This window comes from Pseudomonas sp. S2_B07, assembly GCF_054668435.1.
This window is the reverse complement of sequence record NZ_CP162769.1, coordinates 4443714-4501090: the sequence shown is the minus strand read 5'-3', so window position 1 is coordinate 4501090 and position 57377 is coordinate 4443714. Positions and strand designations below refer to the sequence as shown.

At 60.6% G+C, this 57377-nt stretch carries 51 protein-coding genes and 1 pseudogene (2 of these 52 cut by a window edge); 24 read left to right on the top strand and 28 right to left on the bottom strand.

The annotated features are described in order from the left end of the window. Positions 1-1200, top strand: partial view of an apolipoprotein N-acyltransferase gene (gene lnt / locus AB4N43_RS20665; RefSeq protein WP_059182105.1) — the 3' portion only. The gene continues 324 nt to the left of window position 1, outside the view; the window shows 1200 of its 1524 coding nt (coding positions 325-1524); the start codon falls outside the window, past its left edge; it ends in the stop codon at positions 1198-1200. 40 nt (positions 1201-1240) lie between these two features. On the opposite strand, the gene AB4N43_RS20660 is transcribed toward lnt, so the two are convergent. Both AB4N43_RS20660 and AB4N43_RS20655 read right to left on the bottom strand, forming a co-directional pair. Beyond that, a complete protein-coding gene (locus AB4N43_RS20660; RefSeq protein ID WP_027924285.1) occupies positions 1241-2002 on the bottom strand; it encodes a YdcF family protein in 762 nt (253 codons plus the stop codon). 116 nt (positions 2003-2118) lie between these two features. Further along, the gene (locus AB4N43_RS20655; protein ID WP_027924286.1) at positions 2119-2439 is read right to left on the bottom strand and encodes a hypothetical protein; all 321 of its coding nucleotides are present in this window, start codon (positions 2437-2439) and stop codon (positions 2119-2121) included. 279 nt (positions 2440-2718) lie between these two features. Between AB4N43_RS20655 and leuS the strand changes: the two genes are divergently transcribed. The 5 genes from leuS (at position 2719) to AB4N43_RS20630 (ending at position 8784) form a co-directional block, all read left to right on the top strand. Beyond that, the gene (leuS, locus tag AB4N43_RS20650) at positions 2719-5325 is read left to right on the top strand and encodes a leucine--tRNA ligase (protein WP_027924287.1); all 2607 of its coding nucleotides are present in this window, start codon (positions 2719-2721) and stop codon (positions 5323-5325) included. Positions 5326-5412: 87 nt separating this feature from the next. Beyond that, positions 5413-6018 carry an LPS-assembly lipoprotein LptE gene (locus AB4N43_RS20645; protein ID WP_027924288.1) on the top strand — a complete coding sequence of 202 codons (606 nt, stop codon included), beginning with the start codon at positions 5413-5415 and terminating at the stop codon, positions 6016-6018. A gap of 39 nt (positions 6019-6057) precedes the next feature. Then, positions 6058-7095, top strand: a complete 1038-nt coding sequence (gene holA, locus AB4N43_RS20640; RefSeq protein ID WP_460151901.1) for a DNA polymerase III subunit delta — start codon at positions 6058-6060, stop codon at positions 7093-7095. Between the two features lie 140 nt (positions 7096-7235). Next, on the top strand, positions 7236-7400 hold the full coding sequence (gene arfA, locus AB4N43_RS20635) for an alternative ribosome rescue factor ArfA (RefSeq protein ID WP_003176285.1): 165 nt from the start codon (positions 7236-7238) through the stop codon (positions 7398-7400). Positions 7401-7461: 61 nt separating this feature from the next. Continuing rightward, positions 7462-8784 carry a lytic murein transglycosylase gene (locus AB4N43_RS20630; RefSeq protein ID WP_194940767.1) on the top strand — a complete coding sequence of 441 codons (1323 nt, stop codon included), beginning with the start codon at positions 7462-7464 and terminating at the stop codon, positions 8782-8784. Between the two features lie 130 nt (positions 8785-8914). Here the strand turns inward: AB4N43_RS20630 and AB4N43_RS20625 are convergent, their stop codons facing one another. The 13 genes and pseudogenes from AB4N43_RS20625 to AB4N43_RS20565 all read right to left on the bottom strand — a co-directional run bounded on the left by AB4N43_RS20625 (position 8915) and on the right by AB4N43_RS20565 (position 21643). Further along, the gene (locus tag AB4N43_RS20625) at positions 8915-9865 is read right to left on the bottom strand and encodes a S66 peptidase family protein (protein WP_027924291.1); all 951 of its coding nucleotides are present in this window, start codon (positions 9863-9865) and stop codon (positions 8915-8917) included. A 175-nt stretch (positions 9866-10040) separates the two neighbouring features. Further along, on the bottom strand, positions 10041-11066 hold the full coding sequence (lipA, locus tag AB4N43_RS20620; protein WP_027924292.1) for a lipoyl synthase: 1026 nt from the start codon (positions 11064-11066) through the stop codon (positions 10041-10043). 1 nt (position 11067) lies between these two features. Continuing rightward, positions 11068-11715 carry a lipoyl(octanoyl) transferase LipB gene (lipB, locus tag AB4N43_RS20615; RefSeq protein WP_027924293.1) on the bottom strand — a complete coding sequence of 216 codons (648 nt, stop codon included), beginning with the start codon at positions 11713-11715 and terminating at the stop codon, positions 11068-11070. Further along, complete coding sequence (locus tag AB4N43_RS20610; protein ID WP_027924294.1) at positions 11715-11990, bottom strand: DUF493 domain-containing protein; 276 nt, start codon at positions 11988-11990, stop codon at positions 11715-11717. The genes lipB and AB4N43_RS20610 overlap by 1 nt, the downstream gene beginning before the upstream one ends. A gap of 87 nt (positions 11991-12077) precedes the next feature. Next, positions 12078-13235, bottom strand: coding sequence for a D-alanyl-D-alanine carboxypeptidase family protein (locus AB4N43_RS20605; protein ID WP_027924295.1), 1158 nt, complete (start codon positions 13233-13235; stop codon positions 12078-12080). Between the two features lie 322 nt (positions 13236-13557). After that, positions 13558-14569, bottom strand: a pseudogene (locus AB4N43_RS20600) (septal ring lytic transglycosylase RlpA family protein). Further along, positions 14569-15579, bottom strand: coding sequence for a lytic murein transglycosylase B (mltB, locus tag AB4N43_RS20595; protein WP_027924297.1), 1011 nt, complete (start codon positions 15577-15579; stop codon positions 14569-14571). The pseudogene AB4N43_RS20600 and the gene mltB overlap by 1 nt, the downstream one beginning before the upstream one ends. Before the next feature lie 17 nt (positions 15580-15596). Next, positions 15597-16700 carry a rod shape-determining protein RodA gene (gene rodA / locus AB4N43_RS20590; RefSeq protein ID WP_050590204.1) on the bottom strand — a complete coding sequence of 368 codons (1104 nt, stop codon included), beginning with the start codon at positions 16698-16700 and terminating at the stop codon, positions 15597-15599. Between the two features lie 31 nt (positions 16701-16731). Next, entirely contained in the window at positions 16732-18627 is a 1896-nt protein-coding gene (mrdA, locus tag AB4N43_RS20585) for a penicillin-binding protein 2 (protein ID WP_460151900.1), read from the bottom strand. 10 nt (positions 18628-18637) lie between these two features. Further along, positions 18638-19105, bottom strand: a complete 468-nt coding sequence (gene rlmH, locus AB4N43_RS20580; protein ID WP_007937439.1) for a 23S rRNA (pseudouridine(1915)-N(3))-methyltransferase RlmH — start codon at positions 19103-19105, stop codon at positions 18638-18640. A 9-nt stretch (positions 19106-19114) separates the two neighbouring features. Then, a complete protein-coding gene (gene rsfS, locus AB4N43_RS20575) occupies positions 19115-19609 on the bottom strand; it encodes a ribosome silencing factor (RefSeq protein WP_123433420.1) in 495 nt (164 codons plus the stop codon). Between the two features lie 71 nt (positions 19610-19680). Continuing rightward, complete coding sequence (gene nadD / locus AB4N43_RS20570) at positions 19681-20307, bottom strand: nicotinate-nucleotide adenylyltransferase (RefSeq protein ID WP_172825927.1); 627 nt, start codon at positions 20305-20307, stop codon at positions 19681-19683. Positions 20308-20371: 64 nt separating this feature from the next. Then, the gene (locus AB4N43_RS20565; RefSeq protein ID WP_027924302.1) at positions 20372-21643 is read right to left on the bottom strand and encodes a glutamate-5-semialdehyde dehydrogenase; all 1272 of its coding nucleotides are present in this window, start codon (positions 21641-21643) and stop codon (positions 20372-20374) included. Between the two features lie 189 nt (positions 21644-21832). On the opposite strand from AB4N43_RS20565, the gene AB4N43_RS20560 reads away from it, so the two are divergent. Together AB4N43_RS20560 and AB4N43_RS20555 are read left to right on the top strand one after the other, a co-directional pair. Beyond that, positions 21833-22531 (top strand): DNA-3-methyladenine glycosylase, encoded by a 699-nt coding sequence (locus tag AB4N43_RS20560; RefSeq protein ID WP_027924303.1) that lies wholly within the window; start codon positions 21833-21835, stop codon positions 22529-22531. 179 nt (positions 22532-22710) lie between these two features. Next, positions 22711-24027, top strand: a complete 1317-nt coding sequence (locus AB4N43_RS20555; RefSeq protein WP_460151899.1) for a bifunctional DedA family/phosphatase PAP2 family protein — start codon at positions 22711-22713, stop codon at positions 24025-24027. A 41-nt stretch (positions 24028-24068) separates the two neighbouring features. On the opposite strand, the gene AB4N43_RS20550 is transcribed toward AB4N43_RS20555, so the two are convergent. The 3 genes from AB4N43_RS20550 to AB4N43_RS20540 are packed head-to-tail and all read right to left on the bottom strand — an operon-like array spanning position 24069 to position 25745. Beyond that, a complete protein-coding gene (locus AB4N43_RS20550) occupies positions 24069-24659 on the bottom strand; it encodes an LON peptidase substrate-binding domain-containing protein (RefSeq protein ID WP_027924305.1) in 591 nt (196 codons plus the stop codon). Positions 24660-24669: 10 nt separating this feature from the next. Next, positions 24670-25380, bottom strand: coding sequence for an LrgB family protein (locus AB4N43_RS20545; protein WP_172825967.1), 711 nt, complete (start codon positions 25378-25380; stop codon positions 24670-24672). 2 nt (positions 25381-25382) lie between these two features. Further along, positions 25383-25745, bottom strand: a complete 363-nt coding sequence (locus AB4N43_RS20540) for a CidA/LrgA family protein (protein WP_027924307.1) — start codon at positions 25743-25745, stop codon at positions 25383-25385. Between the two features lie 195 nt (positions 25746-25940). Between AB4N43_RS20540 and AB4N43_RS20535 the strand changes: the two genes are divergently transcribed. From AB4N43_RS20535 to AB4N43_RS20525, 3 genes are all read left to right on the top strand, one after another. Continuing rightward, a complete protein-coding gene (locus tag AB4N43_RS20535) occupies positions 25941-26396 on the top strand; it encodes a MaoC family dehydratase (protein WP_027924308.1) in 456 nt (151 codons plus the stop codon). 101 nt (positions 26397-26497) lie between these two features. Next, positions 26498-28216, top strand: a complete 1719-nt coding sequence (locus AB4N43_RS20530) for a C13 family peptidase (RefSeq protein WP_194940771.1) — start codon at positions 26498-26500, stop codon at positions 28214-28216. A 27-nt stretch (positions 28217-28243) separates the two neighbouring features. Next, positions 28244-28885: an oxidoreductase gene (locus AB4N43_RS20525; RefSeq protein WP_027924310.1), complete on the top strand. Its 642-nt coding sequence runs from the start codon at positions 28244-28246 to the stop codon at positions 28883-28885. 39 nt (positions 28886-28924) lie between these two features. On the opposite strand, the gene AB4N43_RS20520 is transcribed toward AB4N43_RS20525, so the two are convergent. From AB4N43_RS20520 to AB4N43_RS20505, 4 genes are all read right to left on the bottom strand, one after another. Continuing rightward, positions 28925-29209 carry a YceK/YidQ family lipoprotein gene (locus AB4N43_RS20520; RefSeq protein WP_027924311.1) on the bottom strand — a complete coding sequence of 95 codons (285 nt, stop codon included), beginning with the start codon at positions 29207-29209 and terminating at the stop codon, positions 28925-28927. Next, positions 29202-29834 carry a flavin prenyltransferase UbiX gene (ubiX, locus tag AB4N43_RS20515; protein ID WP_027924312.1) on the bottom strand — a complete coding sequence of 211 codons (633 nt, stop codon included), beginning with the start codon at positions 29832-29834 and terminating at the stop codon, positions 29202-29204. Before ubiX ends, AB4N43_RS20520 begins: the two co-directional genes overlap by 8 nt. Beyond that, positions 29831-31180 (bottom strand): UDP-N-acetylmuramate:L-alanyl-gamma-D-glutamyl-meso-diaminopimelate ligase, encoded by a 1350-nt coding sequence (mpl, locus tag AB4N43_RS20510; protein WP_027924313.1) that lies wholly within the window; start codon positions 31178-31180, stop codon positions 29831-29833. Before mpl ends, ubiX begins: the two co-directional genes overlap by 4 nt. A 188-nt stretch (positions 31181-31368) precedes the next feature. Then, positions 31369-33282: a sigma-54-dependent Fis family transcriptional regulator gene (locus tag AB4N43_RS20505; protein WP_027924314.1), complete on the bottom strand. Its 1914-nt coding sequence runs from the start codon at positions 33280-33282 to the stop codon at positions 31369-31371. A gap of 423 nt (positions 33283-33705) precedes the next feature. Here AB4N43_RS20505 and exaC point away from each other — a divergent pair, with 423 nt between their 5' ends. The 9 genes from exaC (at position 33706) to AB4N43_RS20460 (ending at position 43120) form a co-directional block, all read left to right on the top strand. Further along, positions 33706-35226: an acetaldehyde dehydrogenase ExaC gene (gene exaC / locus AB4N43_RS20500; RefSeq protein WP_027924315.1), complete on the top strand. Its 1521-nt coding sequence runs from the start codon at positions 33706-33708 to the stop codon at positions 35224-35226. Positions 35227-35491: 265 nt separating this feature from the next. Next, entirely contained in the window at positions 35492-36862 is a 1371-nt protein-coding gene (gene eat / locus AB4N43_RS20495) for an ethanolamine permease (protein ID WP_027924316.1), read from the top strand. 137 nt (positions 36863-36999) lie between these two features. Beyond that, positions 37000-38394 carry an ethanolamine ammonia-lyase subunit EutB gene (locus tag AB4N43_RS20490; RefSeq protein ID WP_194940772.1) on the top strand — a complete coding sequence of 465 codons (1395 nt, stop codon included), beginning with the start codon at positions 37000-37002 and terminating at the stop codon, positions 38392-38394. Between the two features lie 8 nt (positions 38395-38402). Next, the gene (gene eutC / locus AB4N43_RS20485) at positions 38403-39227 is read left to right on the top strand and encodes an ethanolamine ammonia-lyase subunit EutC (protein WP_194940773.1); all 825 of its coding nucleotides are present in this window, start codon (positions 38403-38405) and stop codon (positions 39225-39227) included. Between the two features lie 115 nt (positions 39228-39342). Continuing rightward, positions 39343-39804, top strand: coding sequence for a GNAT family N-acetyltransferase (locus AB4N43_RS20480; RefSeq protein ID WP_027924319.1), 462 nt, complete (start codon positions 39343-39345; stop codon positions 39802-39804). Positions 39805-40027: 223 nt separating this feature from the next. Next, complete coding sequence (locus AB4N43_RS20475; protein ID WP_027924320.1) at positions 40028-40684, top strand: DedA family protein; 657 nt, start codon at positions 40028-40030, stop codon at positions 40682-40684. A 6-nt stretch (positions 40685-40690) separates the two neighbouring features. Further along, on the top strand, positions 40691-41503 hold the full coding sequence (locus AB4N43_RS20470) for a M90 family metallopeptidase (RefSeq protein WP_194940774.1): 813 nt from the start codon (positions 40691-40693) through the stop codon (positions 41501-41503). Between the two features lie 113 nt (positions 41504-41616). Next, a complete protein-coding gene (gene ppa / locus AB4N43_RS20465) occupies positions 41617-42144 on the top strand; it encodes an inorganic diphosphatase (RefSeq protein WP_027924322.1) in 528 nt (175 codons plus the stop codon). Positions 42145-42373: 229 nt separating this feature from the next. Further along, complete coding sequence (locus tag AB4N43_RS20460) at positions 42374-43120, top strand: S24 family peptidase (RefSeq protein WP_027924323.1); 747 nt, start codon at positions 42374-42376, stop codon at positions 43118-43120. 382 nt (positions 43121-43502) lie between these two features. Here AB4N43_RS20460 and AB4N43_RS20455 read toward each other — a convergent pair whose 3' ends face one another. From AB4N43_RS20455 to AB4N43_RS20430, 6 genes are read right to left on the bottom strand one after another with little or no spacing between them, the layout of a single operon-like run. Next, positions 43503-44318: a YfaP family protein gene (locus tag AB4N43_RS20455; RefSeq protein WP_460151898.1), complete on the bottom strand. Its 816-nt coding sequence runs from the start codon at positions 44316-44318 to the stop codon at positions 43503-43505. 3 nt (positions 44319-44321) lie between these two features. Then, positions 44322-45941, bottom strand: coding sequence for a DUF2300 domain-containing protein (locus AB4N43_RS20450; protein ID WP_460151897.1), 1620 nt, complete (start codon positions 45939-45941; stop codon positions 44322-44324). A 1-nt stretch (position 45942) separates the two neighbouring features. Continuing rightward, complete coding sequence (locus AB4N43_RS20445) at positions 45943-50508, bottom strand: alpha-2-macroglobulin family protein (protein WP_460151896.1); 4566 nt, start codon at positions 50506-50508, stop codon at positions 45943-45945. Further along, positions 50505-51155 carry a DUF1175 domain-containing protein gene (locus AB4N43_RS20440; protein ID WP_032833560.1) on the bottom strand — a complete coding sequence of 217 codons (651 nt, stop codon included), beginning with the start codon at positions 51153-51155 and terminating at the stop codon, positions 50505-50507. The genes AB4N43_RS20445 and AB4N43_RS20440 overlap by 4 nt, the downstream gene beginning before the upstream one ends. After that, positions 51140-52849, bottom strand: coding sequence for a DUF2138 domain-containing protein (locus AB4N43_RS20435; RefSeq protein ID WP_027924327.1), 1710 nt, complete (start codon positions 52847-52849; stop codon positions 51140-51142). Before AB4N43_RS20435 ends, AB4N43_RS20440 begins: the two co-directional genes overlap by 16 nt. 36 nt (positions 52850-52885) lie before the next feature. Continuing rightward, the gene (locus tag AB4N43_RS20430; protein ID WP_460151895.1) at positions 52886-53677 is read right to left on the bottom strand and encodes a YfaP family protein; all 792 of its coding nucleotides are present in this window, start codon (positions 53675-53677) and stop codon (positions 52886-52888) included. A gap of 278 nt (positions 53678-53955) precedes the next feature. Here AB4N43_RS20430 and AB4N43_RS20425 point away from each other — a divergent pair, with 278 nt between their 5' ends. From AB4N43_RS20425 to dxs, 4 genes are all read left to right on the top strand, one after another. Then, complete coding sequence (locus AB4N43_RS20425) at positions 53956-55098, top strand: Fic family protein (RefSeq protein WP_460151894.1); 1143 nt, start codon at positions 53956-53958, stop codon at positions 55096-55098. A 177-nt stretch (positions 55099-55275) separates the two neighbouring features. Continuing rightward, the gene (locus AB4N43_RS20420; RefSeq protein ID WP_007894317.1) at positions 55276-55518 is read left to right on the top strand and encodes an exodeoxyribonuclease VII small subunit; all 243 of its coding nucleotides are present in this window, start codon (positions 55276-55278) and stop codon (positions 55516-55518) included. After that, entirely contained in the window at positions 55515-56402 is an 888-nt protein-coding gene (gene ispA, locus AB4N43_RS20415; RefSeq protein ID WP_460151893.1) for a (2E,6E)-farnesyl diphosphate synthase, read from the top strand. Before AB4N43_RS20420 ends, ispA begins: the two co-directional genes overlap by 4 nt. Positions 56403-56494: 92 nt before the next feature. Next, a protein-coding gene (gene dxs / locus AB4N43_RS20410; protein WP_027924331.1) for a 1-deoxy-D-xylulose-5-phosphate synthase crosses the window boundary here: on the top strand, positions 56495-57377 show its 5' end (the start). It continues 1016 nt past the right edge of the window; only the first 883 of its 1899 coding nucleotides appear in the window; the start codon lies at positions 56495-56497; its stop codon lies off the right edge, out of view.

Sequence of the window (57377 nt, the reverse complement as noted above, 5' to 3'; positions counted from 1 at the left end):
ATTTGGGCGCGCTGGCTACGTCGCAACGAAGCACCGCTGGCAGATGCCTTGGCGTTTGCAGCGTTGTGGGTCGGCCAGGAGGCATTTCGCGGCTGGTTCCTCACCGGTTTCCCGTGGCTCTATTCCGGCTACAGTCAGCTTAACGGTCCATTGGCCGGGCTCGCGCCATTAGGCGGAATGTGGTTGATTTCCTTCACTCTCGCCCTGACGGCCGCACTGATCTACAACGCGTTGCGACTGGTGCGCACCGGGCGTAAAGGGTTTATTGCAGCGGGCGCGTTGTTGCTGGTCGGCCCGTGGGTGGCCGGCCTGGCCCTGAAAGAACATGCCTGGACCAGCCCGGCGGGCCCTGCGCTCAGCGTCGCGGCGATTCAAGGCAACATCGAACAAAGCATGAAGTGGGACCCGGCGCAGCTCAACGCGCAATTGGAGCTGTACCGCGACATGAGCTTCAGCTCCAAACGCGTCGACCTGCTGATCTGGCCCGAAACCGCCGTACCGGTGCTCAAGTCGTCCGCCGAGGGCTACCTGACCATGATGGGCAACTTCGCCGCCGAGCGTAATTCGGCGTTGATTACCGGCGTACCGATCCGTCAGGAAGTGCGTCACGAGAAACGCTTCTTCAACGGTATTACAGTCGTCGGCGAAGGCGATGGCACTTACCTCAAGCAAAAACTGGTGCCGTTCGGCGAATACGTGCCGTTGCAGGATGTACTGCGCGGACTGATCGCGTTCTTCGACCTGCCGATGTCCGATTTCGCCCGTGGACCGGCCGACCAGCCGATGTTGCAGGCCAAGGGGTATCAGGTTGCGCCGTTCATTTGCTACGAAGTGGTCTACCCGGAATTCGCCGCCAGCCTTGCGGCGCGCAGTGATTTGCTGCTGACCATCAGTAACGACACCTGGTTCGGCACCTCCATCGGCCCACTGCAACATTTGCAGATGGCACAGATGCGCGCACTGGAGGCGGGCCGCTGGATGATCCGCGCCACCAACAATGGCGTATCCGGGCTGATTAACCCGTTTGGCCAGATTACCGCGCAGATCCCGCAGTTCGAACGCGGCATCCTCTACGGCGAAGTGGTGCCGATGCACAACCTGACGCCGTACCTGCAATGGCGCTCGTGGCCGTTGATCATCGTTTGCGTGTTGTTGTTTGGTTGGGCGTTGATTGCTAGCCGGATGGCAAAAACCGTCTGACCCCATCTGATCGTTCTCACGCTCAGCGTGGGAACGATCATCAGCGATAGAAAAGCGAATACCCGACCTGTCCCACCGCCTCGTTCATCAATTGTCCGGATTGCCAGATCGACTTGAATTCCGGCATCCAGCCGCCCAGCGGTCGGGCATTGTCGACGCCTAAAAAGCCCACCGGCGCAGGCACAACGTCAAACCCTGCCTTCTGGAAACTCCAGACAGACCGCGGCATGTGCCAGGCCTGGGTCACGACCACTACCCGCTTGATACCCTGAGGCAACAACACCTCGGCACTGAACTTCGCGTTCTCCCACGTCGTGAGGCTACGCCCTTCCTGCCAGCGTACCGTCACGCCAAAATCATCGAGCAGCGAGTCCGCCATCAACTTCGCTTCGGTGGGTGGCGTACCGTAATGCAGGCCACCGCTGGTCAGCACAGGCAAACCGGAAGCTTTGGCCAGACGCGCCGCATATCGCTCACGCTCCAACCCTATGCCAGTCGGCTGGTCGGTGCCCCAGGCAATGTCGCCGCGCTCACGCCCGGAACCCAACACCACGATGGCGTCCGCGCGCTGGCCCAGGGTCGCCCATTCGTCGCGTGACAACGGCGGATCACGCTCAAGCGCTTTGGCACTCCACTGCACTACCACGGGCAAGCTCATCAACCAGAAACCACCGACACCCAGAACAAAGCACGCACCCGCAAGCCTTGGCCTTGAGCGGCGCAACCACCACGCAAGGACCAAAAGCAGCAAAAGAATACCGGGAGGTAACAGCAGTTGTTTCACAAAATATCGAAAAGGCATCGAGCATCTCCAGAGATGCCCGAAGCCTAAGTGGGTTGACGCAATGCGACAACAGATATGGAAGGACTATGCTTCAAAAGAGTAAAAAAGAAGCCGGGCCATGACCTCAAGTGCCCTTACTTGAATTGCAGAGACCGGACCTTTACCGCGTCCCTGCCGGGTACTTTGTCCTTGAGCCAGATGATTTTGGCCGAACGTGGTGCATCGAGTTGCTTCACTGCTGCTGACAAGCATCCGTGTGTTTCACGTTCACAGCGATCCAGATAGGCTTTGACCAATTCAAACTCTGCGGGGCTAAGGCCGCGCAGTTCCAGCTCCAGGGGACGCTCATCGCGCAGCCGGCCAGCAGTTTTTGCAGCGTCCAGGGCCATTCCCAGACGATCGATCAGTCTTTCGTACAGTTCCGGTTTTGTGGCTTTTTGCTGTGATTCAACCATCCCTCACCTCATTGAAGATAAGACTCACTCCCCATTTAGAGCTTAGCTTCCATGAACAAACCGGCTGAACACTGCGACCAACGGCCCTCGCAGCCGTTTTTGCGAGACGCGCGAGCGTAATCAGGGTTTCCCTCGGTAGAGTGCGGTCATGTATGCTACGGCGCTTCCTGTAACTCCACTTCCAGCTCGTCTGGGCACCGAAACGCCGATTTGGCGTGCTCACCGTCCAGCGTCGCATTGAAGAGGATTAGGCCACCCCTATTCAGTTCAAAAGTAGCCATGCACGAACAATATCAGCCCCGTGAAATCGAAGCCGCCGCCCAGTCGTTCTGGGACGAGCAAAAGTCCTTTGAAGTCAGTGAACAGCCAGGCAAGGAGACTTTCTACTGCCTGTCGATGTTCCCTTACCCCAGCGGCAAGCTACACATGGGGCACGTGCGCAACTACACCATCGGCGACGTGATCTCCCGCTACCAGCGCATGCAAGGCAAGAACGTTCTGCAACCCATGGGTTGGGACGCCTTCGGCATGCCGGCGGAAAACGCCGCGATGAAGAACAACGTAGCGCCCGCCAAGTGGACCTACGAAAACATCGCCTACATGAAAACCCAGCTGCGCAGCCTGGGCCTGGCGGTGGACTGGTCCCGCGAAGTGACCACCTGCAAGCCGGATTACTACCGTTGGGAACAATGGCTGTTCACTCGCCTGTTCGAAAAAGGAGTGATCTACAAGAAAAGCGGCACCGTGAACTGGGACCCGGTCGACCAGACCGTTCTGGCCAACGAGCAGGTAATCGACGGTCGCGGCTGGCGTTCCGGCGCGCTGATCGAAAAGCGCGAAATCCCGATGTACTACTTCAAGATCACCGCGTACGCGGATGAGCTGCTGGAGAGTCTCGACGAACTGACGGGCTGGCCTGAACAGGTCAAGACCATGCAGCGCAACTGGATCGGCAAGTCCCGCGGCATGGAAGTGCAGTTCCCGTACAACGTCGATTCCATCGGCCAAGCCGGCGCGCTGAAAGTATTCACCACCCGTCCGGACACCCTGATGGGTGCGACCTACGTTGCCGTGGCCGCCGAACACCCGCTGGCCACCCTGGCCGCGCAGAACAGTCCTGAGCTGCAAGCGTTCATCGCTGAATGCAAGGGCGGCAGCGTCGCTGAAGCCGACGTCGCCACCCAGGAGAAGAAAGGCCTGCCGACCTCGCTGTTCGTCGAGCACCCGCTGACCGGCGAGAAACTGCCGGTGTGGGTCGCCAACTATGTGCTGATGCATTACGGCGATGGCGCGGTCATGGCTGTCCCGGCGCACGACGAACGTGATTTCGAGTTCGCCACCAAGTACAACCTGCCGATCAAGTCCGTGGTGCGCACCAGCTCGGGTGACACCAACCCGGCTCCGTGGCAGGACGCGTATGGCGAGCACGGCACGCTGATCAATTCCGGCGAGTTCGACGGCCTCGATTTCGCCGGCGCGTTTGACGCCATTGAAGTCGCGCTGATCAAGAAAAACCTTGGTGCCTCGCGCACCCAGTTCCGTCTGCGCGATTGGGGTATCAGCCGCCAGCGCTATTGGGGTTGCCCGATCCCGATCATCCACTGCACTAGCTGCGGTGACGTGCCGGTGCCGGAAGACCAGTTGCCTGTTGTGCTGCCGGAAGACGTCGTACCCGACGGCGCCGGTTCGCCACTGGCTCGCATGCCCGAGTTCTACGAGTGCAGCTGCCCTAAATGTGGCCAGCCTGCCAAGCGTGAAACCGACACCATGGACACCTTCGTCGAGTCCTCGTGGTACTACGCCCGCTACGCCTCGCCCCACTATGAAGGCGGCCTGGTGGAAAAATCCGCGGCCGACCATTGGTTGCCGGTGGATCAGTACATCGGCGGTATCGAACACGCCATTCTTCACCTGCTGTACGCGCGCTTCTTCCACAAGCTGATGCGTGACGAAGGCCTGGTGAGCTCCAACGAGCCGTTCAAGAACCTGCTGACCCAAGGCATGGTGATCGCCGAGACGTACTATCGCCGTGAGGCCAATGGCGCCTACACCTGGTTCAACCCGGCGGACGTGGAACTCGAGCGTGACAGCAAGGCCAAGGTCATCAGCGCCAAGCTGATCGCGGACGGCCTGCCGGTGGAAATCGGCGGCACCGAGAAGATGGCCAAGTCGAAGAACAACGGCGTTGACCCACAGTCGATGATTGACCAGTTCGGCGCCGACACCTGCCGCCTGTTCATGATGTTCGCCTCGCCACCCGACATGAGCGCGGAATGGTCCGACTCGGGCGTGGAAGGTTCGCACCGCTTCCTCAAGCGCGTCTGGCGCCTGGCTCAAGCCCACGTCACTCAGGGCCTGCCGGGCAAACTGGACGTCGCCGGCCTGAACGACGAACAGAAAGTCATTCGCCGCTCGATCCACCAGGCCATCAAGCAAGCCAGCCACGACGTCGGCCAGAACCACAAATTCAACACGGCCATCGCCCAGGTGATGACGCTGATGAACGTGCTGGAAAAAGCCCCGCAAGGCACCGAACAGGATCGCGCACTGGTTCAGGAAGGTCTGGAAACCGTGACGCTGCTACTGGCGCCAATCACCCCGCACATCAGCCACGAGCTGTGGAATCGACTGGGTCACGCTGCCCCGGTGATCGACGCCGCCTGGCCGGTGCTGGACGAGAACGCATTGGTGCAGGACAGCCTGACGCTGGTCATCCAGGTCAACGGCAAGCTGCGCGGTCAGATCGAAATGCCGGCCAGCGCAACGCGCGAAGAAGTCGAAGCCGCGGCCCGTATCAACGAGAACGTGCTGCGCTTTGTCGACGGCCTGACTATTCGCAAAGTGATCGTCGTGCCCGGGAAACTGGTCAACATCGTCGCCAGCTAATTGGATCAGGCGCCGGGCCATGCCCGGCGCCGAGTAAACCTTTCGGGCCGCAAGATCGGCCCACATGGTTTCAAGGGGAGCAACAAAATGATCAAACGCAATCTGCTGGTGATGGGCCTTGCGGTCCTGTTGAGCGCCTGCGGTTTCCAGCTGCGCGGCACCGGCACCACTGAACTGGCGATCAAGGAACTCGACCTGAGCGCCCGTAACGCCTACGGCGAGACCGTGAAGCAAATGCGTCAGGTGCTGGAAGGCAGTGGCGTCAAGGTCTACACCGGCGCACCTTACAAGCTGGTGCTGACCAATGAGCAGGAAAGCCAGCGCATCATCAGCTACGCAGGTGGCGGCCATACTGGCGAGTATCAGATCACCACTGTTCTGAACTACGACATTCGTGGCGCACATGATCTGCAACTGATCAGCGACAAGCTCGAAGTGCAAAAGATCTTCATGCATGACGGCAACAACCTGGCGGGGTCCGACCAGGACGCCGACACTGCCCGTGCAGAAACTCGTCGCGAGCTGATTCAGCGCATGATGCTGCGCCTGCAACAGATCACCCCGACCCAATTGGATCAGCTGCAGCAGACCGCCGAAGCCAAGGCCAAGGCCGAAGCCCAGGCGCTGGAAGCCGCACAGAAGGCTGAAGCGAATACTCCGCGCCAGTCGCCTGTCCAGATCCCGCAACAGTAAGACTTTCGGGGCGCTCCGGCGCCCCGATGGCCCTTTCTTATGAAACTCGCCCCCGCCCAACTCGGTAAACACCTGCAAGGTGCCCTCGCGCCGGTCTACATCATCAGCGGCGATGACCCGTTGCTGTGTCAGGAAGCGGCCGATGCCATTCGTGCCGCCGCCCGCCAACAAGGCTTCGATGAACGCCAGGTCTTCGCCGCCGACGCCAGTTTCGACTGGGGCACGTTGTTGCAGGCGGGGGCGAGCATGTCATTGTTCGCCGAAAAGCGCCTGCTGGAACTGCGCCTGCCCTCCGGCAAACCCGGCGACAAGGGCGCTGCCGCCTTCATCGAATACTGCTCGCGCCCGGCCGAAGACACGATATTGCTGATCAGCTTGCCCAAGCTCGATGGCAGTGCGCAGAAGACCAAGTGGGGCAAGGCGCTGGTCGAAGGTCAGTACACGCAGTTTGTGCAAATCTGGCCGGTGGATGCCAACCAGCTGCCAAGCTGGATTCGCCAGCGTCTGTCTCAAGCCGGGTTGTCGGCCAGCCAGGACGCGGTCGAACTGATTGCCGCGCGCGTCGAGGGCAATCTGCTCGCCGCCGCGCAGGAAATCGAAAAGCTCAAATTGATGGCCGAAGGTGGGCAGATCACCGTCGAAACCGTACAGGCCGCTGTGGCCGACAGTGCACGTTTCGATGTATTCGGTCTGACCGACGCCATCCTGAATGGCGAGGCGGCCCACGCGTTGCGCATGCTTGAAGGACTGCGCGGTGAAGGTGTCGAACCTCCGGTCATTCTCTGGGCGCTGGCCCGGGAACTGCGTCTGCTGGCCAACCTGTCGTTGCAATACAGCCAGGGCGTGCCACTGGACAAAGCCTTCAGCTCATCCCGCCCACCGGTCTGGGACAAACGAAAACCCTTGATGAGCAAAGCCCTGCAACGTTACTCGGCGCAACGCTGGGCGCAGTTGTTGCTGGAAGCGCAGCGCATTGACGCGCAGATCAAGGGTCAGGCGGCCGGCTCGCCGTGGATGAGCCTTAGTCGATTGTCATTGTTGATGGCCGGTCAACGCCTGACATTGCCCGCCGAATAAACGCACCCTTGTAGCAGGCTTCGCCAGCTGGTACAGGTTTTGCGATCGGCGAAAGGTCCTACAACCTGTGGGGACTAGACAGAACCCCAACTTCAGCCGATGATTTGCCCTGCAAAAACCACTCACTCGCGAGAATCATCATGAGCAAAAAGCCATCAAAGCATGGCCCGAACAAGGCCAAATCCATTATCGCCCAGCCACTGTTCCGCAGCCGTCAGGAGCGAGCCGGCAAGGGCAAAGGCAGCTACCGCCGCGAAGCCTTCCAGTCTAATAGCTGGGAGGCTTCTTACTTTCTGGCTGCGTAAAGCAGAACACCCCTTCGACATGTTAAGGTCTGTACCTGATTCGTATCTTCTGGACCTGTGCATGCCCCTTCGTCTTTCCCGTCGTTGGCCCGTTCGCCAACTGATCGCTGCCTCCAGCCTCATTTTGCTTGTCGCCTGCGCGGAAAAACCAACCGCCGCCGACGCCCAGCCACTGCAAACCCTTCCCGTCGCGACAGCCCCTGCGGTCATTCCGCCCGTGGTGCCGGCCGGAGAAAACCTCGACATCCAGCCCACCCAGACGTTCGCCGAATGGCAAGCAGGTTTCCGCAAAGACGCACTGAACGCCGGTATCCGCGCCGATCTGTTCGACCACGCCTTTGCCAATGTCAGTTTCGACCCCAGCGTAATCCGTGCGGATCGCAGCCAACCGGAATTTTCCCGTCCAGTGTGGGAATACCTCGACGGCGCCCTTTCTCCACTGCGAGTACGTAAAGGCCAAGCGCTGATCAGCGAAAACGCGGCCCTCCTGCAAAGCATCGAACAGCGTTATGGCGTCGACCGCCAGGCACTCGTGTCGGTGTGGGGCATGGAAAGTAACTTCGGTCAGTTCCAGGGCAGCAAGTCGGTCATCAACTCCCTGGCGACCCTGGCGTACGAAGGCCGGCGCCCCGGCTTTGCCCACGATCAACTGATCGCCGCCCTGCAAATCCTGCAACAGGGGGATATCACACCCGATAAGATGCTCGGTTCCTGGGCCGGCGCCATGGGCCAGACCCAATTCATCCCGACGACTTACAACACCCACGCTGTCGACTTCGATGGTGACGGTCGCCGTGACATCTGGAACAGCCCCGCCGACGCCCTGGCCTCGACCGCGCATTACCTGCAAAGCTCCGGCTGGCAGAACGGCCAGCCGTGGGGCTTTGAAGTGCAACTGCCAAGCAGTTTCAACTACGTCCTGGCCGATGGCACAATTCGCAAAAGCGTCGCCGAATGGTTGCAACTGGGGGTTTCTCTGCCCGCTGGCGCTCGGATTCCGCCAGGCTCGGAACACCTCTCCGCAGCCCTGCTGCTGCCGGCCGGTTACCGTGGCCCGGCATTCCTGGTGCTCGACAACTTCCGCGCGATTCTCAAGTACAACAATTCGTCGTCCTATGCGTTGGCGGTGAGTCTGTTGTCCGAACGCTTCAATGGTTCGGGGCTGATCAGCGGCACCTGGCCGAAAGATGATTTGCCGTTGAGCCGTACCGAGCGCATGGAATTGCAGAGCCTGTTGAGTGCCCAGAACTACGACGCGGGCATCCCGGATGGCATTATCGGCGCCAATACACGCAAAGCGATCCGCAGTGCACAGCAGTCGTTTGGCTGGCCGGCGGATGGATATCCGACGCACAAGTTGCTGGAAGGTTTGCGTAACCGCTAGAAGCATCGTCGGAACGCCGCCCGGAACAAGCCCGCTCCCACATTGGTTCTGTGTACGACACAAAACCTGTGGGAGCGACGGCGCGACGATTCGACTTGCTCGCGATGACGGACTATCAGGCGACGAAGCTCTAAGCCTTGACCACCACATCCTGCTCCAGCACCAACTCCTTCTTCCCCGCATCCAATCGAACCAAAGCCCCCATCGGCAACGTCAGGTTCGGATCACAATGCCCGCTACGCCAACCAGCCAGCACCGGAATCCGCAACGGCTCGAAGGTCTGCTTGAGCAACCGCTCCAGCGCGACCGCATCAACCCCCGCCACATCCCCTACCAAAACCCCGCGCAGCTTGCCCAGCGCACCCGCCAACCGCAAATGGGTCAGCAGCCGGTCTATGCGATACAGCGGCTCGTTGACGTCCTCGATCAACAGGATCACGCCCTCGGCTTCCAATTCGTAGGGCGTGCCCATGGTCGCGGCAATCATCGACAGGTTACCGCCAAGCAAACGCCCGTGAGCGATGCCTGGCTCAATCGTGGTCAACGGCCAGGCCACCGGGTGCGAAATGACGCTACCGGCCTTCACCTGGCCTCTGAGCATGTTGAAAAACGATGACTCGGTAGGTTTCTGCTTGTCGCCCAGCAGATCGGCATTGAGCAACGGACCATGGAAGGTCACGAAACCGGCATAACGACTGATCGCCAGATGCAGCGCCGTGATGTCGCTGTAGCCGATGAACGGTTTGGCGTTGTTTTGCAGCAGTTCGAAATCGATACGGTCAAGCAAACGCGGCGTGCCATAACCACCGCGCAGGCAGATGATGGCATCCACCTCGGGATCCGCGAACGCCGCGTGCAGATCATTGAGCCGCACCTCGTCACTGCCGGCCAGATAACCCTCCTTCTCGTACACCCCGGGAAATACCCGCAGCGCATAGCCGCGAGCGCGCATCCAGGCGATGGCCTTGTCAGTGTCCAGCCCGGCAGGGCCGGCGGGTGCAATCACGCCGATCAACCCTTCCAACGGCAAGGCTGGAACAGGTTTATGCGGATACAGCGTGTGGGTCGGTCGAACGGTCATCCATGAATCTCCCTGCGCGAAAATCTTCAGCACACAGTAGTCAGGAACGGGGACAAACAGAAGAGGCTCAGTCGCCCGCCGGTTACAGGAAAAAACACTGGCTGGCGCAGGCCAGGCAAAAAAACGCCCGCAAGGCCTGAAAAGCCATGCGGGCGCCTTTTATGTCATCGCCAAATTACAGGGACGAGATCAGCTCGGCTTTGACCAGCTTCGCCTGCTCATCGGCATGGTACGAGGAACGTACCAGCGGGCCGGAAGCGACGTTCTTGAAGCCCATCTTGTAACCTTCCTCGGCGAACCAGGCGAAGGTGTCCGGGTGCACAAAACGCTGCACCGGCAAGTGGCTGCGGGACGGTTGCAGGTACTGGCCCAGAGTCAGCATGTCGATGTCGTGTTCGCGCATGCGCTTCATGACTTCGATGACTTCTTCGTCGGTTTCGCCCAGGCCCAGCATCAGGCCGGACTTGGTTGGAATGTGCGGCATCATCTGCTTGAAGCGTTGCAGCAGGGTCAGCGACCACTGGTAATCCGACCCCGGACGCGCAGCCTTGTACAGGCGCGGCACGGTTTCCAGGTTGTGGTTGAACACATCTGGCGGCTCGGCCGCGGTGATTTCCAGCGCCACGTCCATACGGCCACGGTAATCCGGGACCAGGGTTTCGAGCTGCACGTTAGGCGACAGCTTGCGGATCTCGCGGATGCAGTCGGCAAAGTGCTGGGCACCACCGTCACGCAGGTCGTCGCGATCAACCGAGGTGATCACCACGTACTTGAGTTTCAGGTCGGCGATGGCGATGGCCAGGCTTTGCGGCTCATTGACGTCCAGTGGTTTCGGACGGCCGTGGCCGACGTCGCAGAACGGGCAGCGACGGGTGCAGATGTCGCCCATGATCATGAACGTCGCGGTGCCGCCGGAGAAGCACTCGCCCAGGTTCGGGCAGGACGCTTCTTCGCACACGCTGTGCAGCTTGTGTTTGCGCAGCAGGGCCTTGATGCGGTCGACTTCCGGGGAAACCGGGATGCGCACGCGAATCCAGTCGGGTTTCTTCGGCAGTTCGGTGGTCGGAATGATCTTCACCGGGATACGTGCAACCTTCTCGGCGCCGCGCAGCTTGACGCCGGCTTCAACCTTGGCACGCGGGGCCGGACGCTCGGTGACATCGAGCGTCGGGATCATGGTTTGCACTGCATCAGTAGTCATATCAGTCGATTCCGCCCGTTAGGGTCGTCTGCTCAGCATAGTCGAGGTGTTTGACGAGCTGCGCGCGCAGCCGGGCACTTACCTCGGCAAATTCAATCGGTCCTGCGTGATCGCTCAGCTGGGTCATCGCCAGCCCGGCGTAGCCGCAGGGATTAATTCGTCGAAACGGTTCCAGGTTCATGTCCACGTTCAGGGCAAGGCCATGAAAGGAACAACCGTGGCGGATCCGCAGCCCCAGGGACGCGATTTTCGCCCCGTCGACATAGACACCCGGTGCGTCCGGCTTGGCGGCGGCAGTGACGCCGTAACTCGCCAGCAGTTCGATCAGGCACAGTTCCATGCGGGTGACCAGGTCACGCACACCAAACCCGAGTTTGCGTACGTCCAGCAGCAGATAAGCCACCAGTTGGCCGGGCCCGTGATAAGTCACCTGCCCGCCCCGGTCGACCTGTACCACCGGAATATCTCCCGGCAGCAACAAGTGCTCGGCCTTGCCAGCCTGCCCCTGGGTAAACACTGGCGGGTGCTCGACCAGCCAGATTTCGTCGGCAGCCTCGGTGCCGCGTTCGTTGGTGAAGCGTTGCATGGCATGCCAGACCGGCTCGTAAGCCATCTGGCCGAGCTCACGAAAGCCCAGCGTGCCAGACATCACAACACCATGTGCACGAAGCCGGTAGCCCGCAGTTCGCTGTTGATGTTGTACAGCTGGTCCTGATCGGTGGCGACGATGTGCAACTGAATCGTGGTGTATTTGCCATTGGTGCTTTGACGCTCGTCGATGCGGTCATCATTGATGGTCGCATGCTTCTTGACGATGTCGATAATCTTGTCTTTGTTGCCCACGCCAGTATCGCTGATCACCTTAACCGGGTAATCAACGTTGGGAAATTCGATCTTTGGCGCCTTTACTTCGGTATCGGTCATGGCGTAACGGCCTCGTAAGCGTAAGCCGTGGCGACGGGCATGACCCCGCGCCGGATCAGCGCGAAGTCATGCAGGTGCACACTGTATTCAGTTGAAGATGCTGTAGAAGAATAGACGGATGCTATCCCACATACGGCGGAAGATACCACCTTCCTCGACAGCGTCCAGAGCGATCAGGTCGGCGCTGTGCACCACTTTGTCGTCCAGTTTCACTTCGACTTTACCGATCACGTCGCCCTTGGCGATTGGCGCAACCAGTTGCGGGTTCATGGTCATGCTGGCGGCGAGCTTTTTCAGCTGGCCTTTTGGCAGGGTCATGGTCAGGTCTTCAGCCAGGCCGGCTTTGACTTGATTGGTCGCGCCTTTCCAGACAGGAGCCTGAGCCAGCTCGGCGCCTTTCTGATAGAAGGTCTGGGTTTCGAAGAAGCGGAAACCGTAAGTCAGCAGTTTCTGGGTTTCGGCGGCGCGAGCCACTTCGCTGTTGGTGCCGAACACCACGGCGATCAGGCGCATGCCATCACGTACGGCCGAAGACACCATGCAGTAGCCGGCTTCGTCGGTGTGACCGGTCTTCAGACCGTCGACCGTCTTGTCGCGCCACAGCAGCAGGTTGCGGTTAGGCTGCTTGATGCCGTTCCAGAAGAACTCTTTCTGCGAGTAGATCGCGTAGTGAGCAGGGTCTTCGTGGATGATCGCGCGAGCCAGCACGGCCATGTCGTGAGCCGACGAGTAGTGCTCAGGGTTTGGCAGACCGGTCGGGTTCATGAAGTGGGTGTTGGTCATGCCCAGGTCAGCCACGGTTTTGTTCATCACGTCGGCGAAAGCGTCTTCGCTGCCGGCGATGTGCTCGGAGAGCGCAACACTGGCGTCGTTACCCGACTGGATGATGATGCCGTGCAGCAGGTCGCTGACGGTGACCTGCGAGCCCACCTTGATGAACATCCGCGAACCGCCGGTACGCCAGGCGTTTTCGCTGACGGTCACCGGGTCGTTTTCGCCGATCTGGCCACGACGGATTTCCAGGGTCGCGATGTACGCGGTCATCAGCTTGGTCAGGCTGGCCGGCGGCAGACGCTGATCACCATTGTTCTCGACCAGCACGTTGCCGCTGCTGGCATCCATGAGCACATAGGCCTTGGCGGCCAGTTGTGGGGGTGATGGCATCACCTCGACCGCGAACGCGGCGGGCGAGAGGAGCAGCGGGACTAACAGGAACAGGCGTTTGGCAAAGGTGGTGATGTTCATCCGTCTCTCGAAATCGCTAATGGAAACTGCCCAGGGGCAAAACTATTCAGACAACCTTCAGGCTTTGTCCAAAACTGCCTGCGCGACGATCATGCGGCGTTAAAAACAGCCTCGGAATGCTCATGTAGGTCCCCTACACTCCGCTTCCCCACCTGTTTTTGCCTTGCCTGATCGCCGCTCGGCGAGTTTTCGGACAAACCCTACGGGTCATCGCGTGTTCAGTTGTTCACTCAGAACCCTTGCCGGGCTTTTGTTCTTTAACGAGCCAACAACCAGGTCCGCCCCCCAAACTGCAAGCGAACCTTCAATCAAGTACTACGTATTACTCGGCGGTAACCAGACTCGGCGAACCGAGATTGGCCATGCGCACGCTGTTCTGCACTTGCTGGATTTCACCCGGAGAACCGATGGGCCCCAGACGCACCCGATGCAGTGTCTGTTGGTTGCGCACGATCGAGCTGATGAACACCGGAGCGCTCACCATCCCGCTGAGCTTCGATCTCAGGAGTTCTGCAGCGTCCGGGTTGGCGAACGCGCCCACCTGCAGATACTGGCCAGAGGCTGGTACAGAAGCGTTTTTTTGCATCAAGCTGAACAGGCACGACGGCCGCGGCGTGTTGCTGCGGTGGCGGCGTCCATTGCTCGACGGTGCCGGCCGAGGCCGTAATCACCGGCGCGCTATTTTGCGCAACTTGCGGCTCGTTGAGCATCAAAGGCGCCGGACGGCCTTTTTGTGCCCACCACTGTTGCGGGTCGATCCCCTCGACCTTGACCCGCGCCGTGCCGATTTCGGCATAACCGAGCTTTTTGGCGGCGGCATAGGACAAGTCGATGATGCGGTCCGAATAGAACGGCCCACGGTCGTTGACCCGCAGGATCACGCTCTTGTTGTTGTCCAGATTGGTCACCCGAACGTAACTTGGCAGTGGCAATGTCTTGTGTGCGGCACTCATGCCGTACAGGTCATACACCTCGCCATTGGCGGTGTTCTGGCCGTGAAACTTGGTGCCATACCAGGACGCCGTGCCCGAGGCGACGTAGGTCTTGGATTCTTGCAACGGGAAATAGGTCTTGCCCAGCACCGTGTACGGGTTGGCCTTGTAAGGACCGGTGTGCAGGGTCGGCGTGGCATCCGGGATGCGCGATACGTCGACATCCCACCATGGCGCGCCATCTTTGTGGGCGCGGTTGATGTCCAGCCCCGGCGTAGCACGCACGGCGGTGGACGAGGACTTCTGAGCCGGCGCGCGACTGGTCGAGCAACTGGCAAGCAGCACCGCCAATGCGGCGAAAGCCATGAGCTTCAGGGGTTTATTCATAGGCAATGCCCGCATTACTTGACGCCCCGTGCTTGGACCAGCTGTTCAGACAGTTGATGTACGGCCATGGCGTACATCACGCTGCGGTTATAACGCGTGATCGCGTAGAAATTCTTCAGGCCCATCCAGTACTCGGGGCCATTGTCACCTTCCAGGCGGAAAGCCGTGACCGGCATATCATCGCGCAGCGCATCATGACTTGACCACCCCAGCGCCCGCAACTCCCCTACGGTTTTAACCGGCTCGATACCCGTGGTCAAACCTTCGTCGACCTGTTCACCCCGAACATCGGCGCGGCTGACCACCGGCTCGCCGGCCTCCCACCCGTGACGCTTGAAGTAACTGGCAACGCTGCCAATGGCATCGTCCGGGTTGTTCCAGATATTGATGTGGCCGTCGCCGTCGAAGTCCACGGCATACGCGCGAAAACTGCTCGGCATGAACTGCGGCAAGCCCATGGCGCCGGCGTATGAGCCCTTGAGGGTCAACGGATCGACCTGCTCTTCCCGGGCCAGCAGCAAGAACTCACGCAGTTCCTTGCGGAAAAACTCGGCACGGGGAGGATAGTCGAAACCCAGGGTCGACAACGCGTCGATCACCCGGTAATTACCGGTATTACGCCCGAAAAAGGTTTCAACGCCGATGATCGAGACAATCACCTGCGCCGGTACGCCGTATTCCTGCTCGGCACGCGCCAGCACTGCTTCGTGCTGACGCCAGAAGTCCACACCACGGGCGATGCGCGCGTCAGTGATAAACATCGGCCGGTATTCGTTCCACTGCTTGACCCGCTCGGCGGGCTTCGAGATCGCGTCCAGAATCGACTGCTTGCGCTCGGCTTCGCGGAACACGCCCATGAGCTGTTCACCGGCGAAACCGTAGTCGCGGGTCATTTCACCGACGAATTCGGCCACCTGGGGTGAGCCTTCGTAATCGCCAGCCAACGCGTCCTGCGTTGTGCCAAGGATGCTTACCAGGCCGACCCATGGCGCGTATCGAGTCACCCAGCCACGCATTACTTGCATTGAACTCTTCACCTTATTCAAACCTGAGCGATCCACTTACGATGGGTATGGATCGACATCAAAACCCCAAACGCTGACAGCAGCGTCACCAGCGAAGTTCCTCCGTAGCTAATGAACGGCAACGGCACCCCCACAACCGGCAACAGGCCACTGACCATACCGATGTTGACGAAAACGTAAACAAAAAACGTCATGGTCAGGCTGCCCGCGAGCAATTTGCCGAACAATGTCTGCGCCTGGGCGGTAATCACCAGACCCCGTCCGATCAGCAGCAGGTAGATCAGCAGCAACGCGCAAATACCCACCAGGCCGAACTCTTCGCCCAACACCGCAATAATGAAGTCGGTGTGGCTTTCCGGCAGGAAGTCCAGGTGCGACTGGGTGCCCAGCAGCCAGCCCTTGCCGAACACACCACCGGAACCGATGGCGGCTTTCGACTGAATGATGTTCCAGCCAGTGCCCAGCGGATCACTCTCCGGATCGAGGAACGTCAGGATTCGCTGCTTCTGGTAGTCGTGCATGATGAAAAACCACATCGCCACGGCCACAGGCACGGCCGCCGCCAGCACGCTGATGATCCAGCGCCACTTCAAGCCCCCCATAAACAGCACAAACGCACCGCCTGCCAGGATCAGCAGCGATGTCCCCAGGTCCGGTTGCCGCACGATCAGGATGAACGGCAAACCGATCAGGAACAGACTGACCGCTACGTGCTTGAGTTGCGGCGGCAAAGTGCGCTTGGACAGGTACCAGGCGATGGTCGCCGGCATCAGGATCTTCATGAACTCCGAGGGCTGGAAGCGGATCACACCGGGGATGTTGATCCAGCGCGTGGCACCCATGGCGTTGTGGCCCATGACGTCTACCACCACCAGCAACAACACGCCAAGCACATAACCGACCGGCACCCAACGCGCCATGAATCGCGGCTCGAACTGTGCGATGACGATCATCGACACCAGGCCGATGCCGAATGACGTGGCTTGCTTGGCCAGCAGGTCCCAGCTCTTTCCGCTGGCCGAATACAGCACGAACAGGCTGCCGGCGGCGAGGGTCAGCAGCAGAATCAACAACGGGCCATCGATATGCAGGCGCTGCAACAGCGTGGCACGACGACGCATCACATCCTCACTGGAGAGCATGCGATCAAAATTATTCATCACGGGCTGTAGCCTCTGCGCTGATAGGGCTGGCGTACTCGGCTTTAAGTCGGCCGTCCTGGTCCAGGAGCCAGGCGTCCATGACTTGACGCACCACTGGCGCGGCGACCCCGGAACCGGACTCACCGTTCTCGACCATCACCGACACCACGATTTGCGGGTTGTCGGCCGGCGCGAAGCCGACAAACAAGGCGTGGTCGCGGTGGCGTTCCTGAACCTTGGAGCGATCGTACTTCTCGCCCTGCTTGATCGCGACCACCTGGGCCGTACCACTTTTGCCGGCGATCCGGTATTGCGCGCCAATCGATGCCTTGCGCGCGGTACCACGAGCGCCGTGCATTACCTGCTGCATCCCGTGGTTGACCTTGGTCCAGTCCGACGGATCGCGCAGGACGATGTCCGGCATCGGGTTTTCATCTTTCGGCTTCTCGCCTTCGACGGTCTTGGCCAGGTGCGGACGGTTCCACACACCTTTGTTAGCCACCAGCGCCGTGGCCTGGGCCAGTTGCAGCGGCGTGGACTGCATGTAGCCCTGGCCGATTCCGAGAATCAGGGTTTCACCCGGGAACCAGGCCTGGCGACGGGTCGCACGCTTCCATTCGCGGGACGGCATCAGGCCCGTTGATTCTTCGAACATGTCCAGCGAGACCTTCTGGCCAATACCGAATTTGCCCAGATACGCCGACAAGCGATCGATTCCCAGCTTGTGGGCCAGATCATAGAAGTAGGTGTCGTTGGACCGCATGATCGCCGTGTCCAGATCCACGTAGCCGTCGCCGGTACGGTTCCAGTTACGGTATTTGTGATCGTAGTTGGGCAGTTGGTAATAACCGGGATCGAACACGCGGGTCGATGCGGTGACCACCCCCGAATCCAGACCGGCAATCGCCACCGCCGGCTTGATGGTCGAGCCCGGCGGGTACAGTCCGCGCAGCACGCGGTTGAACAAAGGCCGGTCGATCGAGTCGCGCAGTTCGGAATAGGCCTTGAAGCTGATGCCGGTCACGAACAGGTTCGGGTCGAAACTCGGCTGACTGACCATCGCCAGCACTTCGCCGGTTTTCGGGTCCAGCGCAACGACTGCACCACGGCGACCGCCGAGTGCGGCTTCGGCGGCTTCCTGCAATTTGATGTCCAGGCTCAGGACGATGTCCTTGCCGGGAATCGGATCGGTACGCTTGAGCACACGCAAAACGCGGCCCCGTGCGTTGGTTTCGACTTCCTCGTAACCCACCTGACCGTGCAGCTCAGGCTCGTAAAAGCGCTCGATGCCGGTCTTGCCGATGTGGTGGGTGCCGCTGTAATTGACCGGATCGAGAGATTTCAGCTCTTTCTCGTTGATCCGCCCCATGTACCCGACCGAGTGCGCAAAATGTGCGCCCTGCGGGTAGTGACGCACCAACTGCGCCACCACTTCCACGCCAGGCAGACGGAACTGATTCACCGCGATCCGGGCGATTTGCTCTTCGGTCAGTTCGAACAGGATCGGCACCGGCTCGAACGGCCGGCGCCCCTGACGCATGCGTTTCTCGAAGATCACCCGGTCCTCGGGCGTCAGCTCCAGCACTTCGACGATCACGTCGAGCACTTGCTGCCAGTCGCCGGAGCGCTCGCGGGTCATGCTCAGGCTGAAGCTGGGCCGGTTATCGGCCACCACCACGCCATTGCGGTCAAAGATCAGTCCGCGCGTCGGCGGAATCGGCTGCACATGGACACGGTTGTTTTCCGACAGGGTCGAGTGGTACTCGTACTGGATGACCTGAAGGAAATACAGCCGCGCAATCAGCACACAAATAAGCGTCACGACCGCAATGGCACCGAACACGACACGGCCACGCACCAGACGGGCGTCTTTTTCGTGGTCCTTGATACGGATCGGCTGAGACATGAGGGCAGAACTACTTGTGGTAAGGGTGACCGGACAAGACTGTCCAGGCACGATACAGCTGTTCGCCGATCAGAATACGCACCAGCGGGTGCGGCAACGTCAACGGCGACAATGACCAGCGCTGATCGGCTCGGGCACAGACTTCCGGCGCCAGCCCTTCGGGACCGCCGACCATGAAATTCACCGTGCGCGAGTCCAGGCGCCAGCGATCGAGTTCGACCGCCAGCTGCTCGGTGCTCCAGGGCTTGCCGTGGACTTCGAGGGTGACAACACGCTCATTCGGCCCGACCTTGGCCAGCATGGCTTCGCCTTCCTGACGGATGAAGCGCGCCACGTCGGCGTTCTTGCCACGGGTATTGAGCGGTATTTCCACCAGTTCCAGCGCCAGCTCGGACGGAAGACGCTTGGCATATTCATGCCAGCCTTCTTCCACCCACTTGGGCATCCGTGAACCGACGGCGATCAGTCGCAGTCGCACAGCGGGCCCTTATTGCTGGTCTTTGTTGAGCTTGATGAAATGCTCGTGGGTGTTTTCCGGGCTGTGGTGAGCCGCGTTCAGCGCACGGCTCTGTTCAGCGCCGGACCACAGACGTTCCAGGTCGTAGAACTGGCGAGCGGAGGCGGTCATCATGTGAACGATGACGTCGTCCATGTCCAGCAGGACCCAGTCGCTGTCGCCCTTGCCTTCTTCACCCAATGGCTTGACGCCCTGGGCTTTGACGGCTTCGCGAACCTTGTCCAGCATCGCGCCGATCTGGCGGTTCGAAGTACCGGTAGCGATGATCATGAAGTCAGTGATGCTCTGCTTTTCACGAACGTCGATGACCTGGATATCCTGGGCCTTGACGTCTTCCAGGGCGGCTACGGCAACCTTGACCAGTTCTTCACCGCGCAGCTCCGGCCCGGTTGGCGCCTCTACTGGCAGTGGAGCGCTTTTGAATGTGCCTTTGCGCTTTACTTTAGCTACGTCTTTGTCAGTCATATAAAACTCGTTTTGCTCGTATGTTCGGGGGCTTCGATACACGTGATCACGTGCTTGAAGCGCGCCTCTTTTCAGTTCGACGCACGGTAAAGTCCGTGCGCATCGATGTAGGCCAGGACCGCGTCGGGCACCAGGAAACGTACCGACTTACCGCTGGCCAGCAGTTGACGGATCTGGGTGGCGGATACCGCGAGCGGTGTCTGCCAGACGAATGCAATCTGTCCGCTCGGCCCTTTGAGGGCCAGCGGGTCGCTCACCGAGCGCGCTGCCAGCAGGTTGCGCAAGGCATCCGGCGGTTCGCTGTCGGCATCCGGGCGTTGCAGCACCAGGATGTGGCAATGCTGGAGCAACTCTTCCCAGCGGTGCCAAGTGGGCAGGCCGCAAAATGCGTCCCAGCCCAAAAGTAGAAAAACCTGGGTCTGGGCGGCCAGTTCGGCGCGCATCAGTTCCAGGGTATCGATAGTGTAGGACGGTTTGTCCCGCTGCAGTTCGCGGGCATCCACCACTAACGGTGCCACACCGGCCACCGCGCACTCGACCATCGCCAGACGGTCTTTTGCCGACACCTGCGGCGTACCGCGATGCGGCGGCCTGGCACTGGGTGTCAGACGCAATTCATCGAGTGCCAACGACTCGGCGACTTCCAGCGCACCGCGCAGATGGCCGATGTGCACCGGGTCGAACGTGCCGCCCAGCATGCCAATGCGCCGAGGTTGAGGCTCGTTTGCGGTGGCTGGGGCTGTCGGGTCGAGGTCGCCCAAGTCAGACCGACGCCTGGCCGCGCAACTGGCCATCACCGACCACGATGTACTTCTCGCAGGTCAGACCTTCGAGGCCCACCGGGCCGCGGGCGTGCAGCTTATCAGTAGAAATGCCAATCTCGGCACCCAATCCGTATTCAAAGCCATCGGCGAAGCACGTCGGGGTGTTGATCATTACCGACGATGAATCGACTTGCGCGACGAAACGCCGCGTATCGGCGAGGTTTTCGCTGACAATCGAGTCGGTGTGATGGGAGCCGTACTTATTAATATGCTCGATGGCCTGGTCCAGCCCGTCGACCACGCGGATCGACAGAATCGGCGCCAGGTATTCGGTGGTCCAGTCTTCTTCAGTAACCGTGACCGCATCGATGATCGCCCGCGTGCGTTCGCAGCCGCGCAGTTCAACGCCTTTTTCGCGGAACTGGGCAGCCATCGACGGCAGGAAATCCTTGGCAACGGTCTGGTCCACCAGCAGCGTTTCCATCGCGCCACAGATGCCATAACGGTATGTCTTGGCGTTGAACGCGATGCGCTGGGCTTTCGCCAGGTCGGCATGCTCACTCACGTAAACGTGGCAGATCCCGTCCAGGTGCTTGATCACCGGCACGCGGGCGTCACGACTGACGCGTTCGATCAGGCCACGGCCACCACGGGGCACGATGACGTCGACGTATTCCGGCATGCTGATCAGCGCGCCAACGGCGGCACGGTCGGTGGTTTCAACCACTTGCACCACGGCGGCCGGCAGTTCGGCTTCGGCCAGTCCGCGCTGGATGCAGGCGGCGATGGCACGGTTGGAATGAATGGCTTCGGAACCGCCACGCAGGATCGTCGCGTTACCGGACTTCAGGCACAGGCTGGCGGCGTCGATGGTCACGTTCGGCCGGGATTCGTAGATGATCCCGATCACGCCCAACGGCACACGCATCTTGCCAACCTGAATACCCGACGGGCGAAAGCTCATGTCACGAATCGCGCCGACCGGGTCCGGCAATGCGGCCACCTGGCGCAAGCCGACGATCATGCCGTCGATGCGTTCCGGGGTCAGCGCCAGACGCTCCAGCAAGGCAGGTTCAAGACCATTGGCGCGACCCGCGGCCAAATCCAGTTCGTTGGCAGCCGTCAGCTCAGCGCGTGCAGCGTCCAGCGCATTGGCAGCGGCCTGCAAGGCGCGGTTTTTCTGCGCGGTGCTGGCGCAGCCGATGACGCGAGAAGCCTCGCGGGCAGCGCGACCCAGGCGGGTCATGTAGTCAAGAACGGACTCAGTCATGGTCTGTGGTGGTCTTTGCTAAGGTCTTGGTAAAGAGTAAAGCGGCAGATTATAGCTGTCGCGTCCCGGGACTAACAGCGGTGACGGGCGGATGGTCGAAATCGAGGGCAATTTGCCGACGTTCAGCCGGGATTAAGCTGCAAATTGTTATCATCACCGCTCAATCAGCCCTGATAAACGCCGTTCATCATGTCCAACCTGACTGTTCGAGCGTCCGCTTCGAGCCTGCCCACGGGGCTCCCGGATGCGTTTTTCGACCGCGACGCACAAACACTGGCCCGGGATTTACTCGGCAAAATCATCCGTCACCGGGTTGGTGACCTGTGGCTCAGCGCCCGGATTATCGAAACCGAAGCCTATTACTTCGAAGAAAAAGGCAGCCACGCCTCCCTCGGCTACACAGAAAAGCGTAAGGCTTTGTTTCTGGATGGCGGTCACATCTATATGTATTACGCCCGTGGCGGCGACTCCTTGAACTTCAGCGCTCAGGGCCCGGGCAACGCGGTACTGATCAAATCCGCCTATCCGTGGGTCGACGAATTGAGCGGGCCGGCAAGCCTGGCGCAGATGCTGTTGAACAACCCCGACACCCAAGGCCGCCCTCGCCCGACGCAAAAGCTGTGCGCCGGACAGACATTGCTGTGCAAGGCGCTGGGTTTGAAGGTGCCGGTCTGGGATGCCAAGCGATTTGACCATGAGGTGTTGCTGGTTGAGGACGTCGGTCCGGCGCCAGCCCACGTCATTCAAACCACGCGCCTGGGGATCCCCCATGGGCGCGATGAACACTTGATGTACCGCTTCGTCGATGCTGCTTATGCACCGTATTGCACACGGAACCCGCTGCGACGGGGGCAGGTCGAAGGTCGCGATTATTTTCTACTGTCTTGATTTGATGACCAGAAACCTGCAGGAGCGAGCCTGCTCGCGATAGCGGAGTATCAGGCGACATCTATGTCGACTGGCAGTCAGCTATCGCGAACAGGCTCACGCCTACAAGGGATCTGAAGTGTCTGGAAGATTGCGTTCGTCCCCCATGGGACCAATGAACATTTGATGGAGTTGTTTTTATGGGCCCATGGCTCGATAGCGTGACCGGTTGGTTGACGGTCAACCCGCAATGGCTGGCGGCGGCGGTGTTCATCGTGGCCTTTGTCGAATGCCTGGCGATTGCCGGTCTGATCGTGCCCGGTACGGTTATGTTGTTTGCCGTGGCGGTACTGGCTGGCAGCGGCGCGCTGTCGCTGAGTGAAACGTTGCTGTTAGGGTTCTTCGCTGGCGTACTGGGCGATGTCGTGTCCTACTTCATCGGTCGACATTTCCATCAAAACATTCGGCGCCTGCCGGGTTTGCGCCATCATCCGGAATGGATTGCCGGGGCCGAGGCGTATTTCCAGCGCTATGGTATTGCCAGCCTGTTGGTCGGGCGCTTCATCGGCCCCCTGCGTCCGATGCTGCCGATGGTCGCCGGCATGTTCGACATGCCCTTCCCGCGATTTTTCGCCGTCAGTCTGTTGGCTGCCGCTGGCTGGAGTGTGGCGTACCTGCTGCCCGGCTGGGCCACGGGCGCGGCGATTCGTTTGCCGTTGCCGGAAGGCTTCTGGCCGGAGGCGGGCGTCGTCGCTGGCGCCATTGCGGCCATGGTCGGCCTGAGCATCACCAGCAGCATGCGCCGCCATCGCAAGGCGACGATGTTGATTGCCGGGATGAGCTTTCTGATTCTGCTGGGACTGTTTATTGGCTATCCGCACCTGACCGCGCTCGATCAGGGCGTCATGACCCTGGTACAGGAACACCGCAGCCCGATGCTCGATGAAGTGGCCGTGCTCTTCACGCTGATCGGTGAGTTCCGCAACATGCTGGTGTTCAGTGGCTTGCTGGTCGCGCTTCTGCTGATCGCTCGGCAATGGCGACAGGCGATTTTCGCTGGCAGCACCCTGCTTGTCACCGCTCTAGGCAACACGTTCACCAAGCAATTTTTCGCCCGTATACGCCCGGAAGTGCTGAGCGATCCGCTGACCAGCTACAGCATGCCAAGCGGTCATGCCTCCGGCGCCTTCGCGTTATTCCTGACCCTCGCCGTACTGGCCGGTCGCGGCCAACCGCCGCGAATGCGCCTGACCTGGTTGCTGCTGGGATGTTTGCCCGCGCTGACGATTGCCCTGTCGCGGGTGTACCTGGGCGCGCATTGGCCGACGGATGTACTGGCCGGCGCGATGCTGGCGGCGTGCGTGTGTGCAGCGAGCTTGTGGGTGAGCCAGCGTCAGGCGCCGCTAAACGCCATGCCGCCTAAAGTCTGGTGGCTGGTGCTGCCAGCGCTGATGGTTTTGTTTGCGTTCTTCGCGTTACGGCATTTACCGCATGCGATGTTGCGGTATGCGTACTGAAGTAGCAGCCTCGCAGGCTCGGCAGTTGCTACAGGTGCGATTCAAGCAAACAGCTCGCCTTGCAACTCATCCAATAGCGCCTGGATCGCATCCAGTCGCTGCTGCGGGTCATCGAGTTGCAGCAGATCGATCTTGTCCACCTCGGCAAACGGCAGTAGATAAGCGAGCTGATTGGCCAGCGACTGTTGCCCGGTCGCTTCGGTGCCCATGTTCAACGCTTCGACCATCGGATGTTCGGCCAACGCCTTGAGCAGCGCCACCAGATCCGCGTCTTCATCCTGCAGCGGTTGCTCAGGTTCATCCTCCAGCCACTCGACATCAGCGACGGTCAACTGATCACGCTGCACCTCGGTGCGCAAGACATGGAACCGCCGCCCGCCCTGCACCCGAATCCCCAGCAAGCCGTTGTCCTGCTGTTTGAAATCGGTGATCAGCGCTTCACAGCCCACCAGCGCATAACCTGCCGGCGCAATGCCGACTTCTTCGCCATCAAGGATGCACACCACGCCAAAGCCGCCGCCCTGTTTCATGCAGCGGCTGATCATGTCCAGGTAGCGCGCCTCGAAGATCTGCAAGTCGAGGATGCAGCCAGGAAACAGCACTGTGTTCAGCGGGAAAAGCGGCAAACTCATAGACATTTCCTTACACCATCATCGATACCACCAACGGCAGGAACACCGCTGTGGCCACGCCCATCAGACTCATCGCCAGCGCCGCAAAGGCGCCGCACTCTTCACTTTCTTGCAAGGCCACCGAAGTGCCGACCGCATGGGCGGTCATGCCCAGTGCCATGCCACGCGCCTCGGGGCTGTGGACACCCAGCCGGGTCAACAGGCTCGGGCCGAAGATCGCACCGATCACGCCGGTGATCAACACGAACACCGCGGCCAGCGCTGCGACACCGCCGATCTGCTCGGCCACCAGCATGGCAATCGGAGACGTCACCGACTTGGGTGCCATGGTCATCAGGATCATGTGTTCGGCACCGAACCACCAGCCCAGCAACACGCCCATGCCCGTGGCGACCACGCCACCTATCACCAGCGTAGTAAATATCGGCCAGAACAACTGCCGAATCCGTCGCAGATTAAGGTACAGCGGTACCGCCAGCGCCACCGTCGCAGGCCCGAGCAAGATGCTGAGGATCTCGGTGCTCTTGCGGTACTCGGCGTAGGTCAGGCCGCAGGTCACCAGAACACCGATCACCACCAGCATCGAGACCAACACCGGTTGCAGGAAGATCCAGCGGGTTTTCTCGAAAGCGGCCAACACCAACTGATAAGCGCCCAACGTGATGCCGATGCCGAACAACGGATGATGAATCACCGAGTCGAGCGCGCCGTGCCAATCCAGGATCATTGGTCATCTCCGCGAGGGGCGTGGCGCTTGACCATGCGTTGCATCAACACTCCGGCAAACGCCATGGACAGCACCAGCGACAACACCAAGGCGCCGACGATGGCCCAGAAGTCCGCGGCTATGTCCTTGAAGTACACCATCACGCCCACGGCCGGCGGCACCAGCAGCAACGGCAAGTAACGCAGCAGACTGCTGGCCGCCAGGCTCAGCGGCTCGCCGACTTGTCCGCGTGAAATCAGGTACACCAGCAACAACAGCAAACCGATAATCGGCCCCGGCAGCACCGGCAAAAACAGGTGGTTGATGGCTGTGCCCAGCAATTGGAACAGCACCAGCCAGGTCAGGCCACGTAACAACATCCGGCATCTCCCGCACTCGCCCCCCCAAGCAGGGGCCGAGCATTATAAGCACGTCAGCGCTATGGATCGGCATTCGCCAAAAGCATGGACAGTTGACCGGAGCCATTTGCCATGTTGATCTAAAGTGGTTCACAGGGAGGTCAAATCCCCCCACTCGAAAAACTATAAATCCGATGAAACCCAAGGAGAGTCTCAATGCCCCATGTTCCCGTTGCAGAGCTCAAAGATTATGTCGGCAAGGAACTCGGACGTTCCGAATGGCTCACCATCGATCAGGAGCGCATCAACCTGTTCGCAGAAGCCACAGGTGATTATCAGTTTATTCATGTCGACCCGGTCAAAGCCGCGCAAACGCCATTTGGCAGCACCATCGCCCATGGATTCCTGTCGCTGTCACTGATCCCGAAACTGATCGAAGACATCCTCATCCTCCCCCAAGGCGCGAAGATGGTGGTCAATTACGGTCTCGACAGCGTGCGTTTCATTCAACCGGTCAAGGTCGATTCGAAAGTACGGCTCAAGGTCGACCTCAGCGACGCCACCGAGAAAAAACCCGGTCAATGGCTGCTCAAGGCCATCTGCACCCTTGAGATAGAAGGCTCGGAAAAACCGGCCTATATCGCTGAATCACTTTCCCTCTGCTTCGTGTAAACCTCCCGGATGCGAAGCAGCTCACGCTGTTTCGCGACCCTCTCTATATATACGACACATAGCTGCGGCATACTCGGTCGCCTAATTGCCCGGATCCCGCTATGCGCTCACTTGCACTCCTTGCCTTGACCCTGTTGCTCACCGCTTGCGGCGATGGCGAATCGCTGCTGCCTCCCGATGCCCGGCTGCCGGACGGTGGGCGCTATCGCGGTGATCTGGTCAACGGCTTGCTGCAAGGTCAGGGTCGCATCGACTACCCGAACGGCAGCTGGTACGCCGGCGAATTCGACAAGGGTCAATGGCATGGCCAGGGCGAATGGCATGGCAGCAACGGCGAGGTCTATCGCGGGAATTTCAATCAGGGCCTGTTCGACGGCGAGGGCACGCTGACCACACCGGGCAGCAGCTACACCGGCGGTTTCAAACTCGGTCGGCGCGAGGGCGAAGGCACGCTCAAAGAAAACGGCATGACCTATCGCGGCGAATTCAAGGCCGATCAATATTCAGGGCTCGGTCATCTCGAACTCGATGACGGCAGCTCGTACCAGGGCCAGTTCGCCCATGGCAAACCCAACGGTGAAGGCCAGCGCGGCGACGCCAGCGGCAATCAGTTCACCGGGCATTTCGTCGATGGGCAACTGGAAGGCAACGGGACCTTCAACAGCGCCGACGGTGACATCTACGCGGGCGGTTTCAAGAACAATCAATTGCACGGCAAGGGTCGCTACGAGAATGCCGACGGCGATGTCTGGCTCGGTCAGTTCAAGGAAGGCTCGCTGAACGGCAAGGGCGAGTTGATCGGTGCGGATGGCAGCCACTACATCGGCCAGTTCAGCGACTGGCGCTTCACCGGCCAGGGCCGTTTGAATCTGCCCGATGGCAGCTTTTATACCGGCCAGTTCGACGGCGACAGCTATTCAGGTCGAGGCACGCTGGTGCTGACTGACGGCACCGTGCAAAGCGGCACGTGGAACAATGGCCAGCGTGTGCGTGACGCCGATGGCAAGTTGCTGCCCGACAGCCTGGAGCTTGGCTTGCTGGCTCAGGGTCGCTTGCTCGACGACGCCCTGCTCAACGTGCCAACCTCGACGCCGGCCGTCGAGCTGTACACCCTGACCGTGGGCGGTGACGGCAAACAAAGCGTGTTCCTGCGCGAATCCGATTACGTCAGCAACATGCTCAGCAGCCGCTTCGGTGCAATTGGGCAAATCCGGCTGGTGAATCATCGCGACCACCTCGTCGACCGGCCCATGGCCACCCGGGAAAACCTGCGCCGTGCGGCATTAACCCTGGCCGAGCGCAGCGGCCCGGAAGACCTGATCTTCATTTACCTGACCAGCCACGGCACCGCCGAACACGAACTGGTGCTCGACCAGCCGCGCATGGAGCTGTCCGACCTGCCGGCCGATGAACTCGCCGCGGTGCTGGCGCCGTTGAAGAATCGCGACAAGGTCATCGTGATTTCCTCCTGCTATTCCGGTGGATTCATTCCGGCATTGAAAGACGAACGCACGCTCATCATGACGGCCACGCGGGCAGACCGCGTGTCCTTTGGCTGCTCCGAGGAAGCCAACTTCACCTACTTCGGCGACGCGCTGTTTGCTCAGGCGCTGAACCAGACCGACGACCTGGAGCAAGCCTTCAAACTGGCCAAGGCCACCGTCGCCGAACGCGAACTGGCGGACAGCTTCGAAGCCTCTGAACCGCAGCTCTGGGCCCCGAAAACGGTCATCTCGCACTGGCAGTTGCTACGCAAGCAGCAGGCACGAAAAGCGCTACAAAGTGTCTCTATCGACAGCAAGGATGCAAAGAGCAACTAAGCTGAACAGTATCAAGGGGGAAACACTATGTACTTGACGCCTCAGCATGTATTGCTTGCCGGAGCTACCGGGTTGACCGGTGAACATCTGCTTGATCGCCTGCTCAACGAGCCTACGATTTCAAGGGTATTGGCCCCCTCACGCCGTCCACTCGCCAAACACCCACACCTGGAAAACCCGGTTGGCGACCCGGCAGTGTTTCTGCCGCAGCTCAACGGTCGTGTCGATATTGCCTACTGCTGCCTGGGCACCACGATCAAACAGGCCGGCTCCGAAGAAGCGTTTCGTGCAGTGGACCTGGACATGGTCGTGGCGTTTGCCAAACGTGCGCGGGAAATGGGCGCACGCCACCTGATCGTAATCAGTGCCCTGGGCGCTGATCGCAGGTCCTCGATTTTCTACAACCGGGTCAAAGGCGAGATGGAACACGCATTGCGCGCGCAGGACTGGCCGCAACTGACCATTTGCCGCCCGTCGCTGTTACTGGGCGATCGCATCGAGCCACGCATGGGCGAGAAAGTCGCCGGCCCGCTGTCACGCCTGATCCCGGGCAAATACCACGGCATCGAAGCCTGCCAACTGGCCCGGGCGATGTGGCGGTTGGCGCTGGAAGAACAGGATGGGGTTCGGATTGTCGAGTCGGATGAGTTGCGTAAGCTAGGCAAGTAACCTGTGGCGAGGGGCTTGGCCCCTCACCACAACGCTCTCCTACAATCCACCCGTCGCCTGAAAACTCACCCCGATCACCGTCAGCAATGACAACGGCAACAGCAGCGTGTCAAGCAGCGCACTGGCTGGCAGGTCCAAGCCAGGGTAACTCGGCGCCTCGGCACCAAAGTGGTCCTTGGCGCAGCACCCGCCGTTCATGGCATACAAATCCAGACGCGTCCCCGCATACACCAGCGGCGCCCCGGGCTTGGCGGCATCAAGGGTGCGCGCCGTGGCGCAGCCGGTCAGTTGCAAGACCAGCAGAAGAATCAGTAGCTTATTCATCGCTGCTCAAATGGTGCTCACCCCAGCGCGGCAGCATGTCTTGCGGGATGTTCAACAGATTGAGAATCCGCGCCACGACAAAATCGATCAGGTCATCGATGGTTTGCGGCTGATGATAGAAACCTGGCGAAGCCGGCAAGATCGTCACGCCCATGTTCGACAGCTTGAGCATGTGTTCCAGATGGATACTCGAATACGGCGCCTCACGCGGCACCAGAATCAACTGGCGACGTTCCTTCAAGGTCACGTCGGCCGCACGTTCGATCAGGTTGTTGCAGGCGCCGGTCGCGATGGCCGACAGCGTCCCCGTCGAACACGGCACCACCACCATCGCCGCGGGCGCACCGGAGCCAGAAGCCACCGGCGACATCCAGTCTTCCTTGCCATACACCTTGATTTGCCCGGCCGCAGCACCGGTGTACTCCGTGAGGAAGGCCTGCATCATCTGCGGTTTTGGCGGCAGCGTGACGTCAGTCTCCGTGGCCATCACCAGTTGTGCCGCCTTGGAAATCAGGAAGTGCACTTCGCGATCTTCACGCACCAGGCAATCGAGCAAACGCAAACCGTACTGAGCGCCGGAAGCGCCGGTCATGGCCAGCGTGATGCGATCCGGGCCGCTGCTCATTGCAGCGCCTCGGCGAGTTTGCCGTGCAGGCCGCCGAAGCCGCCATTGCTCATGATCACCACGTGGGTACCGGGCTGGGCCTGGCACTTCACGCGCTCGATAATGCCTTCCAGCGAATCGCTGACAATCGACGGCACGGTACACCGCGCGGCGGTTCCGGCCAGGTCCCAACCGAGGTTGGCTGGCGCGTACCAGATCACCTGATCAGCATCGACCACGCTTTCCGGCAAGCCGTCGCGGTGCGCGCCGAGCTTCATGGAGTTGGAGCGCGGCTCGATGATCGCGATCAACGGCGCATCGCCGATGTGTTTGCGCAGGCCGTCGAGGGTCGTCGCAATGGCAGTCGGGTGGTGCGCGAAGTCGTCATAAATGGTGATGCCGCGCACTTCGGCGACTTTTTCCATCCGGCGCTTCACGCTTTTGAACGCGCTCAACGCGGCGATGCCCATGGAAGGCACCACGCCGACATGGCGCGCGGCCGCCAATGTAGCCAAGGCATTGGCCACGTTGTGCTGACCGGTCATGTCCCACTCGACCACGCCCTGAGCGACACCTTCAAACATCACTTCAAACTTCGAACCGTCTTCGCTCAACAGTTTGACTTGCCACTGCCCGCCCGCTCCGGTGGTCTGCACCGGGGTCCAGCAGCCCATTTCGATGACGCGCTGCAACGCCGGCTCAGTGGTCGGGTGGATCACCAGGCCTTCGCTTGGAATGGTCCGCACCAGATGGTGGAATTGCCGCTCGATGGCTGGCAAATCGGGGAAGATGTCTGCGTGATCGAACTCAAGGTTGTTCAGGATCGCCGTGCGCGGACGGTAGTGAACGAACTTGGAGCGTTTGTCGAAGAAGGCACTGTCGTATTCGTCGGCTTCGATCACGAAGAACGGCGTGCCGCCCAAGCGAGCGGAGACCGAGAAGTTCTGCGGTACGCCACCGATCAAGAAGCCCGGGCTCATGCCGGCATGCTCAAGCACCCAGGCGAGCATGCTGCTGGTGGTGGTTTTGCCGTGAGTGCCGGCGACAGCCAGCACCCAGCGACCTTGCAGCACGTGATCCGCCAGCCATTGCGGGCCGGAAACGTACGGCAGGCCTTTGTTCAACACGTATTCGACGGCGGGGTTGCCGCGCGACATGGCATTGCCGATGACCACCAGGTCCGGGGCCGGATCGAGCTGGGAAGGGTCGTAGCCTTGGGTCAACTCAATGCCCTGAGCCTCAAGCTGAGTGCTCATTGGCGGATAGACGTTGGCGTCGGAACCCGTCACGTGATGGCCCAGTTCCTTGGCCAGAACCGCCATCGAACCCATGAAGGTGCCGCAGATACCCAGAATATGAATGTGCATTAGTCGACCTCGTAAAACATGGCCGCAGGTTAGCGTAGGGAGGGGAAAATCGCACCTTGTGTTTCGGATTTGAAGACGCCTTCGCGAGCAGGCTCGCTCCCACAGGGGTTCAGCGGTGCTCACATAATGTGTGTCCGCTGAAGATCAAATGCGGGAGCGAGCCTGCTCGCGAATGGCCGCGACGCGGTCTAGCGCTCGATACCGTGCTTACGCAGCTTTCTATAAAGCGTATTACGGCTGACACCCAACTGCTCGGCGGTATGGGTCATATGCCAACGCGTATGCTCCAGCGCATTCAACAACGCTAGCCGCTCGGCATCGTCCAACGGATGCTCGGACGGCGCTTCGACCGTCGATGAAACCGCCGGCCGCGCCTGACGAATCATCGCCGGCAAATCCTCCAGCCCGATTCGCCCGCCGTCACACAACGCCGCCAACGTACGCAGCACATTGCGCAGCTGCCGCACGTTGCCCGGCCAGGCAAACCCCAACAAGGCTTCCCGCGCCGGCCCGTCGATCAAAACCGTTTCCCCACCCGCCTCTTCCGCCAGCAAAAAATCGAGCAACCGGGATTTATCACTGCGATCACGCAACGCCGGCAACGCGACTTCCAGCCCGTTGAGCCGGTAATACAAGTCCTCACGGAAGCTGCCGTCCTGCACCCGATCCAGCAGATTACGGTGAGTCGCGCTGATGATTCGAACGTTGACCGCCTCCGGCTCGCCGCCAATCGGCACCACCTGTCGGTCCTCCAGCACCCTTAACAGCCGGGTCTGCAAGGCCAAGGGCATGTCGCCGATTTCGTCGAGAAACAGGGTCCCGCCATCGGCCTGCTGCAACTTGCCCCGCATGCCTTCCTTGCGCGCGCCGGTGAAGCTGCCGCCGCGATAACCGAACAGTTCGCTTTCGATCAGGCTTTCAGGAATGGCCGCGCAGTTAAGGGCGACGAAGGCTTTTTCCGCCCGTTGACTGGCCTGATGCACGGCTTTGGCGAAGGCTTCTTTGCCGGAACCGGTTTCGCCGTTGATCAATAGCGGTACATCGCGCTCGAACACCCGCAGCGACTTGCGAAAATCTTCCTGCAGCGCAGCATCACCGATGCAGATGCCCGACAGCCTTGGACGCTCGGCAATCGCCGGGCGTTGCACCACCGGAACCGGGATACTGCGAGGTTGTCCACGTAAAACGGCAAACAGACTGCGACCGTCACGGGTGCGCAGCGGCCAACTGGCGCTGGCATTCACACTGGCGCGACCGAGCAACTCATCCAGCGAGCAATCGAAAAACGCTTCCACCGGTTTGCCCAGCAGGCCGCCGCGAATGTGCCCGAGCAGGTTCAGCGCACTTTGATTGACCGCACAGATCCGCCCTTCCCCGTCGAACGCCAGCAGCCCTTCGCTGAACAGCCCGACGGACTCGGCCTGCAAGTGAAAACGCAGCAACCATTGATTGTCGAAGTAGCGCAGGAAATAGCAGCTCTCGATCATCTTCGCCGACAGATTGACCAGGGCCATGGTGTGGAATTGACTCTGGCGCGAGACATCGTGGCGCGCCGATGACACGTCGAGCACCGCCAGCAATTCGCCATGGGGGTCGAACACCGGGCTCGCCGAGCAGGTCAGGCCGGTGTGGCGACCGCGAAAATGTTCGTCTTGATGGATGGTCAGAGACTGGCGCTCCACCAGGCAGGTGCCGATGCCGTTGGTGCCTTCGCAGGCCTCGCTCCAGTCAGCGCCAAGCCAGAGGCCGGCACGCTCGAAAATCTTCCGTTCGGCGGGGGCGGTGACGCAATTGAGGATCACGCCACGGGCATCTGTCAGCAGCACGGCGTGGCCGGCGCCGGAAAGTTGTTGATGGAGGCTGGTCATTTCATTGCCGGCGATCTGCAGCACTTGCTGCAAGCGTTCGCGGCTCTCCAGCACTCGGCCATGTTCCAGCACCGTGGGCGCGATGGTCAGGGCCGGGTCGAGGTGATAGTCCTCAAGACAGCGCAGCCAGGACCGGGCGATGGAAGGATCGCTGCCGGGGCCATGCAGGTGCGATTTGCCCTGGGTGACGGTCAGGACCTGCCGGGCATGGCGACTCAAATGGTTGTCGTGCATTTCTTATTATTCTCTCCACAAGGTCTGGCTCGCCCCGTGTAGCAGCTGCCGAAGGCTGCGTCCGGCTGCGAAGCAGTCGTAAAACCTGTGTCCCGTGTGCAGGGCCGAAAACGAGGCAAGCGCTGCGCTCTCGGACGCAGCCTTCGGCAGCTGCTACAGGAAGCGCGTGTCCGAGCATCCTCCAGCCTGGCCCGCATTGCAATGCTGGCAAGACCCGCCAGTCACACCCTGTGCCACAAGCGGTACAAAGTGTCACGGGCGCCGTACCGAAAGCGTCACAGCGCGCCTCCGCCGGTCCGACAAAAACTGCGCAAGGCCTTGATTTACCTGCCCTGCAAGGCGGTGGCCCGACCTTTGCTCTACGCTTATACAAGCGCACATGCGCTCTCCCTTATAAGCACAAAAGCCAAGGAGAACCCCACCATGCGTTACGCTCACCCCGGTACTGAAGGCGCTATCGTTTCGTTCAAGAGCAAATACGGTAACTACATCGGCGGCGAGTTCGTCGCGCCTGTCAAAGGTCAGTACTTCACCAATACCTCGCCAGTGAATGGCCAACCGATTGCCGAATTCCCACGCTCCACCGCCGAAGACATCGACAAGGCCCTGGACGCGGCCCACGCCGCCGCCGATGCCTGGGGCGCCACGTCCGCCCAGGCTCGCTCGCTGGTGCTGCTGAAAATCGCCGACCGCATCGAGCAGAACCTGGAACTGCTGGCAATCACCGAATCCTGGGACAATGGCAAAGCCGTCCGCGAAACCCTCAACGCCGACATCCCGCTGGCGGCTGACCACTTCCGCTACTTCGCCGGCTGCATCCGCGCGCAGGAAGGCAGCGCCGCCGAGATCGACGGCAACACCGTGGCTTATCACATACACGAACCGCTGGGCGTGGTCGGGCAGATCATCCCGTGGAACTTCCCGATCCTGATGGCCGCCTGGAAACTCGCCCCGGCCCTGGCCGCCGGTAACTGCGTGGTGCTCAAGCCTGCCGAGCAGACGCCGCTGGGCATTACCGTGCTGATGGAGCTGATCGGCGACCTGCTGCCGCCGGGCGTGCTGAACGTGGTGCAAGGCTTCGGCAAAGAAGCCGGCGAAGCCCTCGCCACCAGTAAACGCATCGCCAAGATTGCCTTTACCGGTTCGACCCCGGTCGGCTCGCATATCATGAAATGCGCCGCCGAAAACATCATTCCGTCCACCGTGGAGCTGGGTGGCAAGTCGCCGAACATCTTCTTCGAAGACATCATGCAAGCCGAGCCGACCTTCATCGAGAAAGCCGCTGAAGGCCTGGTGCTGGCGTTCTTCAACCAGGGCGAAGTCTGCACCTGCCCGTCGCGCGCGCTGGTGCAAGAGTCGATCTACGACGACTTCATGAAAGTCGTGATGAAAAAAGTCCTGTCGATCAAACGTGGCGACCCGCTGGACACCGACACCATGGTCGGCGCCCAGGCGTCCGAGCAGCAATTCGACAAAATCCTTTCGTACCTGGAAATCGCCAAGGGCGAAGGCGCCGAGCTGCTGACCGGCGGGAAAATCGAAAAACTCGAGGGCAACCTGGCGACCGGGTATTACATCCAGCCGACCCTGCTCAAGGGCACCAACAAAATGCGGGTGTTCCAGGAAGAAATCTTTGGCCCGGTGGTGAGCATCACCACCTTCAAGGACGAAGCCGAAGCCCTGGCCATCGCCAACGACACCGAGTTCGGCCTCGGCGCCGGCCTCTGGACCCGCGACATCAACCGCGCCTATCGCATGGGCCGCGCCATCAAGGCCGGCCGCGTGTGGACCAACTGCTACCACCTGTACCCGGCGCACGCCGCGTTCGGCGGTTACAAAAAGTCCGGCGTCGGCCGTGAAACCCACAAAATGATGCTCGACCACTATCAGCAGACCAAAAACCTGCTGGTGAGCTACGACATCAATCCGTTGGGCTTCTTCTAAAACCGGGGGCGATACAGGTATTCCTGTGTCGCCCTTCAGAATGCCATCGCGGGCAAGCCCGCTCCCACAGTGATTTGTGGTTATCCCCAAAATATTGGTTTACCCCAATACCCTGTGGGAGCGGGCTTGCCCGCGATGGCGCCCTTAACGACAACATCAAAACATCGCCCTGCCCCACTGGCACGGGCCTTGCGTGCCCGCTCCACACCCAAACGTCGTACCGCAAGTCCAAAAGATCAAACAATAAAAAAGACAGCGAGGACTTATGACTTCTTCCACACAGCTCAAACCCACACTCGGCACCCTGCACCTATGGGGTATTGCCGTCGGCCTGGTGATTTCCGGCGAGTACTTCGGCTGGAGTTACGGCTGGGGCACCGCCGGCACATTGGGCTTTCTCGTCACCGCCCTGATGGTAGCGACGATGTACACCTGCTTCATCTTCAGCTTCACCGAATTGACGACCGCGATCCCCCACGCTGGAGGGCCGTTTGCCTACAGCCGGCGGGCGTTTGGCGAGAAAGGCGGACTGATCGCCGGCATCGCCACCCTGATCGAATTCGTGTTTGCCCCCCCGGCCATTGCGATGGCGATTGGTGCCTACCTCAACGTGCAGTACCCGGAACTTGACCCCAAGATCGCGGCGGTTGGCGCGTATTTCGTGTTCATGGGCCTGAATATCCTCGGCGTCAGCATCGCGGCCACCTTCGAACTGGTGGTCACCGTGCTGGCGGTCGCCGAGTTGCTGGTGTTCATGGGCGTCGTGGCTCCGGGCTTCAGCTTCAGTAATTTCGTGCTCAATGGCTGGTCGGGTTCCAATGAATTCACCATCGCTTCCATTCCCGGCATCTTTGCCGCCATTCCCTTCGCGATCTGGTTTTTTCTCGCGATCGAAGGCGCGGCGATGGCCGCTGAAGAAGCCAAGGACCCGAAACGCACGATTCCCAAGGCTTACGTCAGCGGCATTCTGACCCTGGTGTTCCTGGCCATCGGCGTGATGGTGATGGCCGGCGGCGTCGGCGACTGGCGCCAGCTGTCGAACATCAACGATCCGCTGCCTCAAGCGATGAAAGCCGTGGTCGGCAACAACTCTAGCTGGATGCACATGCTGGTCTGGATCGGTCTGTTCGGCCTGGTGGCGAGCTTTCACGGGATCATCCTCGGCTACTCGCGGCAGTTCTTCGCCCTGGCGCGGGCCGGTTACCTGCCGAGTGGCCTGGCCAAACTCTCGCGTTTCCAGACCCCGCACCGCGCCATTCTGGCCGGCGGCGTGATCGGCATCGCGGCGATTTACAGCGATGGCCTGGTCAACCTGCAAGGCATGACCCTGACGGCGGCGATGATCACCATGTCGGTATTCGGTGCCATCGTGATGTACATCATCAGTATGCTGAGCCTGTTCAAACTGCGTAAAACCGAACCGAACCTGGAACGCACCTTCCGCGCACCGGGCTACCCGATTGTTCCGGGGATCGCGCTGTTCCTGGCGGTGGTGTGCCTGGTGGCGATGGCGTGGTTCAACACGCTGATTGGCTGTGTGTTCCTTGGCTTCATGGCCGCCGGTTACCTGTATTTCCAGCTGACCGCCAAGCAACGCGCCGACGCGCCGGCCGATGCGATGCTCGAAGGCATTTAAGTTGCACCGGCGCCGGGCTTGCAGCCTGGCGCCTGCGTTATTGAAGTGCATGCAAACCCCTGTGGGAGCGAGCAAGCTCGCTCCCACAGGGAATGTCACTGTTATTGAGACTTGTCCAAAACTGGAGAAATCGCCCCATGGCCGCATTTGCCCACTCCGTCGGCGCTCAGACCTACCGCTTCGAGAGCCTCAAGGACGTCATGGCCAAGGCCAGTCCGGCGCGCTCCGGGGATTTCCTGGCGGGCGTCGCCGCGCTCAACGATGGCGAGCGTGTGGCCGCGCAAATGGCCCTGGCTGACATCCCGCTGAGCCACTTCCTGCAGGAAGTACTGATTCCTTATGAGTCCGATGAAGTCACCCGACTGATCATCGACACACACGACACACACGCCTTCGCCGTGGTCAGCCACCTTACCGTCGGCGGTTTTCGCGACTGGCTGCTCAGCGATGCCGCCGATGAACAGAGCCTGCGCGCGCTCGCCCCCGGCCTGACCCCGGAAATGGTCGCCGCCGTGTCGAAGATCATGCGCGTCCAGGACCTGGTGCTGGTAGCGCAGAAAATCCGCGTGGTCACGAAGTTTCGCGGCACCATGGGCTTGCGCGGACGCTTATCCACGCGCCTGCAACCCAATCACCCCACCGACGAACCCGCCGGTATCGCGGCGAGCATCCTCGACGGCCTGCTCTACGGAAACGGCGATGCGATGATCGGCATCAACCCGGCTACCGACAGCATCGCCTCGATCTGCGCCATGCTGGACATGCTCGACGCGATCATCCAGCGCTACGAAATCCCGACTCAGGCCTGTGTGCTGACCCACGTCACCACCTCGATCGAGGCAATTAATCGCGGTGTTCCGCTGGACCTGGTGTTCCAGTCGATTGCCGGCACCGAAGCGGCCAACGCCAGTTTTGGCATCAACCTGAATGTGTTGAAGGAAGGTTACGACGCCGGTTTGAGCCTGAATCGCGGCACGCTGGGCCAGAACCTGATGTATTTCGAAACCGGCCAAGGCAGTGCGCTGTCCGCCAACGCCCACCACGGTATCGATCAGCAAACCTGCGAAACCCGCGCCTACGCCGTGGCGCGCCACTTCAAGCCGTTTTTGGTGAACACGGTGGTCGGTTTCATCGGCCCGGAATACCTCTACAACGGCAAACAGATCATTCGCGCCGGCCTCGAAGACCACTTCTGCGGCAAGTTGCTGGGCGTGCCAATGGGCTGTGACATCTGCTACACCAACCACGCCGAAGCCGACCAGGACGACATGGACACCCTGCTGACCTTGCTGGGAGTCGCCGGGATCAACTTCATCATGGGTATCCCCGGTTCCGACGACATCATGCTCAACTACCAGACCACCTCGTTCCACGACGCCCTCTACGCCCGTCAGACGCTGGGTCTGAAACCCGCGCCGGAATTCGAGCAGTGGCTGACGAAAATGGGCATCTTTACCCAGACGGACGGCAAAATTCACTTCGGCGACAGCCTGCCCCCGGCTTTCCGCCAGGCGATGGCGCAATTGGGATGAGTGCATTCATGGATAAACCACCCGTTGATCCGCAGAACCCGCTGCTGGAGTTGCGCCGGCTGACACCCGCGCGGATTGCCTTGGGGCGCACAGGCACCAGCATGCCGACCAGCGCCCAACTGGACTTCCAGTACGCCCATGCGCAGGCACGGGATGCGGTGCATTTGCCGTTCGACTCGGCGGGGCTCAGCGCTCAACTGACCGAGATCGGGCGCGACAGTTTGTTGCTGCACAGCGCCGCCACGAACCGGGACAGCTATTTGCAGCGCCCTGATCTGGGGCGCAAGTTGAGCGATGAATCCGCGCATACCCTGCGCACGTATGCGACGGCCAATCCCGGCGGCATCGATCTGGTGATTGTGGTGGCCGACGGACTGTCGGCACTGGCCGTGCATCGCCATACCCTGCCGTTTCTCTCACGCCTGGAAGAGCAGGTGCTGGCTGAAGGCTGGTCTGTGGCACCGGTGATGCTGGTGGAACAGGGCCGCGTCGCGGTGGCCGACGAGATCGGTGAACTGATGGGGGCGAAAATGACGGTCATCCTGATCGGTGAACGCCCCGGGCTCAGCTCCCCCGATAGTCTGGGTTTATATTTCACTTACAATCCAAAGGTTGGCCTGACGGATGCTTATCGCAATTGCATCTCCAACGTTCGACTCGAAGGCCTGAGTTACGGCATGGCCGCACACCGTTTGCTGTATTTGATGCGAGAGGCCTGTCGTAGACAGCTGTCGGGGGTCAATCTCAAGGACGAAGCGCAGCTTCAGACGCTGGAATCGGACGCCGGAGCGGACATGAAACGAAACTTCCTGTTGGGACAGTCAGATGCCTGAACCGTTTCCGCATTGCGCTTGGGAATGGGTTTCAGGCAGGATCGACGAACGGCCGCCACGGGTTTCCCATCGCCGTCAACGCACGTAAGACAGCCACTTGAAGACGAGACCTACCATGCGGATTATTCAAGCGACCCTCGAACACCTGGACCTATTGGCGCCAATGTTCGTCAAATATCGTGAATTTTATGGATCCCTGCCGTACCCGGACTCGTCCCGAGCGTTCCTCGAAAAACGCCTGCGCCGCAAAGAGTCGGTGATTTATCTGGCGTTGTCCGATGACGATAGCAACAAACTGATGGGTTTCTGCCAGTTGTACCCGAGCTTTTCGTCCCTTTCACTGAAACGTGTATGGATCCTCAACGACATTTATGTCGCCGAAGACGCCCGCCGCCAATTGGTGGCTGACAACCTGATCCGTACCGCGAAAAAAATGGCCAAGGAAACCAATGCCGTGCGCATGCGCGTTTCCACCAGCAGCAACAACGAAGTCGCGCGTAAAACCTATGAATCCATCGGGTTCAAGGAAGACACCGAGTTCAAGAACTACGTGTTGCCGATCAGCGACGAGCTCTGAGCCCCGACCGTCGATTGTGGGAGCGAGCTCGCTCCCACAGAAAACCTGCCTGGACCATCGGTCTATTGCGACATCCCCCGCTACAAACTGAACGCTCTTTTCACTTTTCAGTCCGTATAATCCCAATCTTTCCGACTTGTAAGAAAAACTACACCCCCGTGTAGTCTTATACGCAGTCATCCGCACAGGCCTGCTGAGTCGGGCCGTCACCACAGGTGCCCCCATGGATTTCAACCCGATCGATATTGTTCTGCATCTCGACGTTTACCTCGACATGCTGGTGACCAACTATGGGACCTGGATTTACGCCATCCTGTTTCTGGTGATTTTCTGTGAAACCGGTCTGGTGGTCATGCCGTTCTTGCCGGGCGACTCGCTGTTGTTCATCGCCGGTGCCGTGGCGGCCGGTGGCGGCATGGATCCGGTATTGCTGGGCGGCCTGTTGATGCTCGCGGCGATTCTCGGCGACAGCACCAACTACCTGATTGGTCGAACGGCCGGCGAAAAACTGTTCAGTAACCCGGACTCGAAGATCTTCCGCCGTGACTACCTGCAACAAACCCACGATTTCTACGACAAGCACGGCGGTAAAACCGTGACCCTGGCGCGTTTCCTGCCGATCATTCGTACCTTTGCACCGTTCGTCGCCGGTGTCGGAAAGATGCCTTACCCGCGGTTCTTTTTCTTCAGCGTGCTCGGCACGATCCTCTGGGTCGGCGGCCTGGTGACCCTCGGTTACTTCTTCGGCAACGTGCCGTTCATCAAGAAAAACCTGTCGTTGCTGGTGGTCGGCATCATCCTGCTGTCGCTGGTGCCGATGATCATCAGCATGGTCCGCAGCCGCCTCGGCAACGCCGCGTCCAAAGCCCAATCGCGCTGACAGGCGATGTGGTCGCTTAGCGCCTGGCGTCGCCAGCGCACCCTGGCCAAGCACCCGATTGCCGACGACATGTGGCAGCGGGTGCGCCATCACCTGAGCTTCCTCGATGGCATCAGCGCCACTGAAGACCAGTGGTTGCGCGAAGCCAGCGTGTTGTTCCTCGAAGACAAACACCTGACCGCCCTGCCCGGCGTCGAGCTGCACCAGGAGCAGCGCCTGCTGCTGGCCGCGCAAGCGCAATTGCCGCTGTTGAACCTGGGCGATTTGAACTGGTACCAGGGTTTCCACGAAATCATCCTCTACCCCGACGACTTCCTCAGCCCCCAGCGCCATCGCGATGCCAGCGGCGTTGAGCACGAGTGGGACGGCGAACACAGTGGCGAGGCGTGGCAGCAAGGCCCGATCATCCTCGCCTGGCCGGGCGTGATGGCCAGTGGTGGCTGGGAAGGCTACAACCTGGTCATCCACGAACTCGCGCACAAACTCGACATGCTCAACGGCGTCGCCAACGGCCTGCCGCCGCTGCACCCGGACATGCGGGTCAGCGATTGGGCCAAGGTGATGCAAGAGGCCTACGACGACCTCGACCGGCAACTGGAGCGCAATCCGGACGCCGAAACCGCGATCGATCCGTATGCGGCGGAAAACCCTGCCGAGTTTTTCGCCGTCACCAGCGAATACTTCTTCAGTGCCCCGGATTTGCTGCATGAGGCTTATCCAAAGGTGTATGAACAGCTGAAGTTGTTTTACCGACAGGACCCGCTGAGCCGGTTGCAGCAACTTCTGGCCGAGGACCCGGTCTATCAGGCACGCGACTAAGGTCTACACGACTTCTGGCACATGGCGTCATCGGCGGAATATGCCTATAATCGCCGCCACTTTTTGGTCAATCCGGCCAAGTGTTTTTGGTCAACTAACGGGGGCACCGCCCAATGAGCTACAGCAAGATTCCGGCTGGCAAAGACCTGCCGAACGACATCTACGTCGCGATCGAGATCCCGGCCAACCACGCGCCGATCAAATACGAAATCGACAAAGACAGCGATTGCCTGTTCGTTGACCGTTTCATGGCCACCCCGATGTTCTACCCGGCCAACTACGGTTACATCCCGAACACCCTGGCTGACGACGGTGATCCCCTCGACGTGCTGGTTGTAACCCCTTACCCGGTTGCTCCAGGCTCGGTCATCCGCGCTCGTCCAGTCGGCATCCTGAACATGACCGACGACGGCGGCGGCGATGCCAAAGTCATCGCAGTCCCACACGACAAGCTGTCCCAGCTGTACGTCGACGTGAAGGAATACACCGACCTGCCACCACTGCTGATCCAGCAGATCGAGCACTTCTTCGCGAACTACAAAGATCTCGAAAAAGGCAAATGGGTGAAGATCGAAGGCTGGGCCGGCGCTGATGCCGCCCGCGAAGCGATCACCAAGTCGGCTGCCGCCTACAAAGGCTAAGACGCCATTGGCCTTGCGCCACTGACGACTTGAAAAAAACCCCGGTTGATCCGGGGTTTTTTGTGGGCGCTCATAAAGGGCTTTAAACAGCGTGTTTATCTTTTCGCCACTGCGGTTTTTCTCTGTTTAATTTGTTCCAAATACGTCTTACATCCGGTCGTAAATTTCCCTCGAAATTTGAACGGTTCGTTTATTCAAAGCCCCGCCCTGCGCCCGTAGACTCGTGTTTATGAAAAAGAACACTAGCGGCCCACGGTTCAAAGCATTGCTCGAAAAAGCCAAGATCACGACGACAGGATTTGCCGCTTTTTTCGACACGGAAGCTCAAAACATCCACAACTGGTACACCCGCGGTGTGCCCGCTTACCGCATGGAAGAGGTCTCCAGATTACTCTCGGTCAACAGCCACTGGCTCAAAACCGGCGAAGGCCCGGAAGACGCCAAACACCTGCGCCTGCTCGACGAGTCCGGCAACACCTTCGACGCCCAGGCGATTCGTGGCATCTACACGGTGATCGAGCCGACCGACGTCGAACTGCCTCTCTACAAAGAAACCCCCATCGCCCCGGGGTCTCACAAAACCCACATCGTGGAAGACACCGGCCAATTCATCCGCCTGCCCAAAAGCCATCTCGACTCCCTGGAAATCAACCATGCCGATGCGATCTGTATTCACATGCTCGGCAATAGCATGGGCGCAAGGATTGAGGACGGCTCTATCCTCGCCATCGACCGTGGGCTGACCAAAGTAATTGATGGGGAGATTTACGCCCTCGACCATGACGGGATGCTGCGCATCAAATACCTGCACCGGATGCCCGGGAATGCGCTGCGGTTACGCAGCTACAACAAAACCGAGCACCCGGATGAGATTTTCAGTGCCGAGCAGATTGATAAGCAGAACATCAGGGTGCTGGGGTGGGTGTTCTGGTGGTCGACGCTCAACAAACGGCGACCGGCGGTGCCGTTCCTGTAAACACACGTCGTCGCGCCCACATTGAAATGCGATCAAATGTGGGAGCGAGCCTGCTCGCGATGGCGGCTGAACATTCGCCCTACAAACCCGGACGGGTGACTGAACTCGATGCACCAATCGCTCTACACCACACTCCACGCTGGGAATTTCCTCAAATAATCAGTATGCTGCGCCCCACATTTGCGCATCGACCCGCCCCGCGGCTCAGATCGCACCGACAAGGCAGATGATTTTCTCGCCGAGTCCCACAGCCGGACGCAAGATCCGGGTGTACGTTTTGAAGGCTGGCGCGGTTTACCAAAAATGAACCAAGCCAGTCCCCGAGAAGCCGGCCACAAGCCGGCTTTTTAATGCCTGCGATTTGAGGAACCGTCATACAACTTCACGGATAACTAAACGACTTAACCAACGTCAACTCCCCCACCGCCCGCATCGGCACCAGAAACGTCTCCATCTTCTCGCTCGGCGTCCCTTCCTCGGTAATCACCGTCACCTGCGCAGTCGTCAGCGGCTGAACCGCATCCTCCTGTCCTTCCTCATCACGGCTATACCCACCGCCAAAGTAATTCACATACACCAGATACTGCCCCTTGATCGGCGCTGGCATGGCAAAGATCTCCGGCCCATACCCGGTCGTCACGTCAACATCCAGCGCCGCACCATTGGGCGCAACTCGATCGCCGTACCAGATATGCGCCCCATCCGGCGTAATCAAATGCAGGTCGAGGTCCGTGCCGTCACTGTCCCACGACAACAACACCCGCAACTTGGCCGGCGTGGCACCACCACTGGCATTGAGGAACTGCGTGCGATGCCGCTGTTGCCCATCAGGGCTGCGCACTTCGACGCTGTTGCTGCCATTGGGAAACGAGAACGGGCGATCAAAGCGGCCGGCGGGATCGATCTTCAGCGGCATGCTCACGCCGTTGACGATCAAACGACCCGGCTCCTTTGATTTGGGCGTGGATTTGATCTGGCCGCTGATGCGCGCGGTGTTGGCCTGCCCTACCGGGGTGTTCACCGATGAAGCGGGATAGTTGACGGTCTGGCGGAAGTTTTCGCCTTCGCCTTCAACCGCGCCCGTGCGCCAGCCTCCGACGGGGGTGTCGAGTTTGACGGCGGCGTCTGCGGCGAACATCGTCGGCATCGCGCAAAAAGTACAAAGGAACAGGAAGACCTGTGGATAACGGAGTTTCATGGCCTATTCCAGCAAGAGGTGGCGGGCGAGCCCTTCGATGTAGGTTTCATCCTGGCCGTTGGGGTGTGCTTCGAAGGCCAGGTGCAGGTATTCGTGGGTCAGGTCGAGGCGGTCTTGCAGCGACAGCACGCCGCGCACGTAGATGCGCTGGCGTTCACGGTCGACATAGGGGCGGCCGAAGGCCAGGCGGCAGACGGCGAAGGTGCTGACTTCGTTGTAGCCAACCTCGCTTTCCAGCCGCGCACGCCAGCCGCGGCGTTGGGTTTGCAGCCAGTCTTGCGCGGAGGGCAGTGCTTCGCAGGAGGCGACGGGATTGTCCCAGCGGCTGAGGCTGGCGCGTGGGTAGGCGTGCAGCAGAATGGCGTCGTAGCGCTGGCCGGCGTTGGCCTGTTCGACGGCTTGCTGCCAGGCGAGTTTGTCCGGGCCGGGTTGGTCGGAATGGTAGGTGACGGTGCTGCCGGCCAATACGAGGTCGCTGGTCCATGCGGCGATATGGCGTGATTCGCTGGTGGCCGGGCGCGGGGCGACGCGTTGACGGCTGCTGCTGTCGTCGATGCTCAGGCAGTCGCCGTGGTGCGTGGCGTTTTGCAGGAGGTAGGTGCGGATGGCGATGGCCAGGGCTTTGGCGGCTTCGACGGGCTCAGGTTTGGCTTCGCGCTGGAGGACGCGGGCGACGTATTCTTCGCGGTCCAGACGGGCGACAAGCTGATCCTTGAGCAAGAAGAGTTCGCCGTCACTGTGGATATCGAGTTGGTTGCCGTTGCTGAATTCGACTCGATAGTCGCCCTGCAATGGGCCGGAAGAAACAACACGATCCCCCGCCAGAACCCGCTCAATCGGATAGCGAGAAAACAGTCCGACTTCGACGCAGCGTCCCGTGTCCGCGGGCCAATCAACCGGCAGCACTGCGGCCAACGCTTCAGCGTAATGACGCAGCACCCTCTGACTGGTCCCGCGCCCACCCGCCCAGATCGGCGTGCCGTCCACCATCCAACCGGCAAAACCGCCCTGACGCGACGACGGATCCTGATCCCCCAGCCAGCTCCAGGTTTTCACCCGCAACCGACCACCGAGTTCGCCCACGACATTGCCGTCGGCGGCATTAAGCACCACGTCCAGCAACACCCGCCGCGCCTGATCCTGCGCCGGCATCACGGCCAACACCTTGAGCAATTCAGCGACGGACACTCGCGTAGAGGGCTTTAACGACGGCAAGTCCAGCAACCACTCCGGCGCCTGTCGCGCCTGCCAATACGTACGCCAGTCAGTGGCAGTGATGCCCAAGCGTGCCGGTTCAAAATACAAACCGCACGATTTCACCAATGCCTGATCACGCGCGATCTTGCCGCCGGCGGTGCAGCAATAAACTTCATCTTTCGACTGCCCGCGACATTCATACGCAGGTTCACGGGCGCCGGTATCCACCAGCCAACCGTACACAAACAACTTCCACAAACTGCCCAACGGCGCCTGCACATCAGCAGGCAAGGGCTCGCGTGAAATAACCTGAGTCCGGTTCAACGAAATCAGTTCACCCTTGAAGCCCAGCCGCAGCGGTTCGTCCTGCGCTGTCGCCAGCGCAGGAATCAAACACAGCAGCAACCAGACCAGAGGCCGGGTCATGTCAGTTGACCGTGACCTGACCGAGGGCCGGTTTCTGTTCCTGCGCCTGATGTTGCGGCGCATAGACCTGCGTGAAGCGCACCGGCGGCAGATTGAACTGACCCTTCTGCGAGAAGCGCACCAAATGTCGCAGGCGCAACTCACCGCTCAAGGCATCCACCGGAATCGCATAAGCCATCTGACCCGGCTCAAAACGCGCCTTCTCCAGCGCGGTCGGTTCGGTGCCGGCCTTGCCCATCAATTTGATGCCCCACGTCGTGCGTTCGACATCGGCGCCCGGCGGCAGCGGCACTTCGAGCATGCCGTAGCGCAACGGTTTCGCGGCTTTGCTGGTGATGATCACTTCATCCAGATACAGGCTGTCGCTGGACAACGGCTGGGTGCCGACCGCTTCGAGTTTGAAGGTGAAGGCTTCATCACCCGGCACCAAGCGCGACAGGCGACGAGTGATGGTCACGGCCATCGGATCAATCGCAGGTTGTTTGGTCTGGAAGCTCAACACGGCACGCAATGGCCGCTCCTGCGTCCCGGCCAAGGACAACACCGCTGGCACGGGCGCAGCACCCTGCCACGTCCAGTACATCTCACCGGTATCGCCGTACTGTTTCTTCCAGCCTTCACCCGGCGCCAGTGCGATGGTCGGCGAAGCTTGTTCAATACTGCGTTGCAGCCAGGTCAACGCCAGGGCGCGCTCCAGCGTCGATTGCTGGGGCAGCAAGCGTTGCAGCAAGGCTTGCGCGTGTGCCTGATCGAAGGGTTGCAGCGACAGGTTCAGCGCTTCGGCGAACGGCTGCGAGCTGACCGCCAGACGCTGTTGCGCATCCGCCAGTTGACGATTGAAAGCCTCCGGCAGCGTCACCTTGGACTGACGCGCCAGCGATGCCGTCAACACACGGGCAGCGGCCAGGCCGAGCGCCGAATCCGGATCGCTCATGACGATGCTGTCTTCGCCATCTTCCATCAGGTTCGCGGCATTACCCTCGCCCGCTTTCGCCAGGTCGTCCATCAACCCGCTGAGCAAGGTGTTCACCGGCAATTGCATCTGTTTGGCGAACGACAGGATCAGCGCACGCTGCAACAACGGCGTGTTCTGGGCCTGTTTCGAATACACCTCCAGCACCCGCTGCCAATGCTCCGGCGGCAAGCTCAAGTCCAATACTTTGCTGGCGTTCCAGTCGGCGTAATAGGCGTAAGCGGTGAGGAAGGCATCCGGCTCGCCATCCATGCCCCACCAGGTGAAGCTCGCGGAAGGCCCGGCCATTTGCACCAGTCGCAGGCGGCTGTTTTGCATGATCAGGCGCAAGCGATCGCGGATCTGCGGGTTCGAGGCCAGCGTCGGATAGGCGATGCTCAGCGGCAGCAAACGGCTGGCGGTCTGCTCGACGCCGCCGTACGGATAGCTCAGCAGATCATCCAGCGCCGAACGGAACAGCGCTTGCGGACTGTCATCCAGACGCAGGCGGATATCCGTCGCATCGGCCGGCAAGCTCAGCGGCGTATCACCACTGGCCACGTCCAGACTTTGGCTTTGCGTGACCTGCCAGCCTTCGCCGGTGGCGGTCAGGCGCACGGCCAGCGCGTCAGCGGTTTTGCCGTCCTGCACCAGTTCGGCGGTCCACTCGCCACTGGCCAACGAGAACTCCGGCAGCGCGATGTAGTTGATGCCGTTGTTCAGGGTCACAGGCACACGCTGATCGGCGCCGCCGAAATGAATCACCAGCTCCGCCTTGACCGGTTTCTCGGCCTGACTGAAGGCGAACACCCCGAGACTCGGCTTGTCGCCACTGCGGAATTTAGTCGGCCCGCTCCATTTCAGGTACAGCGGTTTTTCCGAACGCACGAACTGCTTCTTCTGCCCGACTTGCCCGTCATCGGCGATGGCCCGGGCGGTGATGCGCCAGCGGGTCAGCGAGTCCGGCATCTTGAAGGTGAAACGGGTTTTGCCGTTGGCATCAGTCACCAGTTCCGGCTGCCACGCGGCGGTGTCGACGTCTTCACGACGCGGCCGTTCCAGCACTTTCACCCCGCGCTCGCTGCGGTTGGCTTTGCCCGGCGCGCCGGGGCTGCCCGGCAGTGCCACGTCATAGCTGATGAACGACAGGCTGGCGCTGGTGCGCACGTTGTTGCGGCGCGGGTGGTAGAAGAATTGGTCGATGCTCGGCGCGACTTCCGGTTGCAACGCGTAGACCATTTCGTCGACCACGCTGACGGTCAGGTGCGCCGGAATCGGCTTGCCGGCGAACTGTGTGGTCAGGTCGACCGACACGGTTTCACCGGGTTGATACGTCTCTTTGTCGGTGGCGATGGCCACGTCGATCTGCGGCGCAATCACCTTGATCCCGGCGTTCTGGAAGCTGTATTGACCGCCCTTGGTGTAGAGCACGGAGAAAGTCAGGTTCGGGGCGAAATTGTCTTTCACCGGGATGCGTGCGCGGTATTGGGTGTCGCTGAGTTTCTCCATCTTCAGCCAGTCACCGCCCTTGGACAGCAGCGCGGTGGCCTCGACTTTGTCGCGCTCCAGCGACAGCAATGCATCGCTGATCGGCTCCGGGAACGTGATCAGTGCGAGGGCTTCATCACCGGCCTTGTACTCGGGTTTATCGAGGACGATTTCCACGGTGCCTGGCACGGCTTTTACGCCGTCGCCGGTGACCGAATGACCGGTCGCACCAATGACTCGACCATGGTCATCTTTCAACGTCAGGTTGTAGGTGCCGGGACGCTCGAAGGCCACGGTGAAACCTTTGTCTTTGGCGGCCAGTTTGCCGTCGCCGGAGGTCTGGTCTTCCAGACGCACCCAGCTGTAGCTGCTCGGCGTCACGGTTTTGCTCTGCTCGTTGGCGCCCTCATTGACGAAGCTGAACGCAACCTTGTCGCCCACCGCACTGAATCGCTGCGGTGCGCGCAAACTGAAACTTGCCGCGCCACGGTCGATGAGGATTTCCTTGGTGGTCTTGACCCGATACGCCGCGCCATCGCTGGCAAACACGGTGAGCATGTAGCGGCTCGGTTTCTCGGCGGCCGGCAGGTCGAGGGTCGCGTTGCCCTTGGCGTCGGTGGTCAATTCGGTGCTGGTCAGCTCCACCGGGAATTGCCCGAGGTATTGCAGTTCGTTGTCGACCATCGACAGTTGCTGGGCGCGCAGGCTCAGGCTCAACTTGGCGTTGGCCACCGGTTTGCCGTCCGGGTACAGCAGCACCAGGCTGCCCTTCACCGGTTCGCCGGTGCGGTAATCCTGCTTGGCCAGGTTCAGCGAGATTTCGAAGTGCGGCTTGATGTATTCGGCCACGCGGAACGCACTGCTGTAGGCCTGTTCCTTGTAGCTGAAACGCAGTTCATAACCGCCCGCCACCGCATTGTCCGGCAACTGGAATCGGCCTTGGGTGCCGGCCTTGGAATCCAGTTTCAGCGCCAGCGATTGCAGCGCCGTGCCGGTGGCATCGAGCACGGTTACGTTGACGTCGGCCGCAGTCGGTGCGACGGAATCCCGGGCGTTCTTGAACTCGCGCCCGACGATTTTCAACGACACCCAATCCCCCGGCCGGTACAGCGGCCGGTCGGTGAAGGCGTAAAGTTTGGTGTCGTAGATTTCGCTGTCGTAATAGAAGTTCTCGGAGACAAACACCCCGCCCTCTTCATCCTCGCCGATCACGAACGAACGCTCCGGGCTGACGTGTTTCAGGCGCAGCAAACCATCGCTATCAGTGGCGCCGCTGCTCATTACGCCGAGGCCATCGGTCCACAACACATTCACTTTCGGCACCGAACTGCCTTCGTGTTTGCGCGCGGCCCAGACCACCAGTTCATCACCGGCGATTTTGCTCACGGCCACGGTGTTCGAGACGAAGACCATGGTGGTCGCGCGGTACTTGCCGATCAGCGCTTCCACCAGGTACAGACCCGGTTTCAGGTTACCCAACGGGATGTAGACGTTACCCGGCGCGACGCTGACGAACTCACTGGAAGAGCCGGCCAGGTTCACGCCTTCAGGCGGCTGGATCGGTTTGGCTTGCCACAGCGGATAGCGGAATTGACTGACCACCGGCAGGCCCGGGATCAGGGCGAATTGCGGCTGTGCGTCGTAAGGCGTTGGCGCAGCAATCGCGGTGCCCATCTTCAGTTCCGGTACTTCCTCGGTGACTTGCTGACGGGACTCGTAGGAAAACGCCCGTTGCATCACGCGACGGGATTTGCGGTACCAGTTGTCCCACAGGTACGCGAGGGTATTCGACAGCCCTTCACCCTTGAACTGGCCATCGCTGACCACACGGTGCAGGTTCTTCTGGCGCTTGAGGAAATCCAGCGGCTTGTCGATGCGGTACACGCGAATGTCGGCGCCGCCATAAGGCTCCATGCGGAAACGGCGATAGTCACGGCCCGGCGCTTCGAGGCGCACCATCGCCTGTTCGTCACTGGCGAAACTGCTGTCGGCCAGCAGGAAAAAGCTTTCACCGGCCACCGGCGTATAGCCGCTCGGCTCGACGGTGTCTTCGGCGTTGACCGCCGAAAACGGCAGCACCAAAACCAACAGCAGAGGCAAAAAACGCAACATGCGGGCACCGATCATTGGGAGAGAAAATTCAGTCGATAGACGCCGATGAAGTTGGGGTTGGCTGCGTCGGGTATCCATCGGGTGTCCTTCCATGTCATGAGTTGCTGCAGGCTCGCGGATCGCATGCCGTTGTCAGTGGGGGTGGTGGTGCCGGTGTGATAGGCAATGTAGCGGCCCATCCAGATCATCAGGTGCTGGTCGTCGCCCTGATCGAAAAACATCAGGTCGCCGGGCCGGGCTTGCGCCACGTCTCGACTCACCAGATGGCTGTTGAACTGAATCAGCTTGATCGCGTTGACGTACGGCCCGACCTTGCCGCCGCCCTGTTGCCACTGCTGGGCGAGACCGCGTTGCGCCTCGCTCAACTGCAGTTCCGGTGGCAGGTAACGATTGGACAGGCCGTTGTTGCGCAGCCATTTATCGTCGTGGACTTTCAACGCTTCGTTGGCGGCGAACCGCACCAGCCCCGCGCAGTCCTGCTGATACCAGCGCGGGCTCGGGCCTTGGGTCAGTTGTTCCTGGGCGATGCGCACGAACCAGGCGCGGAACACCTGGGATTGCTGCGGATCCAGTGGCGCGGCCTCAGTGGCAAAGGCGCGACTGCCCAGCAACAGCGCCAGCAGGCCGAGGCCGCGGATGAGTGCGGTCACAGGGCTTTCCATTCCAGTGGCAGCCATTGCCAATGGCCATCGGGCTCGCTGCCTTCAGGCAAGGTCAGGGCGTATTTGCCGTAACCGCCGAGCTTGCGCAGTTTCGGGATCAGGTAGGTTTGCGCGGCGTTGTAAAACACCGGTTCCATGTCCTGCGGCAGGCTGTCGAGGGTTTCCTGTTGCATCAGTTGCGCCATCGCATCCGGGCCGAAATACACCGGCATCAACAGGTCTTTCGGCACCACGTCGGCCATCGGCGGGAAGCGCTTGTCGAGGGTGCCGAGGGCCTTGTCCACGAGTTTGTCGTCGAGGGAAAACAGCAGCGTCGAGCCGTGACGGGCCAGACTGACTTTCATGAAGGCCTTGCCGGAGATCGCGTCCGGATCTTCAGCGTCCTTGGCTTTGTAGGGACCGAAGTTGGAGCTGACCTGCCGCTGCCACTGGTGAGTCGGGCCGTCCTGTTTCTCGATCACCGGGAACGCGTGCTCTTCGACGTTGGGCTCATAGGCGCCGACCATCGAACCGAACAAACTGCCGAGGTCGCCATCGAGTTTGGCGCTGTCCTTGTCATTCAGGCTGGCCACCAGCAACGGCGTGTAGAGACGCGAATCGGCGTACCAGCACAGGCCCGCCGCACCGGCCATGTGTTCGGTCAACGCTTGGGCCACCGGCTCTTCGGCGCCGAGTTTCACCAGCAACGGTTTCTGCTGTTCAGCGGCCAGCGGCAAGGCCACGCAGGCACTGGCGCCCATCGGCATGGCTTGCCAGATCGGTTTGAAATCGAAGTCCGGCTGATCGTCCAGTTCATCCATCGCAAGGAAGCTGTGCCAGCCCTTGTCGTCCATGTCGAAACGCAGCCCGGCGAAATTCGGGATAAAGCGCTGGTAACCCATGGCCAACACGCTCGAATTGACCGACAGGCGTTGCTTCACTTCCGGCGCGCGCGGTGGCAGGCCGAATGCTTCGGGGAACAGTTTGTCGCCGTTGAGCAACGCGGCGATGGCCGTGGTCGAGACACTGCCGCGCTCGTCGCTCGGGCCGCTGCTCGGGTCGTAGAGTTTGACGGGATTGGACAGCACCACCAGTTTGTCGCCATGGGAGGCGAACACCAGCGCTTTGTTGTTGTAGGTGAGCTGATACAGCGCCACGTCGTCGGCGCCGACTTTCACCACACTGAGCTGGGTCAGCTGCGAATCGTCCAGCGCCACTTTGGCCAGCGGTTCCAGCACTTTGGCCAGACCACCGCGATCCATCACCAACAGGAAATCCTTGAGCCGACCATCCGCCCCGCGCCACAGCGCCACGTCGGCCGGTTGATCGAAAAGTTGCTCGATCAGGCTGTCCTGCAGTTTCAGGTCATGTTCGTAGATGATCCGCCGCAGACTGCCGATCAAGCCGAGGCGATCAACGTGCGCTTCGTAATAGAAGACGAAATCTTCGGTCAGGGTTTCCTTGAGGAACGGCACCGCCAGCAGATCCTTGGGCAATTGGCTCAGGGAATGGGTTTCGAGCAGACCGTCCGGCCGGCTCATGCCCAGTTTGTCGCTGGCCAATTGCGCTGGCGGAGCCTTGGGTTTGTGCATGAACCACCCCAACCCGCCCGCGACGCCGGCGACCAGGGCCAGGCCGACCAGCAGCGCCGGCCAGCGGCGAGGAGTTTTGGCGGCCGGTGTTTGCGCAGCCGGAGATACAGTGTTATCGCTCATGTTCACAACGCCCAATTCATCCGTGGTGCGGGATGCTTAATAGTTGAAAGTCTTGACCAGCAACAGGTCACCGATGGCCCGCAGGGGCACGATGAAGGTCTCGCGTTTTTCGTCGACGGTGTTTTCGTTGAGCACCAGGTTGATTTGCGAGGTGATGACCTCGTTCTGGTTGCTGGTCTCATCGAAGTTATAGCCTTCGCTGCCGAAGTTGCCCCAATAGTTCACGTAAACCAGATAGGTGCCATGCAGCGGCGCGGTCATGGTGAACATTTCCGGGCCGGGACCATCGACGCCATCCGGGTCGAGGCCGCCGCCATTGGTCAACGCCGTGTGGGCGAAAAACGCATGCTGGCCGTCGGGGGTAATGATGTGCAGGTCGAGCTCGGCTTTCGGGTCGTCCCAACCGAGCACCACGCGAATCCGTGCCGGCGTGCGCAGGTCATTGGCTTCATAGAATTGAACGCGCTTGAGCGACTTGCCTTCGGCACTGCGCACTTCGACGCTGTTGGAACCCGCGCCAAAGGCATACGGCCGGGCGAAACGCCCTTCGTCGTCGGTGTACAGGTTCAGTGGATTGCCGTTGACGGCGAGGGTGTGCGGCCCGCGTTGCGTGCCTATCGCCTTGAGCTGGCCTTCGATCATCGTGCGATTGCGCTGCACACCGCGGTCGATGGGCGGCGTGGGATAGGCGACCTGCGGGTTTTCGCTGCGGTCGAGCAGGCCGTTATAGCGCCAGCCGCCGACCGGCTCCGACAGCTCAGCCGTCGGCTCGGCCCAGGCGGCGCTCGCGCAGGCCAGCCCCATCAACAGCAAAAGAAGTGAACGCATGTGACGCCTCCTGCCATGCATAACGAAACCTTGCGCCCGATCCTCGGCGCGTTACAGATCCAAATACTGCGTTTCGTCAGAAAGACCCGTGACTATTGGGTCGTAGAAGGCGCGAAGGTTAGCGATTCGGCAGTTTTTTAACAATCGTATACCTCTTGATTTGCTGTAGGCATCACGAAGAAGTGGGGACGTGAGCCGAATAGCGACCTTATTCGGCTCACAAGATGAGCCGAATAAGGCTATTATTCGGCTCATTCACTCTGGAGTTACCCGTGGTCATGGCACCTCACTGGATTTGGCAACAGCCCGACTGGCCGAATTTCACCTGGCAATCCGAACGCCTGACGCCGCTATTGCGTGAGTGCGTACAGGCGCAAGGCCGGTTGATGGGCATGGCCAGTTCCGTGGATCGCTCACTCAGCGCACAGAACGAACTGGACGCGCTGTTACAAAACATCGTGACGTCTTCAGCCATCGAGGGTGAACAGCTCAACGTGGACTCGGTCCGCTCATCACTGGCGCGGCGCCTGGGCCTGGAGGTGGTCGATGGCGATAAAGTCAGCCAACGCAGCGAAGGGCTGGCGCAGTTAATGCTCGACGCCACTCAGCGCTTCGCACAACCGCTGACACTGCCGCGGTTGCTGGAGTGGCATACATGGCTGTTTCCCGATCAGGACATGAATGTTGCCGCCCGTTCGATCCATATCGGCGAGCTGCGTGGCGATGAGCCGATGCAGGTGGTGTCCGGGCGACTGGACAAACCGACCATTCACTACGAAGCACCGCCACGCCTTGGGCTTGAACAGCAGCTCGATACGTTTCTTGCATGGTTTGCAGCCAGCCAAAAGCAGGACGGGCTCGATCCCTTGTTGCGGGCCGGCATCGCGCACTTCTGGTTCATCACCCTGCACCCCTTTGACGACGGCAATGGTCGCCTCACGCGAACCCTTACCGATCTCGCCCTGGCTCAGGGAGAGGCGCAGGCGATCCGCTTCTACGCCATGTCAGCGAGCATCCTGGACGACCGCTCCAGCTATTACCGAGTGCTGGAAACCAGCCAGAAAAGCTCCATGGACATCACCGAGTGGCTGCAATGGTTTCTGCAAACCCTGCTGCGCAGCTTGCAGCAGGCCATGACGCGGATCGAAGCGGTACTGGGCAAGGCGCGCTTCTGGCAGGCGAATCGGGACGCAAAACTGTCAGCCGAGCAGATCAAGGTACTGAATCGCATGCTGGACGGTGGGCAACGAGGCTTCGCGGACGGGATCAGCGCGGCTCAATATCAAGCCGTGGCGAAAGTATCGAAAGCCACCGCCACCCGCCATTTGGCAGAGTTGCTGGAGAAGGGTTGCCTGCAACGCCTGCCCGGTGGCGGGCGTAGTACTCGCTATCAGGTCAGCTATCCGGATGACTCAGCATAATTAAGCCATAGGGTGAGCGTTAGCAGCTGGCGAAGCCTGCGTCCGGCTGCTACAAAGAGCTCGGTGCAGGTGATCCGGTTGCCGCCGGTGCTGTGGCCGAAATGCCCGGCCCATTTGCCCATAACCCCCATGTCTGCTAGTGTCGCGCCGGTTTAACGTCAACCGGAAATAGCCGCCATGGCCCGCAAAAAAGCTGCACTGGATTTCGAACAATCTCTCGCTGACCTGCAAACGCTGGTAGAGCGTCTGGAGAACGGCGAACTGTCGCTGGAAGACTCGCTGACGGCTTTCGAGCAAGGCATCGGTCTGACCCGCGATTGCCAGGCGGCGCTGGCCCAGGCCGAGCAAAAGGTTCAAGTGCTGCTCGAGCGTGATGGCGAGCTGGCCGAGGAACCCTTCGACGCGGATCAGCCAGAATGATTGCAGCGTATTCGGCGACCAGCCAGGCCCGTGTCAACGCGGCACTGGAAACCCTGTTCAACGCACCCAGCCCCGAGCTCGCCCGTCTCTATGAAGCCATGCGCTACAGCGTGATGAATGGCGGCAAACGTGTACGTCCGTTACTGGCTTACGCAGCTTGCGAAGCGCTGGGCGGCAAGGCCGAGCAAGCCAACGGCGCGGCCTGCGCAGTGGAGCTGATTCACGCGTATTCCCTGGTACACGACGATTTGCCGGCCATGGACGACGACGATCTGCGTCGCGGCCAGCCGACGACTCACAAGAAATTCGATGAAGCCTGCGCCATCCTCGCCGGTGACGGCTTGCAGAGCCTGGCGTTCAGCGCCCTGCTCGACCCGCGCCTGAACGCAGCTGACGCCGAGATCCGCCTGCAGATGGTCAGCGCCCTGGCCGTCGCGGCAGGTCCGGCGGGCATGGTCGGCGGGCAAGCCATCGACCTCGGTTCGGTCGGCCTCAAGCTCGATCAAAAAGCCCTTGAGTACATGCACCGGCACAAGACCGGCGCGCTGATTGAAGTCAGCGTCAAACTCGGCGCCCTGGCCAGCGGCCGTGCCGAGAAGGACGAACTGAAAGCGTTGCAGACTTATGCACAGGCCATTGGCCTCGCTTTTCAGGTGCAGGACGACATTCTTGACGTCGAAAGCGATACCGAAACCCTCGGCAAACGCCAGGGCGCGGACATCGCTCGCGACAAACCAACCTACCCGGCCCTGCTCGGCCTCGACGCGGCCAAGGCTTACGCCCTGGAACTGCGCGATCAGGCCCTGCACGCGCTGCGACCGTTTGACGCGGCCGCCGAGCCTTTGCGCGACCTCGCCCGCTATATCGTCGACCGGCGTAGCTGACAGCGTATCGGCCAAGTTAAAAGCAACGCGTGGGCAGGGGGCGATGCATCAGGTAAACTGCCGCATCTTTTATACCTATAACGATTCGCCTGATGCCCACGACGTTTCATGAGATTCCCCGCAAGCGCCCGACCACGCCCCTGCTCGACCGTGCCAACACGCCGGACGGCCTGCGCCGGTTAGGCGAAGCCGAGCTGGAAACCCTGGCCGATGAGTTGCGCCTGGAATTGCTCTACACGGTCGGTCAGACCGGCGGGCATTTCGGTGCCGGCCTGGGCGTCATCGAGCTGACCATCGCGCTGCATTACGTCTTCGACACCCCGGACGACCGGCTGGTGTGGGACGTGGGTCATCAGGCTTATCCGCATAAAATCCTCACCGGCCGTCGCGAGCGCATGGGCACCCTGCGCCAGAAGGACGGTGTTGCGGCCTTCCCGCGTCGTTCCGAGAGCGAGTACGACACCTTTGGCGTCGGCCACTCCAGCACTTCGATCAGCGCAGCGCTGGGCATGGCCATTGCCGCCCGCCTGCAAAACAGTGATCGCAAAGCCATTGCCGTGATCGGCGACGGCGCGCTGACCGCCGGCATGGCCTTCGAAGCGCTGAACCACGCGCCGGAAGTGAACGCCAACATGCTGGTGATCCTCAACGACAACGACATGTCGATCTCGCGCAATGTCGGCGGCCTGTCGAATTATCTGGCGAAGATCCTTTCCAGCCGCACTTACGCCAGCATGCGTGAAGGCAGCAAAAAGGTCCTGTCGCGCCTGCCCGGGGCCTGGGAAATCGCCCGGCGCACTGAAGAATACGCAAAAGGCATGCTGGTTCCTGGCACGCTGTTCGAAGAACTGGGCTGGAACTACATCGGTCCTATCGACGGCCATGACCTGCCGACCCTGATCGCGACGCTGCGCAACATGCGCGACCTGAAAGGCCCGCAGTTCCTGCACGTCGTCACCAAGAAAGGCAAAGGCT

Excerpts from the sequence above, each read along its gene's own strand:
- AB4N43_RS20630 (WP_194940767.1), top strand. The coding sequence starts at position 7,462 with ATGCCCCTTCGTCTTTCCCGTCGTTGGCCCGTTCGCCAACTGATCGCT.
- AB4N43_RS20660 (WP_027924285.1), bottom strand. The coding sequence starts at position 2,002 with ATGCCTTTTCGATATTTTGTGAAACAACTGCTGTTACCTCCCGGTATT.
- AB4N43_RS20445 (WP_460151896.1), bottom strand. The coding sequence starts at position 50,508 with ATGATCGGTGCCCGCATGTTGCGTTTTTTGCCTCTGCTGTTGGTTTTG.
- rsfS (WP_123433420.1), bottom strand. The coding sequence starts at position 19,609 with ATGACTGACAAAGACGTAGCTAAAGTAAAGCGCAAAGGCACATTCAAA.
- AB4N43_RS20455 (WP_460151898.1), bottom strand. The coding sequence starts at position 44,318 with ATGAAACTCCGTTATCCACAGGTCTTCCTGTTCCTTTGTACTTTTTGC.
- AB4N43_RS20480 (WP_027924319.1), top strand. The coding sequence starts at position 39,343 with ATGCGGATTATTCAAGCGACCCTCGAACACCTGGACCTATTGGCGCCA.
- rodA (WP_050590204.1), bottom strand. The coding sequence starts at position 16,700 with ATGCGTCGTCGTGCCACGCTGTTGCAGCGCCTGCATATCGATGGCCCG.
- AB4N43_RS20610 (WP_027924294.1), bottom strand. The coding sequence starts at position 11,990 with ATGACCGATACCGAAGTAAAGGCGCCAAAGATCGAATTTCCCAACGTT.
- AB4N43_RS20605 (WP_027924295.1), bottom strand. The coding sequence starts at position 13,235 with ATGAACATCACCACCTTTGCCAAACGCCTGTTCCTGTTAGTCCCGCTG.
- leuS (WP_027924287.1), top strand. The coding sequence starts at position 2,719 with ATGCACGAACAATATCAGCCCCGTGAAATCGAAGCCGCCGCCCAGTCG.
- AB4N43_RS20505 (WP_027924314.1), bottom strand. The coding sequence starts at position 33,282 with ATGCACGACAACCATTTGAGTCGCCATGCCCGGCAGGTCCTGACCGTC.
- mpl (WP_027924313.1), bottom strand. The coding sequence starts at position 31,180 with ATGCACATTCATATTCTGGGTATCTGCGGCACCTTCATGGGTTCGATG.
- AB4N43_RS20430 (WP_460151895.1), bottom strand. The coding sequence starts at position 53,677 with ATGCGTTCACTTCTTTTGCTGTTGATGGGGCTGGCCTGCGCGAGCGCC.
- AB4N43_RS20475 (WP_027924320.1), top strand. The coding sequence starts at position 40,028 with ATGGATTTCAACCCGATCGATATTGTTCTGCATCTCGACGTTTACCTC.
- ubiX (WP_027924312.1), bottom strand. The coding sequence starts at position 29,834 with ATGAGCAGCGGCCCGGATCGCATCACGCTGGCCATGACCGGCGCTTCC.
- lipA (WP_027924292.1), bottom strand. The coding sequence starts at position 11,066 with ATGACTACTGATGCAGTGCAAACCATGATCCCGACGCTCGATGTCACC.
- eat (WP_027924316.1), top strand. The coding sequence starts at position 35,492 with ATGACTTCTTCCACACAGCTCAAACCCACACTCGGCACCCTGCACCTA.
- AB4N43_RS20440 (WP_032833560.1), bottom strand. The coding sequence starts at position 51,155 with ATGGAAAGCCCTGTGACCGCACTCATCCGCGGCCTCGGCCTGCTGGCG.
- AB4N43_RS20540 (WP_027924307.1), bottom strand. The coding sequence starts at position 25,745 with ATGTTGTTACGTGGCCTGACCTGGCTGGTGCTGTTCCAATTGCTGGGC.
- AB4N43_RS20460 (WP_027924323.1), top strand. The coding sequence starts at position 42,374 with ATGAAAAAGAACACTAGCGGCCCACGGTTCAAAGCATTGCTCGAAAAA.
- AB4N43_RS20525 (WP_027924310.1), top strand. The coding sequence starts at position 28,244 with ATGTACTTGACGCCTCAGCATGTATTGCTTGCCGGAGCTACCGGGTTG.
- eutC (WP_194940773.1), top strand. The coding sequence starts at position 38,403 with ATGGATAAACCACCCGTTGATCCGCAGAACCCGCTGCTGGAGTTGCGC.
- mltB (WP_027924297.1), bottom strand. The coding sequence starts at position 15,579 with ATGCAAGTAATGCGTGGCTGGGTGACTCGATACGCGCCATGGGTCGGC.
- AB4N43_RS20535 (WP_027924308.1), top strand. The coding sequence starts at position 25,941 with ATGCCCCATGTTCCCGTTGCAGAGCTCAAAGATTATGTCGGCAAGGAA.
- ppa (WP_027924322.1), top strand. The coding sequence starts at position 41,617 with ATGAGCTACAGCAAGATTCCGGCTGGCAAAGACCTGCCGAACGACATC.
- AB4N43_RS20435 (WP_027924327.1), bottom strand. The coding sequence starts at position 52,849 with ATGAGCGATAACACTGTATCTCCGGCTGCGCAAACACCGGCCGCCAAA.
- nadD (WP_172825927.1), bottom strand. The coding sequence starts at position 20,307 with ATGCTGGGCGGCACGTTCGACCCGGTGCACATCGGCCATCTGCGCGGT.
- arfA (WP_003176285.1), top strand. The coding sequence starts at position 7,236 with ATGAGCAAAAAGCCATCAAAGCATGGCCCGAACAAGGCCAAATCCATT.
- AB4N43_RS20420 (WP_007894317.1), top strand. The coding sequence starts at position 55,276 with ATGGCCCGCAAAAAAGCTGCACTGGATTTCGAACAATCTCTCGCTGAC.
- AB4N43_RS20470 (WP_194940774.1), top strand. The coding sequence starts at position 40,691 with ATGTGGTCGCTTAGCGCCTGGCGTCGCCAGCGCACCCTGGCCAAGCAC.
- AB4N43_RS20655 (WP_027924286.1), bottom strand. The coding sequence starts at position 2,439 with ATGGTTGAATCACAGCAAAAAGCCACAAAACCGGAACTGTACGAAAGA.
- exaC (WP_027924315.1), top strand. The coding sequence starts at position 33,706 with ATGCGTTACGCTCACCCCGGTACTGAAGGCGCTATCGTTTCGTTCAAG.
- mrdA (WP_460151900.1), bottom strand. The coding sequence starts at position 18,627 with ATGTCTCAGCCGATCCGTATCAAGGACCACGAAAAAGACGCCCGTCTG.
- AB4N43_RS20450 (WP_460151897.1), bottom strand. The coding sequence starts at position 45,941 with ATGACCCGGCCTCTGGTCTGGTTGCTGCTGTGTTTGATTCCTGCGCTG.
- AB4N43_RS20555 (WP_460151899.1), top strand. The coding sequence starts at position 22,711 with ATGGGCCCATGGCTCGATAGCGTGACCGGTTGGTTGACGGTCAACCCG.
- AB4N43_RS20490 (WP_194940772.1), top strand. The coding sequence starts at position 37,000 with ATGGCCGCATTTGCCCACTCCGTCGGCGCTCAGACCTACCGCTTCGAG.
- AB4N43_RS20560 (WP_027924303.1), top strand. The coding sequence starts at position 21,833 with ATGTCCAACCTGACTGTTCGAGCGTCCGCTTCGAGCCTGCCCACGGGG.
- ispA (WP_460151893.1), top strand. The coding sequence starts at position 55,515 with ATGATTGCAGCGTATTCGGCGACCAGCCAGGCCCGTGTCAACGCGGCA.
- AB4N43_RS20645 (WP_027924288.1), top strand. The coding sequence starts at position 5,413 with ATGATCAAACGCAATCTGCTGGTGATGGGCCTTGCGGTCCTGTTGAGC.
- AB4N43_RS20550 (WP_027924305.1), bottom strand. The coding sequence starts at position 24,659 with ATGAGTTTGCCGCTTTTCCCGCTGAACACAGTGCTGTTTCCTGGCTGC.
- AB4N43_RS20565 (WP_027924302.1), bottom strand. The coding sequence starts at position 21,643 with ATGACTGAGTCCGTTCTTGACTACATGACCCGCCTGGGTCGCGCTGCC.
- lipB (WP_027924293.1), bottom strand. The coding sequence starts at position 11,715 with ATGTCTGGCACGCTGGGCTTTCGTGAGCTCGGCCAGATGGCTTACGAG.
- holA (WP_460151901.1), top strand. The coding sequence starts at position 6,058 with ATGAAACTCGCCCCCGCCCAACTCGGTAAACACCTGCAAGGTGCCCTC.
- AB4N43_RS20520 (WP_027924311.1), bottom strand. The coding sequence starts at position 29,209 with ATGAATAAGCTACTGATTCTTCTGCTGGTCTTGCAACTGACCGGCTGC.
- AB4N43_RS20425 (WP_460151894.1), top strand. The coding sequence starts at position 53,956 with ATGGCACCTCACTGGATTTGGCAACAGCCCGACTGGCCGAATTTCACC.
- AB4N43_RS20530 (WP_194940771.1), top strand. The coding sequence starts at position 26,498 with ATGCGCTCACTTGCACTCCTTGCCTTGACCCTGTTGCTCACCGCTTGC.
- AB4N43_RS20625 (WP_027924291.1), bottom strand. The coding sequence starts at position 9,865 with ATGACCGTTCGACCGACCCACACGCTGTATCCGCATAAACCTGTTCCA.